This window comes from Rhizobacter sp. P2_D12 (assembly GCF_056404395.1).
On the sequence record NZ_JBFUEB010000007.1, the window covers coordinates 54,569 to 98,278 of the forward strand.

Annotated in this window: 42 protein-coding genes (1 of these 42 running past the window's edge); 25 read left to right on the top strand and 17 right to left on the bottom strand. The window is 69.4% G+C overall.

Annotation, left to right across the window (positions count from 1 at the left end):
- A protein-coding gene (locus tag AC1DYN_RS03775; RefSeq protein ID WP_477957771.1) for a GH1 family beta-glucosidase crosses the window boundary here: on the bottom strand, positions 1-1,074 show its 5' portion. It extends 324 nt beyond the left edge of the window; 1,074 of the gene's 1,398 nt are visible here — the first part of the coding sequence; its start codon is at positions 1,072-1,074; its stop codon lies off the left edge, out of view.
- 108 nt (positions 1,075-1,182) lie between these two features.
- On the opposite strand from AC1DYN_RS03775, the gene AC1DYN_RS03780 reads away from it, so the two are divergent.
- The 9 genes from AC1DYN_RS03780 (at position 1,183) to AC1DYN_RS03820 (ending at position 10,690) form a co-directional block, all read left to right on the top strand.
- The gene (locus tag AC1DYN_RS03780; RefSeq protein ID WP_477957772.1) at positions 1,183-2,205 is read left to right on the top strand and encodes a LacI family DNA-binding transcriptional regulator; all 1,023 of its coding nucleotides are present in this window, start codon (positions 1,183-1,185) and stop codon (positions 2,203-2,205) included.
- A gap of 177 nt (positions 2,206-2,382) precedes the next feature.
- Positions 2,383-3,627 (top strand): ABC transporter substrate-binding protein, encoded by a 1,245-nt coding sequence (locus tag AC1DYN_RS03785; RefSeq protein ID WP_477957773.1) that lies wholly within the window; start codon positions 2,383-2,385, stop codon positions 3,625-3,627.
- Between the two features lie 24 nt (positions 3,628-3,651).
- On the top strand, positions 3,652-4,683 hold the full coding sequence (locus tag AC1DYN_RS03790; protein ID WP_477957774.1) for a carbohydrate ABC transporter permease: 1,032 nt from the start codon (positions 3,652-3,654) through the stop codon (positions 4,681-4,683).
- A 6-nt stretch (positions 4,684-4,689) separates the two neighbouring features.
- Positions 4,690-5,595, top strand: a complete 906-nt coding sequence (locus tag AC1DYN_RS03795; RefSeq protein ID WP_477957775.1) for a carbohydrate ABC transporter permease — start codon at positions 4,690-4,692, stop codon at positions 5,593-5,595.
- Positions 5,596-5,622: 27 nt separating this feature from the next.
- Positions 5,623-6,711 carry an ABC transporter ATP-binding protein gene (locus tag AC1DYN_RS03800; protein WP_477957776.1) on the top strand — a complete coding sequence of 363 codons (1,089 nt, stop codon included), beginning with the start codon at positions 5,623-5,625 and terminating at the stop codon, positions 6,709-6,711.
- Between the two features lie 30 nt (positions 6,712-6,741).
- Positions 6,742-7,704: an AraC family transcriptional regulator gene (locus tag AC1DYN_RS03805; RefSeq protein ID WP_477957777.1), complete on the top strand. Its 963-nt coding sequence runs from the start codon at positions 6,742-6,744 to the stop codon at positions 7,702-7,704.
- A complete protein-coding gene (locus AC1DYN_RS03810) occupies positions 7,701-9,143 on the top strand; it encodes a glycoside hydrolase family 16 protein (protein WP_477957778.1) in 1,443 nt (480 codons plus the stop codon). The genes AC1DYN_RS03805 and AC1DYN_RS03810 overlap by 4 nt, the downstream gene beginning before the upstream one ends.
- Before the next feature lie 98 nt (positions 9,144-9,241).
- The gene (locus AC1DYN_RS03815) at positions 9,242-9,946 is read left to right on the top strand and encodes a hypothetical protein (protein ID WP_477957779.1); all 705 of its coding nucleotides are present in this window, start codon (positions 9,242-9,244) and stop codon (positions 9,944-9,946) included.
- Between the two features lie 33 nt (positions 9,947-9,979).
- Positions 9,980-10,690: a family 16 glycosylhydrolase gene (locus tag AC1DYN_RS03820; RefSeq protein ID WP_477957780.1), complete on the top strand. Its 711-nt coding sequence runs from the start codon at positions 9,980-9,982 to the stop codon at positions 10,688-10,690.
- Positions 10,691-10,758: 68 nt separating this feature from the next.
- Here AC1DYN_RS03820 and AC1DYN_RS03825 read toward each other — a convergent pair whose 3' ends face one another.
- Positions 10,759-11,622, bottom strand: coding sequence for a class I SAM-dependent methyltransferase (locus tag AC1DYN_RS03825; RefSeq protein WP_477957781.1), 864 nt, complete (start codon positions 11,620-11,622; stop codon positions 10,759-10,761).
- Between AC1DYN_RS03825 and AC1DYN_RS03830 the strand changes: the two genes are divergently transcribed.
- The gene (locus AC1DYN_RS03830) at positions 11,621-12,598 is read left to right on the top strand and encodes a LysR family transcriptional regulator (protein WP_477957782.1); all 978 of its coding nucleotides are present in this window, start codon (positions 11,621-11,623) and stop codon (positions 12,596-12,598) included. The genes AC1DYN_RS03825 and AC1DYN_RS03830 overlap by 2 nt on opposite strands.
- 34 nt (positions 12,599-12,632) lie before the next feature.
- Here AC1DYN_RS03830 and AC1DYN_RS03835 read toward each other — a convergent pair whose 3' ends face one another.
- Positions 12,633-13,550 carry a DMT family transporter gene (locus AC1DYN_RS03835; RefSeq protein WP_477957783.1) on the bottom strand — a complete coding sequence of 306 codons (918 nt, stop codon included), beginning with the start codon at positions 13,548-13,550 and terminating at the stop codon, positions 12,633-12,635.
- 105 nt (positions 13,551-13,655) lie between these two features.
- On the opposite strand from AC1DYN_RS03835, the gene AC1DYN_RS03840 reads away from it, so the two are divergent.
- On the top strand, positions 13,656-14,579 hold the full coding sequence (locus AC1DYN_RS03840; RefSeq protein ID WP_477957812.1) for a LysR substrate-binding domain-containing protein: 924 nt from the start codon (positions 13,656-13,658) through the stop codon (positions 14,577-14,579).
- A 49-nt stretch (positions 14,580-14,628) separates the two neighbouring features.
- Here the strand turns inward: AC1DYN_RS03840 and AC1DYN_RS03845 are convergent, their stop codons facing one another.
- Positions 14,629-15,717 (bottom strand): DMT family transporter, encoded by a 1,089-nt coding sequence (locus tag AC1DYN_RS03845; protein ID WP_477957784.1) that lies wholly within the window; start codon positions 15,715-15,717, stop codon positions 14,629-14,631.
- Between the two features lie 84 nt (positions 15,718-15,801).
- Here AC1DYN_RS03845 and AC1DYN_RS03850 point away from each other — a divergent pair, with 84 nt between their 5' ends.
- Together AC1DYN_RS03850 and chrA are read left to right on the top strand one after the other, a co-directional pair.
- On the top strand, positions 15,802-16,746 hold the full coding sequence (locus AC1DYN_RS03850) for a chromate resistance protein ChrB domain-containing protein (RefSeq protein ID WP_477957785.1): 945 nt from the start codon (positions 15,802-15,804) through the stop codon (positions 16,744-16,746).
- Positions 16,743-18,095: a chromate efflux transporter gene (gene chrA, locus AC1DYN_RS03855; RefSeq protein WP_477957786.1), complete on the top strand. Its 1,353-nt coding sequence runs from the start codon at positions 16,743-16,745 to the stop codon at positions 18,093-18,095. Before AC1DYN_RS03850 ends, chrA begins: the two co-directional genes overlap by 4 nt.
- Here the strand turns inward: chrA and AC1DYN_RS03860 are convergent.
- From AC1DYN_RS03860 to AC1DYN_RS03870, 3 genes are all read right to left on the bottom strand, one after another.
- Complete coding sequence (locus AC1DYN_RS03860; protein WP_477957787.1) at positions 18,037-19,461, bottom strand: sensor histidine kinase; 1,425 nt, start codon at positions 19,459-19,461, stop codon at positions 18,037-18,039. The genes chrA and AC1DYN_RS03860 overlap by 59 nt on opposite strands.
- A gap of 111 nt (positions 19,462-19,572) precedes the next feature.
- The gene (locus AC1DYN_RS03865; protein ID WP_477957788.1) at positions 19,573-21,249 is read right to left on the bottom strand and encodes a BamA/TamA family outer membrane protein; all 1,677 of its coding nucleotides are present in this window, start codon (positions 21,247-21,249) and stop codon (positions 19,573-19,575) included.
- Between the two features lie 24 nt (positions 21,250-21,273).
- Complete coding sequence (locus AC1DYN_RS03870) at positions 21,274-22,848, bottom strand: ArnT family glycosyltransferase (protein WP_477957789.1); 1,575 nt, start codon at positions 22,846-22,848, stop codon at positions 21,274-21,276.
- A gap of 167 nt (positions 22,849-23,015) precedes the next feature.
- Between AC1DYN_RS03870 and AC1DYN_RS03875 the strand changes: the two genes are divergently transcribed.
- From AC1DYN_RS03875 to AC1DYN_RS03890, 4 genes are read left to right on the top strand one after another with little or no spacing between them, the layout of a single operon-like run.
- On the top strand, positions 23,016-23,909 hold the full coding sequence (locus AC1DYN_RS03875; RefSeq protein ID WP_477957790.1) for a DUF6662 family protein: 894 nt from the start codon (positions 23,016-23,018) through the stop codon (positions 23,907-23,909).
- 12 nt (positions 23,910-23,921) lie between these two features.
- Complete coding sequence (locus AC1DYN_RS03880; RefSeq protein ID WP_477957791.1) at positions 23,922-24,467, top strand: FMN-binding protein; 546 nt, start codon at positions 23,922-23,924, stop codon at positions 24,465-24,467.
- Between the two features lie 10 nt (positions 24,468-24,477).
- A complete protein-coding gene (locus AC1DYN_RS03885) occupies positions 24,478-25,284 on the top strand; it encodes an FAD:protein FMN transferase (RefSeq protein ID WP_477957792.1) in 807 nt (268 codons plus the stop codon).
- On the top strand, positions 25,281-25,715 hold the full coding sequence (locus AC1DYN_RS03890; RefSeq protein WP_477957793.1) for a hypothetical protein: 435 nt from the start codon (positions 25,281-25,283) through the stop codon (positions 25,713-25,715). The genes AC1DYN_RS03885 and AC1DYN_RS03890 overlap by 4 nt, the downstream gene beginning before the upstream one ends.
- A 28-nt stretch (positions 25,716-25,743) precedes the next feature.
- Here the strand turns inward: AC1DYN_RS03890 and AC1DYN_RS03895 are convergent, their stop codons facing one another.
- From AC1DYN_RS03895 to AC1DYN_RS03910, 4 genes are all read right to left on the bottom strand, one after another.
- Complete coding sequence (locus AC1DYN_RS03895) at positions 25,744-26,475, bottom strand: SH3 domain-containing protein (protein ID WP_477957794.1); 732 nt, start codon at positions 26,473-26,475, stop codon at positions 25,744-25,746.
- Positions 26,465-27,421 carry a hypothetical protein gene (locus tag AC1DYN_RS03900; protein WP_477957795.1) on the bottom strand — a complete coding sequence of 319 codons (957 nt, stop codon included), beginning with the start codon at positions 27,419-27,421 and terminating at the stop codon, positions 26,465-26,467. The genes AC1DYN_RS03895 and AC1DYN_RS03900 overlap by 11 nt, the downstream gene beginning before the upstream one ends.
- A gap of 142 nt (positions 27,422-27,563) precedes the next feature.
- Positions 27,564-28,223: a phosphoribosyltransferase gene (locus tag AC1DYN_RS03905; RefSeq protein WP_477957796.1), complete on the bottom strand. Its 660-nt coding sequence runs from the start codon at positions 28,221-28,223 to the stop codon at positions 27,564-27,566.
- 3 nt (positions 28,224-28,226) lie between these two features.
- On the bottom strand, positions 28,227-29,195 hold the full coding sequence (locus tag AC1DYN_RS03910) for a glycoside hydrolase family 16 protein (RefSeq protein ID WP_477957797.1): 969 nt from the start codon (positions 29,193-29,195) through the stop codon (positions 28,227-28,229).
- Between the two features lie 207 nt (positions 29,196-29,402).
- Here AC1DYN_RS03910 and AC1DYN_RS03915 point away from each other — a divergent pair, with 207 nt between their 5' ends.
- The 4 genes from AC1DYN_RS03915 (at position 29,403) to pssA (ending at position 34,492) form a co-directional block, all read left to right on the top strand.
- The gene (locus AC1DYN_RS03915; RefSeq protein ID WP_477957813.1) at positions 29,403-30,452 is read left to right on the top strand and encodes a LacI family DNA-binding transcriptional regulator; all 1,050 of its coding nucleotides are present in this window, start codon (positions 29,403-29,405) and stop codon (positions 30,450-30,452) included.
- Positions 30,453-30,623: 171 nt separating this feature from the next.
- The gene (locus AC1DYN_RS03920) at positions 30,624-33,410 is read left to right on the top strand and encodes an AbfB domain-containing protein (protein WP_477957798.1); all 2,787 of its coding nucleotides are present in this window, start codon (positions 30,624-30,626) and stop codon (positions 33,408-33,410) included.
- Positions 33,411-33,578: 168 nt separating this feature from the next.
- On the top strand, positions 33,579-33,728 hold the full coding sequence (locus AC1DYN_RS03925; protein WP_477957799.1) for a hypothetical protein: 150 nt from the start codon (positions 33,579-33,581) through the stop codon (positions 33,726-33,728).
- Between the two features lie 149 nt (positions 33,729-33,877).
- Positions 33,878-34,492 (top strand): CDP-diacylglycerol--serine O-phosphatidyltransferase, encoded by a 615-nt coding sequence (pssA, locus tag AC1DYN_RS03930; protein ID WP_477957800.1) that lies wholly within the window; start codon positions 33,878-33,880, stop codon positions 34,490-34,492.
- Here the strand turns inward: pssA and AC1DYN_RS03935 are convergent.
- Positions 34,489-35,451 (bottom strand): LysR family transcriptional regulator, encoded by a 963-nt coding sequence (locus tag AC1DYN_RS03935; protein WP_477957801.1) that lies wholly within the window; start codon positions 35,449-35,451, stop codon positions 34,489-34,491. The genes pssA and AC1DYN_RS03935 overlap by 4 nt on opposite strands.
- Before the next feature lie 111 nt (positions 35,452-35,562).
- Here AC1DYN_RS03935 and AC1DYN_RS03940 point away from each other — a divergent pair, with 111 nt between their 5' ends.
- Positions 35,563-36,420, top strand: coding sequence for an oxidoreductase (locus AC1DYN_RS03940; RefSeq protein WP_477957802.1), 858 nt, complete (start codon positions 35,563-35,565; stop codon positions 36,418-36,420).
- Positions 36,421-36,505: 85 nt separating this feature from the next.
- A complete protein-coding gene (locus tag AC1DYN_RS03945; RefSeq protein ID WP_477957803.1) occupies positions 36,506-37,429 on the top strand; it encodes a ketopantoate reductase family protein in 924 nt (307 codons plus the stop codon).
- Here the strand turns inward: AC1DYN_RS03945 and AC1DYN_RS03950 are convergent.
- From AC1DYN_RS03950 to AC1DYN_RS03960, 3 genes are read right to left on the bottom strand one after another with little or no spacing between them, the layout of a single operon-like run.
- A complete protein-coding gene (locus AC1DYN_RS03950) occupies positions 37,404-37,841 on the bottom strand; it encodes a nucleotide triphosphate diphosphatase NUDT15 (protein ID WP_477957804.1) in 438 nt (145 codons plus the stop codon). The genes AC1DYN_RS03945 and AC1DYN_RS03950 overlap by 26 nt on opposite strands.
- On the bottom strand, positions 37,820-38,608 hold the full coding sequence (gene xth, locus AC1DYN_RS03955; RefSeq protein WP_477957805.1) for an exodeoxyribonuclease III: 789 nt from the start codon (positions 38,606-38,608) through the stop codon (positions 37,820-37,822). The genes AC1DYN_RS03950 and xth overlap by 22 nt, the downstream gene beginning before the upstream one ends.
- Before the next feature lie 4 nt (positions 38,609-38,612).
- The gene (locus tag AC1DYN_RS03960; protein WP_477957806.1) at positions 38,613-40,034 is read right to left on the bottom strand and encodes a CoA transferase; all 1,422 of its coding nucleotides are present in this window, start codon (positions 40,032-40,034) and stop codon (positions 38,613-38,615) included.
- Positions 40,035-40,109: 75 nt separating this feature from the next.
- Here AC1DYN_RS03960 and AC1DYN_RS03965 point away from each other — a divergent pair, with 75 nt between their 5' ends.
- Positions 40,110-41,705: a DUF4139 domain-containing protein gene (locus tag AC1DYN_RS03965; protein WP_477957807.1), complete on the top strand. Its 1,596-nt coding sequence runs from the start codon at positions 40,110-40,112 to the stop codon at positions 41,703-41,705.
- A 111-nt stretch (positions 41,706-41,816) separates the two neighbouring features.
- The gene (locus AC1DYN_RS03970; RefSeq protein WP_477957808.1) at positions 41,817-42,185 is read left to right on the top strand and encodes a hypothetical protein; all 369 of its coding nucleotides are present in this window, start codon (positions 41,817-41,819) and stop codon (positions 42,183-42,185) included.
- A gap of 16 nt (positions 42,186-42,201) precedes the next feature.
- On the opposite strand, the gene AC1DYN_RS03975 is transcribed toward AC1DYN_RS03970, so the two are convergent.
- Both AC1DYN_RS03975 and AC1DYN_RS03980 read right to left on the bottom strand, forming a co-directional pair.
- Positions 42,202-42,612, bottom strand: coding sequence for a hypothetical protein (locus tag AC1DYN_RS03975; RefSeq protein WP_477957809.1), 411 nt, complete (start codon positions 42,610-42,612; stop codon positions 42,202-42,204).
- Positions 42,613-42,674: 62 nt separating this feature from the next.
- Positions 42,675-43,496 carry a class I SAM-dependent methyltransferase gene (locus AC1DYN_RS03980; protein ID WP_477957810.1) on the bottom strand — a complete coding sequence of 274 codons (822 nt, stop codon included), beginning with the start codon at positions 43,494-43,496 and terminating at the stop codon, positions 42,675-42,677.
- Positions 43,497-43,710 lie beyond the last annotated feature (214 nt).

Genomic DNA, 43,710 nt, shown 5'->3' on the forward strand with positions numbered 1-43,710 from the left:
GCGCAGCCACAGCAGCACCTTGTAGAAGCCTTCGGGGTAGATGTCCCAGCCGATGTCTGTCTTCGCGAAGCCGCCCACGTTGACGCCATCCAGGTTGCGCAAGGCGTCCATCTGCGTGCGTGCGTCGTCCTGCGCGCGCAGCGGCAGCGGGTCGGGCCGGTCCAGGCCGTAGCTGCCGGTGTAGTAGTTGACGCCCAGCATGTCGGGCGCCTGCGAGATGGTCGCCATGTCGCCGGCCTGTACCGGCGGCGCGAGGCCGAGCTCGGCATAGCGCGCGAGCATGTCGGCCGGATAGCGGCCATGGTAGATCGGGTCGATGAACCAGCGGTTGAACCAGTCCAGGCCGCGCTCGCAGGCCGCGACGTCCTGGGGGGCCTGCGAATAGGGTTCGCGCCAGTCGACGTTGGGCGCCATGCCGATCTGCCCGCCGAGCTTGCGTCGGCGGAACTCGGTCATCGCGAGGCCGTGGCCGAGCAGCAGGTGGTGGGCCACGGTCAGGGCGCGGCCGAGGTCGCGCTCGCCCGGGGCATGTTCCCCCATGGCATGCGACAGCAGGGATGCGCACCACGGCTCGTTGACCGTGAACCAGAAGGGCACGCTTTCGCCCAATGCGTCGAACATCACGCCCGCGAAGTGCGCGAAGTCTTCCGCGCTGCGGCGGTTGAGCCATCCGCCCTCGTCCTGCAGCGCCTGCGGCAGGTCCCAGTGGTAGAGCGTCACCATCGGCGCGATGCCGGCGTCGCGCAGCAGGGCGACCAGCCGCTGGTAGTAGGCGATGCCCAGCGGATTGACCGGGCCGCGCCCGTCGGGGATGACGCGCGGCCAGGCGATGGAGAAGCGGTAGGCGCGGGCGCCAAGCTGCTTGAGCAGGGCCACGTCCTCCTCCACCCGGCGGTAGGAATCGCAGGCGAGGTCGCCGTTGTCGCCGTTGACGACGCGACCGGGAACCCGGGCAAAGCTGTCCCAGATGCTCGGCTTGCGGCCGTCGACGTCGTGCGAGCCCTCGATCTGGTAGGCGGACGTGGCGGCACCCCACAGGAACCGCGGCGGGAACTGGATGGCTTGAGGCTTCATGCCCGGACGATAGCCCTTCATGCAAGCGCTTGCAACGAGGCGGCGTGCCAATTGCCTGACCGTTCTTGCGAATCTCTCGCGGAGGATCGCAAGCGCTATCATCAAGCGATGCCGATCGAAAACACGAGCGTCACTCTCGAAGAGGTGGCACGCCTGGCCGGGGTTTCCACGAGCACGGTTTCGCGCTACCTGAGCGGCACCCATGTCGTCGCCGAAGAGAAGGCCGCGGCCATCGAAAGCAGCATCAAGCGCCTGAACTACCGGCCCAACCTGGTCGCGCGCGGGCTGGCCAAGGGCCGCACCATGACCGTCGGTGTCCTCACGCAGGAGATTTCCAGCTCGTTCTTCAACGAGGCCATGCGCGGGGTCGAGGACGCGCTGGCCAGCCATCACTACGAAGCCGTCTTCGCGAGCGGCCACTGGAACAAGGTCGAGGAAGAGCAGCGGCTGATGTCGCTGATGGGCCGCCGGGTGGACGGCGTCATCCTGCTGGTGGGCGACCTGGACGACGAACTGCTGGACCGCCATGCGCAAGGCGTGCCCATGGTCCTGCTCGGGCGGCGGTCGGCATCGATGCGGGTGCACTCGCTCTGCTTCGACCACTACGCCGGCGCCTGCGAGGCGGTGCGCCACCTCCTCGAACTCGGCCATCGCCGGATCGCCTTCATCGCGGGCCCCGCGGGGCGCCAGGATGCCGAAGAGCGCTGGCGCGGGTACCACGACACCCTGGTCGCGGCCGGACTGCCCTTCGACGAACGGCTCGTGGCGCCGGGCGGGTACGTGGAGACGGGGGGCGTGGCGGCGATGAACATGCTGCTCGATCGAGGCCTGCCGTTCAGCGCCGTTTTCGCCGCCAACGACGACTCCGCCTATGGCGCGATGCTCTCGCTGTACAGGCGGGGGATGCGGGTGCCGGACGACATGTCCATCGTGGGCTATGACGACCTGTCGCATTCCTCCTTCTCGCTGCCGCCCTTGACGACGGTGCGGCAGCCGCTGCGCGACCTCGGGCGGGAGGCCGCGGGGGCCGTCGTGGCGCTCATTGACGGCCGCAGGCCGCCGCGCGCGACGATGGCGAAGCTGGAGTTGATCGTGCGCGAATCGACCAAGGCCGTCCCCGTCACCCGCTGACACACCGCACACCGTTCTGGTGCGCACCAAACCACGAAATCGCAAGATCGGCTAGGTCCCTTCAGGGTTCCCCCTGGGCCGGCGGCGATCCACTGTTCCTACACTGCCGTGCAAGCGCTTGCACGATGATCATCACGGACGGGACGGGCGCGTCGTTGGAACCTATCAGGAGATGAAGTGAAATTCGCAACCACGCTCGGGCTCGCCATGCTGCTGGCATCGGCCACGGGCCACGCCAGCGCCCAGACGGTGCTGACCGTCGCATCGTTCAAGGACCTCGACCGCTCGGTGCAGGCGGCGATCCCGCTGTACAGGAAGATCCACCCCGAAGTCGAGATCAAGCTGGTGGCTCTCGGCTACGGCGACCACCACAACGCGATGACCACGGCGCTGGCCACGGGGGCGAACCTGCCCGACGTGATGGGCATCGAGATCGGCTTCGTCGCCAAGTTCGCCGAAGGCGGCGGAGTGGAGGACCTGTCCAAGCCGCCCTACAACGCGCTGCAGTACAAGGACAAGTTCTTCCGCTTCGCGGTGGCGCAGGCCACCAGCCGCGGCGGCATCTTCGCCGCCATGCCGGCCGACATCGGCCCGGGTGCGCTGTTCTATCGCAAGGACCTGATGGACAAGGCCGGCGTCACCGAGGCCCAGCTCACCAGGTCGTGGGCCTCGTTCATCGATGCCGGCAAGGCGCTCAAGGCGAAGACCGGCGCCTACCTGATCCCGCATGCCGCGGCGATCAAGGACATCATCATCCGCTCGGGCCTGAAGGACGGCGAAGGCATCTACTTCGACGCCAAGGGCAAGGTCCTCGTCGAGTCGCCGCGTTTCGTGGAGGCCTTCGAGACCGCCAAGCTGGCGCGTGCGGCCGGCATCGATGCGAACGTCGGAGCCTGGAGCAACGAGTGGAGCGAAGGCTTCAAGCGCGGCACCATCGCCTCGGAGATGATGGGCTCCTGGCTCGCCGGCCACCTGAAGAACTGGATCGCCCCGGACACCAAGGGCCACTGGCGCTCGGCCGGCATCCCCGGAGGCGTGAGCGCCTCGTATGGCGGCAGCTTCTACGCGATCCCCAAGGGGGCGAAGAACAAGGAGCTCGCCTGGGACTTCGTGAAGTTCATGACGACCAGCAAGGAGGTGCAGATCGCCGCCTTCCGCGAGCTCGATGCCTTCCCGGCGCTGGTCGAAGCCACCACCGATCCGTTCGTCGACCAGCCCATGGACTTCCTCGGCGGTCAGAAGGCGCGCCAGGACTGGAAGGCCATCGCGGCGAAGATCCCCGCCACCGAAGTGGACAAGCTCGACCCCGTGGCCGCCGAAGTCGTGAGCGCCGAGTTCGACAAGGTGCTGGAGCAGGACAAGGACGTGAAAACGGCGCTGGCCGACGCGAAGAAGGCGATCGAACGCCGCGTCCGCCGCTGATCCACCCAGACTGGTACGTTCCCCATGTCCGCAGCTCCCGCCCCGATCGGAACACCGGCGAAGCAGACGAAGCGGCGCAGGCTCAAGCCATGGCGCTTCATGCCCTACGTGTTCGTCGCGCCGTTCTTCATCCTCTTCCTGGGTTTCGGCCTGTTCCCGCTGCTGTTCTCCGCGTATGCATCGTTCTTTCGCTGGGAGCTGACGGCGGGCCTGGCGGGCATGAAATGGGAGGGCCTGGGCAATTACGCCTTCGTGCTGCAGCTCGATGACCTGCCTTGGTCGCACTTCTTCTCGGGCGAATTCTGGTCGCAGCTGTACGCGCGCGACTTCTGGCGCGCGCTGTACAACACCTTCTGGCTGGGCATCGTCTCGGGCCTGCCCCAGCACCTGATCGCGGTTCCGCTCGCGTTCTTCATCCACACGAAGTTCCGCCGCGCGCGCAACCCGGTGATCGCGATGTACTTCCTGCCGTACATCACCAACACCGTGGCGATCACGCTGGTGTTCTCCTCGCTGTTCTCGCGCGACTTCGGCGTCATCAACCAGGTGCTCACCGGCCTGGGCCGCCTGGAAACGTTCGGCGTGCACCCGCTTGCCTGGCTGTTCCCCGTGCAGAACGTCGACTGGGGGCGGCCGGAGTACACGCGGCCCATCGTCTCCTTCATCGTGTGGTGGCGCTTCGTCGGCTGGAACACCGTGCTCTACCTGTCGGCGCTGCAGACCATCCCGAAGGACCTCTACGAAGCCGCGACCATCGACGGTGCCGGGCTGTGGCAGCAATTCCGCTACATCACGGTGCCCTTGCTGCGTCCCATGATGCTGCTGGCCGTCACGCTGACCATCATCGGCAACCTGCAGCTCTTCGAGGAGCCCTTCATCCTCACCGGGGGCAGCGGCGGAGTGGGGCAGGTCGCCGAGACGGTGGCGATGCAGATGTACAAGGTGGGCCTCAACGATGGCGACTTCGGCACCGCGTCGGCCGTCGCCTGGCTGATGTTCATGGTGATCGCCGCGCTCACGTGGCTCAACAACCGCACCCTCGGGCGCAAGGATTGACCTGCCGTGACCGCATCGCAACTCACCGCCCAGCCCGTCGCCAAGGCACCGGCCACGAGCCGCAGGCACGCGCGGCTCCTGTTGCGCAGCCTCAAGCCCTCGGGTTGGCTGCCTTATGCCATCGTGATGCTGGGCGCGCTCATCATGCTCGCGCCGTTCTACTTCATGTTCGTCTTCGCGACGCACACCAACAGCGACATCCTCTCGATGCCGCCGCCGCTGTGGTTCGGCTCGGCGCTGGCCGACAACATCCACCAACTCGTCGCGCTGCGCCCGCACTTCTGGCACAGCCTGGGTCTGTCGCTGTGGGTGGCCGTTGCGGCCACCGGGCTCAACCTGTTCCTGTGCTCGCTGGGCGGCTATGCCTTCGCGATGTACGAGTTCCCGGGGCGCGACACGCTGTTCGCCGGCCTGATGGCAACCATGCTGCTGCCCGCCTTCGTCGGGATGATCCCCTTCGTCCTGCTGATGAACGAGATCGGCTGGCTCAACAGCACGCGCGCCCTCATCGTGCCCGGCGCCTGCTCGGCCTTCGGCGTGTTCATGATGCGCCAGTACATCGGCTCGGCGGTGCCGCGCGAGCTGGTCGAGGCGGCGCGCATGGACGGCTGCGGCGAGTTCGGCATCTACTGGCGCATCGTCGTGCCGCTCATCGGGCCGGCCATGGGCACGCTGGGCCTCGTCACCTTCATCGGTTCGTACAACAACTTCGTCGGTGCGCTGCTCGTGATGAGCCAGCAGGAGATGTTCACCGCCCCGCTCGTGCTGCGCTCGCTGCAGGGCACCGGGCAGACCCCCTGGGGCGCGATCAGCGCAGGGTCGGCCATCACCGTGCTGCCGCTGCTGATCCTCTTCGCCGTCTCTTCACGCCGTCTCATCGAGGGCCTGTCGGCGGGCGCCGTCAAGGGATGAGGTGCAACCCCCCGAAGCCACACTGACATGACTCACCTGACTCTCAAGGGCATCGAGAAGCAATACGGCCAGGGCCCCCGCGTGCTGCATGGCATCGACCTGCATGTCCGATCCGGCGAGTTCATGGTCTTCGTGGGCCCGTCGGGCTGCGGCAAGACCACGCTGCTGCGGTCCATCGCCGGTCTCGAAGACATCAGCGCCGGGCAGATCTTCATCGGCGACGAAGAGTCGCAGGACCTGCCGCCGGTGGATCGCGGCGTTGCGATGGTGTTCCAGAACTACGCGCTGTATCCCCACATGACGGTGGCCGAGAACATCGGCTTCGCGCTCAAGTTCACCCGGCTCGGCAAGGCCGAAGTGCACAAGGCGGTGATGCGCGCCGCCGAGATGCTGCAGATCGTGCCGCTGCTGGATCGCAAGCCCAAGGCGCTGTCCGGCGGGCAGCGCCAGCGCGTGGCCATCGGCCGCGCCATCGTGCGGCATCCGAAGGTCTTCCTCTTCGACGAACCGTTGTCCAACCTCGATGCCGCGCTGCGCGTCCAGATGCGCATGGAGCTGGCCCGGCTGCATCGCGAACTCGGCACGACGATGGTCTACGTGACGCACGACCAGGTGGAAGCGATGACGCTGGGCACGCGCATTGCCGTCTTCAATGCCGGCCGCATCGAGCAGGTCGGCAGCCCGATGGAGCTGTACCACAACCCGGGCACGCGCTTCGTCGCCGGGTTCCTCGGTTCGCCGAAGATGTGCTTCCTGCCCGGCATCGCCAGCCAGGAGGGCGCCGGCCTGCGCCTCTCGATGGGCGACGCGGGCAGCGTGTTCCTGCCGGACCAGGGGGTGCGCGGCACCGCGCGCGAGCTCACGCTGGGCGTGCGCCCCGAGCACCTCGGTTTCGCGGCCCCGGGCGGCGGCTTGAAGGCCACGGTCGACCAGGTCGAGCACCTGGGCGATTGCGACATCGCCTACGCGCGCCTTGCCGGCCAGGCCGAGCCTGCGGCCGTCAAGCTCGCGAGCGGAAGCCGCCCGCTGAATGCCGGCGACGTGGTCTGGCTCCAGCCCGAATCGAAGCATTGCCACCTGTTCGATGCAGAAGGGCGCGTGGTCAACGCCCGCTGAGTGTCCTGGCCTCAACCGACGAGTTGTCCGATGAACACGAACCTCCTGGTCGCCGGCGCCACCGCGCAGCCCCGTTTTGCGCACGCTCTTCTGCCCGCCGGCGCCGGGCCGTCGAAGGCGCCGGTGCGCCCGCGTGAGCAACCCTCGCTGCGCAGCCACCACCTGCGGCGCATGGAGCAGGTGCTGGACCACATCGAGACGCATTTGTCGAAAGACCTGAGCCTGGAGCGGCTGAGCGACTGCGCGGCGTTCTCGCCGTTCCACTTCCACCGGCTCTTCCTGGCCTGGAGCGGCGAGACGGCGAAGGAGTTCGTGCGGCGGCGCCGGCTCGAGACCGCTGCCGGCAGGCTGCGCCACTGTCCGAACGAGAAGGTCACGGCCGTCTCGCTCAACTGCGGTTTCGCCTCGCCGGAAGCATTCGCCCGCGCCTTCCGCGAGCACTTCGGCATGACGCCTTCCCGTTGGCGTTCGGGCGGGTGGAACGACTGGCGAACGCCGGCCGGCGACGGCCGGACCGCCGCGAGCTGCCGTGTCGAACTCAGGCACTTCGAGGCGAAGGAGTACCTCTACATGCGCGAGCGCGGCGACTACGGCCACAGCTCGGAGATCCTGCACACGCGTTTCGTGCCCTGGGTCGACAGCATGGGCTTGTCGGACCGGCCGATCCTGTCCATCGGCCTCGACGACCCGGCCATCACGCTCGCCGCGCATTGCCGCATGGACGCCTGCGTCGAGCTGCCCGCAGGCTGGCAGGACCCCGGCCTGAGAGCCATGCGAAAGAGCCTGCCTGCGCACTGGGCCGCCTGCCTGCGGTACGAAGGCCCGTCGAGCGAGATCGGGCGCGGCTGGAACACGTTGCTCACCGAATGGCTGCCGACATCCCCCTTCGAGCTCGCGGAAGGACATTTCATCCAGCGCTGCGAACCCGGCTCGCCGCCGCCCGGTTCGCCGTTCGTGCGCTGCGAGCTGTGCATGCCCGTCAGCGCGACATGAAGCGCGCACCGTGGCATCTGGCGGCGCTTGCCGCGGCATGGCTGTCCGCCCCTGCCTGGGGCGCCGATCCGCCGTCGGTGGTGTGGGCGGATTTCAGGACCACCCCGGCCGGCCGTGCGCGAGCGCCCCTGAGTCTTCTCGAGATCTCCGAGAAGCCGGGCGACGTGGTGGCCGACCCGCTCGGCGTCTACGACGGCGGGGTGCGGGTGTCCGGCCGCTTGAGCCGTGCGCATGGCAGCACCTGGAGCACGCTGGGTGTGGACGTCGGCGCGGGACGCGGGGGCGCGGCGATCGACCTTTCTGTCTTCCGCAGCCTGCGCATCCGGCTCGTGTCACCGACCGAACAGGTGCTTCGCATCCGGCTCAAGGGCCCCGACACGAAGCTGCAGAACAGCGGCTGCTACCCGGTGCTGCTGCAGCGCGTGCGGGGCTCGATGGACATCGACATCCCGCTGGCCGTTTTCGAGCCCGAGCCCTATTGCGCCGGCAACGGCGCGAGCATTGCGCAGACCCTCCCGGCCGTCGTGAGCGTGGAGGTCACGGCCAACGAACCGTCGCAGGAGCCGGTGCGCTTCGAGGTGGGGCGCATCGAGTTCTTGAACGCCGCGAGCGAGCCGGCGGCCGTTCCCCGCGAGACGCGGGATGCCGCGTGGCGGCTCGCCTGGGCCGACGAGTTCGATGCGGCGGCGAACGGTCGGATCGACGACAAACGCTGGCGCGTGCAGAAGGCGCCCGGCGGCGCGAGCCCGCAATTCGACGGCAATGGCCGCTTGCTGCTGCCGCCCGCGAGCAGCCTTCGCGTGCGGCCGACGGGCGCGATGATCTATGGCCGCATCGAGCTGCGCGTGAAGCTGCCGGCCGGTGCCGCCCGCGTCTCGTTGCAAGGGGCACCGCTGACATCGCTCGACTGGCTGGAAGCCGGCGAGATCACCTTGATCGAGAAGGAAGGGGCCGATCTCCATCTCGGCCTGTATGCACCGGGCATCGGCGACGAGCCGGCGTTCCATGCACCGGTGGAGATGCCGCCTTCGAGCGACGGTTTCCACCGCGTCTCGCTCGAATGGGACCCGCAGAAGATCCGCTGGACCATCGACGACGTGGCGGTGAAGGCGGTGCTCCGCGCCGACTTGCCCGCCGGTGCGCGCGATGTCTTCGAGCAATGGCCTTTCCTGCTGAACCTGGAAGTCGGTGCGGGACCCGAGCCGATGCTCGTCGACCATGTGCGCATCTACCAGAAGGACGAGCTGGCCGCCTTGTCGCGCGAGCGGCTTGCGGCCTGGAAGACGGCGATGAGCGGCAGCGACACGGTGAACGTCGCGGCACCGGCCTCCCGTTCCGTGGCGAGGCCGGCGCCGGCGCGCAAGGCAGGCGAACCGGCCGTGCGTGCGCGCGTCGTCATCTGCGAGCGCAACAAGTTCGGCTTGATGATGTGCTATTGAGCATTGATCGCAAGAACGGCACGATCAAACGCAACGGCGCGACTGCGGCTACGCCAGCGTGAGAACACCATCCACGGGTCACTTCACAGGAGACATCAGTGGATCAGATTCATCGGCGTTCATGCACCGTCCTGGCGGCGCTCTTCAGCGCGGTGGCGCTCGCGGCTTGCGGCGGCGGAGGGTCGGGCAGCCCTTCACCGGCGGCCTCTGCGCCACCGCCGGCCCCGGTGCCGGCACCGCCCTCCGGTCCTTCGTCGGCCGACGTCGCATTCGCAACCCCTGCGAGCGCAACGGACACCAGCGAGGCCGGCAAGATCGAGACCTACTCGTTTGCCGAGAAGGGCAATCAACTGGTTCCCGGTACGGTGACCTATGCCTCGAGCGAGGTCAGCTTCAGCGCGTCGCTGTCGGGCGACCAGGCCTATGCCGGCACGGCGATCCGGGTCTACGCGCCCGGCAATACCGGCGCCGCACCGGTCAGCGCCTTCAACGCATCGGGTTTCACCAAGCTGAAGATCCAGCTGAAATCGTCGAGCGATGGCGTGCTGTCGATCAAGCTCCAGCCGAGCCCCGTGGCGGCCGACGGCTGCACGGCGACGGCCCAGGCGATCGTCAACGCGACCCAGTCCGAACTCGTCATCGATCTGAACGACACGATGTTTCCGCTGCCGGACTACTGCAATGGCGCCGGCTCGAAAGTCGGCAGCGTCAAGGCCGGCCTCTTCGCGATCGACGTGATCAACAGCGCCACCAGCACGGGCTCGCACGACCTGGCCGTGGGCACCGTGAAGCTCGCCCCCTGATCACGCACGACAACCAACAACGAGGAGACAAGCATGATCAATTCCATCGTCAAGGGCGCCTTCGCCGCGGTGCTGGCCATGGGCCTGCACCTGAGCGCGCAGGCCACCAACTTCTTCGACGGCTTCGACGGCTCCGGCGGGCCCAACGGATCGGCCTGGGAGACCGCCAACTGGGCCAATGGCGACATCTTCGGCTGCACCTTCGCCTTCAGCGAAGCGTGGCTGACGGGGTGGGGCGGGCTGGACCTGAACGTCAACGGCAGCAACCGCAGCGCCGTGAAGTGCGCTGAAGTGCGCACCTGGCAAAGTTTCCAGTACGGCAAGTTCGTGACCCGCATGCAACCGGGCACCATCCCCGGCGGCAACAGCTCGTTCTTTCTCTACACCGGCAACGCGGGCACGTCCAACCACTTCGAGATCGACATCGAGTTCATCAAGGCGGGTACCGTCCTGCACACCAACGTGTGGACGGCCGGCCGGCAGAACTACCAGCAGTTCGCCATCGCCACGGGCTGGAGGACCATCGGCTTCGAGTGGCGGCCGACCTTCGTGCGCTGGTTCCACGTCAACGATGCCGGCGTGGAGATGGAGTTCCGGCGGGTCAACACCTCGATCGCGGCACCGATGCGCCTGATGCTGAACCACTGGGTCGGCAACAACTCGTCCGGCGCCGTCGGCTTCGTGGGGACCTACAACGGGGGCGGCGGTCCGGCCTTCTATGACTGGGTGAAGGTCTCGGATTGAGCCCGTGCACTGATGCGTGAGAGCAGGCCCTGGCGAGGCCCGGCTCCCTCTCGCCGGCCAGGGGGTCCTCAGGGTCGGCGCGCCGCCGTGATCAGCAGTTCGTTGGGACCTTCCCAGCCCGTCGGCGTGTCGAAGGCCCGCAGTTGCTCTCGGATGTCGTCCCATGCAGCCTGGGCACGGGCCGGGCTCAACCCCGCGAGGATCTGGAGGATCGGGCTCGCCGAGCTCCGCACGAACGCCAGGTAGTCGTCGACCGAGGGCATGCGGAACACCGCATCCACCGCCGTGGTCGCGACATCGCGAAACCCGGCTTCCCCGAACAGCGTGTCGATGCGGCCGGGAGACCCCAGGCTGAACAGGCTGCCGGGTGCGCAGGGGTCGCGGGCGGGCAACCCGGCATGCCTGAGCGCCGTGGTCATGAGGATCGCGAGGCAGGGATTTCGCTCGGGTGCCGAAAACACCACGGTGCTCGCGCCGCCCCCGGGCCGCAGCGCGCGATGCATTTCGCGCAGGCCCTGGAGCGGGTCGAGAAACAACATCAACCCGAGCCGGCAGGCCGCCGCGTCGAACGAGGCAGCCTCCACCTGCAGATCCTCGCCGTCGGCCACCCGACAGTGCACCTGCGCGAAGCCGGCGCGCCGCACCCGCTGCTGGGCGAGTGCCACGAGCGCCGGCGACAGATCGGTGGCCACCACGGCGCCTGCGCGCCCGACGCGCTCGGCGATGTCGAGCGTCTGGTCGGCGGCCCCGGCCGCCACGTCGAGCACGCGTGCACCCGGCTTCACGCCGGCCATGGCGATCATCGCGTCGGTCGCATTGCGCAACCAGGTGCGAATCTGGGGCGAATGCGCATCCCAGCCCCGCGCGGCGGCGTCCCAATGCGCTCGCGCCAAGGCCTTGTGTTTCTGGGTGTCTGCTTCGGATGGGTTCATGTCACTCAGCGTACGAGACGGGAAGCGTCTGCGTCAGCCGCAAAGCTGCAAAATGGGGGCCGCAATGGCGCATACCCCTCCAGAGTTCGACTGGGACGACCTGAAGCATTTGCTGGCCGTGGCGCAGCACGGCAGCACGCTCGCGGCGGGCCGCGCGCTCGGCCTGGACCAGTCGACGGTGCAGCGGCGACTGGCCGAACTGGAACGCCGCTTCGGCCAACCCTTGGTGCAGCGGCAGCCCAGCGGCTACCGGCTGACCGAGTTCGGGCAATCCTTGCTGCCGCATGCCCAGCGTGTGGAGGACGCGGTGGCGGCGCTCAAGCAGCACCTGGTGGTCGCCGCCGCCGAAGTCACGGGTGTCATTCGTGTGACCTGCCCGGAGCCCATCGTCTACCGGATCACCCAGTCGACCCTGCTGCAGCGGTTCAGCCAGCGCCATCCCGCACTGCAGGTGCACTTCGTCATGAGCGACAAATACATCGACTTGGCCAAGGGCGAAGCGGATGTGGCGCTTCGCTCGGGCGACACCGACGATGGCGGGCTTGTCGGGCGAAAGATCGGCGATTCGGTCTGGGCGGTCTACGCCAGCACGAGCTACATCGAACGCCACGGACGCCCGCAGCGTGTCGAAGACTTGGCCAGGCATGCCCTCGTCGGGTTCGACGACTCGATGGCAAAGCACCGCATCTCGGCCTGGTTGCGCAAGGTCGCGCCAGACGCGGTGCTTGTCGCACGAAGCAACAGCGTGCTGGGCCTGGTCCATTCCGCCAAGGCGGGGGTCGGCGTGGCCCCGTTGCCGATCGCCCTGGGCGATGCGGAACCCGATCTCGTCCGGGTGATCGAGCCGGTCGCCGAACTCACGCGGATATGGCGCGTGCTGACGACCCCGGAGTTGCGCCGCACCCCGCGCGTTGCTGCGTTCTTTGATTTCATCGTGAGCGAGATCGACACGCTTCGCCCGATCATCACCGGGTAGGTTCGCTGAACTCGATTGAACGATGCCGGCGCCCTCAGGTGCGCCGCGACGAAGCGAGCGCCACCCCGGCAAGCACGAGCACCGTTCCGGCGAACAACGCCGGCGTGAATGGCTCGCCGAGAAACCAGATCCCCATGCCGATGGTCGACACCGGGCCGACCATGCCGATCTGCGCGGCCAGCGAGGAGCCGATGCGCTCGATCGCCATCATCATCATCAACACGGGCGCGACGGTGCAGGCCAGCGCGTTGACGGCGGACAGCCAGAGCACCGGCTCGGGCACCACCAGCGCGCCGAGCGGGCGCACCGCGAAGAAGTGCAAAAGGCAAAACACGCACGCGGCACTTGTCGCGAGCCCCGTGAGCCGCAGGGCGCCGACGCGCCGAACGACCTCGCCGCTTGCCAGCGTGTAGACCGAGTAGCTGACGGCACTGCCGAACACCAACGCCGCGCCAAGTGCAATGTGATCTCCTTCGGCTCGCAGTTCCCAGCCGAAGACCACGGCGGTGCCGGCATAGCTGATCGCCGCGGCCACCCATTGCCGGCGTGTCACCGGGCGCTTGGCCCAGCACACCGACAGCGCCATCACGATGGTGGGGCCGAGGTACAGGATCAGGCGCTCGAGGCTTGCGCTGATGAACATCAGCCCGTAGAAGTCGAGCATGCTGGAGGCGTAGTAGCCGCAGAAGCCCAGGCCCGTCACGGCCACCAGGTCACGACGATGCAGCGGTGCCTTGCCACGCCCGGCCCACGTCGCAAGCAGCACGAACATCGGCAGCGCGATGAGCATGCGCCACGCGACGACCGTCACGGCATCCACGCCATGCTGGTACATCAGCTTGGCCAGAATGGCCTTGCCCGAGAAGCAGATCGACCCGGCCAGGGCGAGTGCGATGCCCAGCCCGGCGGGGCGGGGAACGGCGAGGGCGGGGTGTGCGGCAGGTGCGTTCATCGTCTGCGCACTGTCGCGTCGCCGGTCAATTCTGTAAATTCGTTCTTCAGGAACATTTCCATACGCCAAACCTATGGTCAAACCGACGCTCCAAGCGAGGATCAGATGATCAACTTCCGACTCGTTCGACACCTCTGGCTGTTTCTCGCCGTGGCGGAGGAGCAGAACTTCGGGCGCGCGGCACGACGCCTGGGCATGTCGCAACCGCCGCTGACCGAGCAGATCCAGGTGCTCGAACAGGCACTCAAGGTCAAGCTCTTCGAGCGATCTCGCCGGGGCGCCCAGCTCACGCACGTGGGCCGGGCGATCCTGCCTGCCGTGCGCAAGTTCGCCGACCAGCTGGAGCACCTGGAGATCGCCGTGCGCGAAGCGGTCAGCGGGCAATCGGGGACGCTGACCATCGGTGCCATTTCGTCGGCGCTGCTGGAAGTCGTGCCGCCGCTGCTGGAGCGCCTGCGCAAGCAGCGCCCCGACTTGAGCGTTTCAGTCCGCGAGATCGACAGCGTGGAGGCGCTGCCCGCACTGCGCGCCGGCGACATCGACCTCGCATTCGCCCGCCTGCGAGCCGACAAGGAGCATGCGATCGAGACGATCCCGATGGCCTGCGACCGGCTGGCGGTGGCCTTGCCCGCCTCTCACCCGATGGCCGGCAAGCGGCGCATCAAGCTGGCCAGCCTGTCGGACGAGGTGTTCGTCATGTTCGAGCGTCGCCTGAGCCCGGTGTATTTCGACAGCATCACCGCCGCCTGCCAGGCGCAAGGCTTCTCGCCGCGCATCCTGAGGGAGGTGCGCAGCGTGACGACGCAGGTGGCATTCGTCGGCTGCAACCAGGGCATTGCGCTGGTCCCGTCGGACATGCGCGGGCTGGCGCCCGACAACGTGACCGTTCGCCCGCTCGTGGAGCAGATCGACACGGTGGCGACGGCGGCGGCCTGGAACACGGAGCGATTGACGCCCGCACTGCAGGCCGCCGTGGATGTCATTCGCGGGCATTCGACACCAAGGCGCACGACCGCTGCAGTTGGGTGAGGGGGCCCGATCCAGGTCAGGACCGACTTCTCCTGAGGCTGCCATCGCATCAGGGCGCCGAAGCATGTGCACCCTGGTGTGGATGTGCATGCCGGTGATGGATGTCCGGATAGTGTGGATGCCTGTGCGTGAGGACCTCGTGGTGATGCAGATGCGCATGCGGCTCGTCGCCGCTCCAGGCGAAGGCGTGCTCATGCTGGTGATGTTCGTCGTGCCGGTGTCGATGGGAGTGCTCGAGTGGCTCGTGTGTGTGCTCATGGAGGTGCCGTTCCCGCACGTGCAGCCACACACCCAGTGCCATCAGGGCCGCGGCGCTCCAGAACAATGGGCTTGGCGCGTTGGGCCAGATGACCAGCGAAATGACCACGCCGACCAGTGGCGCCACCGAGAAGTAGGCGCCTGTACGGGCCGTGCCCAACACCCGAAGGCCGACCACGAACAGCGCGAGGCTCAAGCCGTAGCCGAAGAACCCGACAAGCAGGCTGGCGCCGACGGTCGACGGCGCCGGCCAACCCGTCCCACCAGCCAGCGCCAGGGCCGTGTTGCAAGCACCCGCAACGAGACCCTTGATGCCGGCGACGAGCATCGCGTCGTTCGCCGACACCTTGCGCGTCAGGTTGTTGTCGATGGCCCAGCACAGACAGGCGCCCAGGATGAACAGCGCACCCGTCGAGAGGGTGGCGCCTGCGGGCTCCCACGAAAGCAGGACGCCGCCGGCAACGATGGCCACCATGCCGAGGGCGATCTGACGGTCGGCGTTCTCCTTGAACACCAGCCAGGCGATGAGCGCCGTCAGGACGCCTTCGACGTTCAGCAGCAGCGCCGCCGCAGCGCCGGTGGCCTGTGCCAGGCCGAGCATCAGCAGCGCAGGGCCGAGCATGCCCCCGAACACGATGGCGCCCAGCAGCCACGCAATCTCCTTGCGGGGGATTCCGAGCTTCGTTGCCACCTGCCCCGATGCGCGTTCTCGCCCCCAGCGCAAAGCCAGCAGGATGCCCAGGCCCAGGCCGCTGCCCAGGTAGAGCAATCCGGCCAGCATCAGCGCAGGGACGTCGCCGACGAGCAGCTTGGCCAGCGGCGTGCTGGCGCCGAACAAAAGCGCGGCGGCGAGGGCGGGAAATGCGGTGCGAACAGACATCGCGCGAGTTGAGCACAGACCCGATCCGGATCCGACGGCATCCACATTCTTGTAGCAGTCATCATGTTGCGTGATACTTGCTACATGAACGGGTGGCTGATCCTGACCGCAACGCTTCCGACCCACCCCAGCGCGCTGCGGGTCCGCGTCTGGCGGGCCTTGAAGGCGACCGGTGCGGGAACTCTGCGCGAAGGCGTCTATGTTCTCCCCACCGGCGCCCCGACGGCACAAGCCCTTTGGGGCATCGAGCGAAGCATCGCCGAGGCAGGTGCCGACGCGCACATGCTGGTGGTCCAGGCCCGTGACGAGGCACAGGAGAAGTCGTTTCGGGCCCTGTTCGAGCGTTCCGACCTCTATGCCGAGTTGCTGCAATCCGTCAAGGAAGCCCGAGGCGCCATCAGGACGGCCACCGAGGTCGAACTGCACAAGAGCCTTCGAGCACTCGAACAGCAGCTTAAGGCCATCCAGGCCAGTGATTTCTTCCCCGGCAAGGCCGGCGAGAAGGCCGCCGGTGCCCTTGCCGCGCTCCGGCGTGAAGTGGAGTTGCACCTGTCGCCCGGCGAGCCTGCCTCGGCCGAAGCAGATGTCCGGCGCCTGCCGGTCGAGGACTTCCAGGGGCGAACCTGGGCGACGCGCAAGCGGCCCTGGGTCGACCGCCTCGCCACTGCCTGGCTGGTGCGGCGTTTCGTGGACAAGTCTCCAAGGTTCGTCTGGCTTGCCGACCCCAGGAAGTGCCCGAAGTCTGCGCTCGGCTTCGACTTCGACGGCGCCCGGTTCACTCACGTGGGCGACAAGGTCACTTTCGAGGTCGTCGCGCACACCTTCGGCCTCGATGAGGACGCTGCACTCCAACGCATGGGCCAGCTGGTGCACTGCATCGACGTTGGAGGCATCTCCGTCGACGAGGCTGCCGGTGTCGAGATGATGGTTCGAGGCCTGCAGGCACAACACGGCAACGACGACGCGCTGCTCGCGGCCTCGTGCACCTTCTTCGACACCCTGTACGCCGCACTGCGGCTCGCCAGATGACCGACATCCCCACCACCAGCCCGGACGCAGCGCCCGAACCGGTCTCCTTCGGCCAGGCATTTGCCTATTGGCTCAAGCTCGGGTTCATCAGCTTTGGCGGGCCGGCCGGTCAGATTGCCATCATGCACGAGGAGCTGGTCGAGCGACGTCGCTGGATTTCGGAGAACCGCTTCCTGCACGCGCTGAACTACTGCATGGTGCTGCCCGGTCCCGAGGCACAGCAGCTGGCCACCTACATCGGCTGGCTCATGCACCGGACCTGGGGCGGCATCGTCGCCGGCGGCCTGTTCGTGCTGCCGTCGCTGTTCATCCTCATCGCCTTGTCCTGGGTCTACATGGCCTTCGGCACGGTCCCTGCGGTGGCAGGTCTCTTCTACGGCATCAAGCCTGCGGTCACGGCCATCGTCGTGTCGGCCGCGACTCGCATCGGCTCGCGTGCATTGAAGAACAGCTGGCTCTGGGGCATCGCGGTGGCAGCCTTCATCGCCATCTTCGCGCTGAACCTGCCGTTCCCGCTCATCGTCCTGGGGGCGGGCCTCGCAGGATATTTCGGTGGCCGCCATGCACCCGGGAAATTCGCGGCCGGCGCAGGCCATGGCAAGGCGGCCCAGGGCTTCGGCGCAGCCATCATCGACGACCACACGCCCACGCCGGCGCATGCGCTCTTCACATGGAAGCGCTTCTGGCGCGTCCTCGCCGCGTGCCTCGGGTCGTGGGCGGTTGCGCTCGCAGGGCTGATCCTCTTCCATGGCTGGGACGGCGTTCTCACGCAAATGGCGTGGTTCTTCACCAAGGCTGCACTGTTGACGTTCGGTGGCGCCTACGCAGTGCTGCCCTATGTCTATCAAGGCGCCGTGGACCACTACCACTGGCTCACCGGGCTGCAGATGATCGACGGGCTGGCACTCGGGGAGACGACGCCGGGCCCGCTCATCATGGTCGTCTCGTTCGTCGGCTTCGTCGGCGGCTGGACGAAGGCCATCCTCGGAACGGACTCGCTGTTCCTGTCCGGCGCGATTGCGGCGGTGGTCGTCACCTTCTTCACCTTCCTGCCGTCGTTCCTCTTCATCCTGCTCGGCGGCCCCTTCATCGAGTCAACGCACGGCAACCTGAAGTTCACGGCACCGCTGACCGGCATCACCGCTGCAGTCGTGGGCGTCATCGGCAACCTCGCCGTGTTCTTCGCTTACCACGTGCTGTGGCCGGCGGGCCTGTCGGGACGCTTCGAGTGGCCGGCGGCCGTCATCGGCATTGCCGCGGCAATCGCATTGATCCGCTTCAAGGTCGGCGTCATCCCGGTGGTTCTCGTATCGGGCCTGTGCGGCCTGGCGCTGAGCCTCGCACCCTGATGGCTCCTTGCGCCGTTGGAACGATCTGCGGGAACACGACCCGGACCTCCAGCCCGCCATGTCCCGTCGGGGTGTGCAGGCTGACGCTCGCGTGGTGGCGTTCGGCGATCGCGCGCACGATGGCCAGGCCCAGTCCGCTGCCGCCGCCTTCGGGGGCGAGGGAATGCGCGTCCGCGCCCCGGTAGAAGCGGTCGAACACCCGTTCGCGCTCGGCCACCGGGATGCCCGGGCCGTTGTCGACGATGCGAAGACGGGGTCGCCCGTCCTGCAGGTCTGCATCGACGTCGACCACGCCGCCCGGCGGCGTGTACCGCAGCGCGTTCTCGACCAGGTTGTCGAGCAGCACGCGCAGCTGATGGGCGTCGGCCTGCACGGCGATGTTGGAACCCACGCGCGCCCCGAGGTCGATGCGGCACAGCTCGGCCTTCAGCGAGAAGTCCGAGACAGCGCAGCGCACCAGGTCGTCCAGGCTGACCTGCTCGACGCGCATGACCTGGCCATCGGGCTCCGAGCGCGCCACGGCCAACAACTGCTGCACCATCCGCTCCGAGCGGATCACCCCCTGCTCCAGTTCGTCCAGCGCATCCTGGCGCGCGGCCGGGCTGTCCGAACGGCGCAGCAGGTGCACCTGCAGGCGCAGCGCCGTCACCGGCGTGCGCAGCTCGTGCGCGGCATCGGCGAGGAAGCGCCGCTGCGCCGAGAACGCTTCCGACAGGCGGCCGAGCAGCTCGTTGATCGACTGCACCAGCGGCTTGATCTCGCGCGGCACGCCGTCGGTGGCGATCGGCAGCATCGAACGCGCGCTGCGCGCCGCCACGTCGCGTGCCGCATCCCCCAGCGGCTGCAGGCCGCGGCGCAGCCCGAACAACAGCAGGCCGCCGAGCACGACGACCAGCGCCAGCATCGGCGGGAACACCTTGGCCGCCGATTCGGCGGCCATCTGGTGCCGCTGCGACACGCGCTGCGCCGCTTGCGCGACGCCGTCGGCGGCCACGCTCGAATGGACGATCCAGGCCTCGCCGTCGACGTCCAGGCGGGCCAGGCCCTCGGTCCGCGAGAACGGCAGCTTCACGCGCGGGTCCGACGCATAGACGCGCACGCCGTCGGCGGTCCAGGTGAGCGTGACGATCTCGACGTCCTCGGGCGTGTCGCTGCGCTCGGGCAACACCAGCGCATCGTGGCGGCTCGCATCATAGGCCGCCCGGTGATAGCGTGCGATCGACTGCGCGACGTTCTTCAGGTCGGCGTCGAACACCTCGTTCATCTCGTCCAGCGTGACCACGTAGGTGACGATCGCGACCAGCAGGCCCCCCAGCAGCAGGGCGCCCATCAGCCAGGCCAGCAGGGTGCGTTCGATCGAGCGCATCAGCGTTGCGTCGCCGGGACTCTCATGGCGAAGAGGTGGAAGTTGTCCATCGGGGGGCGGCCATGTTGCGCCGTCCGGCCTTAGCCGCGACTTAGAGCCCCGGCCTGCGGCTCAGAAGCTGCGCTTGGCCTCGACGATGAACTGCACCCGCTTGATCGACTTGTCGCCGTCCATCGGGAAGGCCGCGTCCACGTGGACGACGGTGCCCAGGCCCGAGCGGCTGTTGCCCAGGCGCAGCCCGACGCCGGCGTCGCGCAGCAGGCCCTGGGCCGAGTCGCCCGGCAGCACCCCGTCCCAGGTGCGGCCCATGTCGTAGAACACCGCGCCGCCGACGTGGAACAGCCGGAACGGGAACCAGTCGGAGAAGGCGCGCTGCTCGATCGTGGCCAGCCAGCGCCCGCTGCCGCTCTGGTAGCGCAACGGGTAGCCGCGCAGCCCGGTGTCGCCGCCGAGCGTGATCTGCTGGTCGGGGTCGAGGCGCACGCCGCGGTCGATGCCGATGCTGGCGAACAGCGTGCGTTGCGGCGATTGCCGCAGGTACCAGCGCGCCGACAGCTTGAACAGCCCGCCGCTCACGCCTTCGCGTTCGACGCGACCTTCGGCGGTGCCCGCCAGCAGCCAGGTCTGCGACGGGCTCGTCATCCAGCCCTTCGAGAAGCCGGTGTCGAACACGCCGGCGCTGCGGTCGGAGCCGAGCCGGCTCGAGGCCGCGCCGAGCCGGCCGCGCACGTTCCAGCCCAGCGCGATGTCCTCGGTCTTGCCGATCTGGTCCTGGTTGTGCGTCGCGATGAACTGGTCCTCGACCCAGCCGAAGCCGACCCACGGGTACAGCAGCCGCCGCCCGGCCGGCGCGACGCTGGCGATGCCCGGGTCGGACAGCGTCGCGTAGCGGCGCTCGTCGAAGCTCAGGCCGGCCGTCCAGCGCAGCGCGGCGCCGTCGTGCAGGCCGTCGGACCGGCCGAACCAGGCGGTGGCCCGCCGGTCGCGCACGTCGTACTGGTTGACGACCTGGCCTTGCGAATAGACCGAGTCCACGCGGCGCTCGTCGCGCAGCGAGAGGCCGCCGGCGCGCCGCGTGTCCAGCGCATAGAAGGGCTGTTCCAGTGCCAGCTTCTGCGCGCGCCCGTCGCTGTTGTCGTCGTATTCGCCGAACAGCGTCCAGCGGCTGCCGAACAGCTGGTTGTCCTGGTAGGACAGGGCCTTGGACCGGCGGTCGACGCCCGAGCTGATGTCCAGCCCGACCTGCTTGCCCAGCCCCAGCAGGTTGGTCTCCTGGATGCCGATGCTGCTGCTGTTGCGCCCGCCCTTGCGGCCGAACGAGATGCCCGGCTTCAGCGTCCACACGTCCTGCGTCGACACCACGAGGTCGACCGTGCCGTCGTGCACCGCGGCCACGCGGATGCCGGCGTCGCGCAGGTAGCCGTCGGCGCGCAGCGCGCGCTCCGATTCGCGCAGCAGCCGGGCGTCGTAGCGGTCGCCGGGCTTGAACAGCAGCTGCTGCTCGATGGTCTCGCGGCGCGTCTGGATGTGCAGCCAGTTGGCGAAGCGGAACAGGGCGTTGTCCTCTTCGTCGAGACGGGTGTCGAAGATGTCGAGGTTGTCGATGCGGATCTCGCCGATGACCGCGCCGGATCGTTCCAGGCTCTCGTCGGTCGGCAGGTCGGCGACCGCGGCGGCAGGGGCCTCGTCGCCGGCCTGCGAGGCCGACGGGTACGACGCTGCCCAGGCGACCAGCGCGGCGAGCAGGCCGGCAGGAAGGGCAGGGAGGCGGTGGATCGGGCTCGGCATGGACGCACTGTGCGGAGCCAAGGATTAGTCGCTCCTTAAGCGGCGCGACTCAGTGCCCCGGATCGTGGGGGATTGCACGCAAAGCGGCCCGGTGAGGTGCAGCAGCGTGAAGCCGCCGACCACGGTGCGTTCCGTGACGCAACCAAGCTGCGCCAGGGCGCCTGTGTCCTCCTGGCGCAGGACGATGAATCCGCCGCTTGCAGCGACGCGCTCCAGCGCCTCGGCGGCGCTGCCCGCAAACTGGGCCTGGCCGCCGCTGTAGAACGATGCGGAGTCCATCCGTTCCGTCACGAACACCAACGGCTCGTTGCCTCGAGGGCGATGGGCTGCCCACGCGCCGACCACCTCCTTGGCGGAGCGGGCGTTGAACAAGCCGGTGTGTTCGGCTTGCACGGCGGTCGCCAGCGCGCCGCCTGTCGACACCACGAGGCCTGCGACGACCCACGCCTGCATGCGTGCTGCCCCGACGCGTCCGCGCAGCCATTGGCTGGTCCACAAGGCCATCGCCGGCAGGGCGGGCAAGGCGTACGGCAGGATGATGTTGCGCGCGGCCGTGAAGAACACCAGCGGGGCGAGCGACCAGCAGGCGAGGTAGAGGCGCCACGAGCGCGGGTCGGCATCCAGGCCGTGCAGGTCGGGCGTGGAGGTCCTGCGCTCGAGGGCGACCGCGAACAGCACCAGCGGCCACGGCAGCGTCGACGCCAGCGCGAAGATCCAGATCGTGCCGGGCGGGAAGGCATGGGCGAATCCGTAGCGGTCTCCCGACCACCCGGGGGTGACGAAGCGGTGCCAATGTTCCCCGACGATGAAATAGTCGAGGAAGCCCGGCGTCTTCAGCTCCGCCGCGATGTACCAGCAGCCCGCGACCGCCGCCGACAGGGCCAGCCCGATGAGCCACGGCACGTCGTCCCACACGCGGCGCAGCTGCCGCGTTCCCGCGGCCCATGCCAGCGTGGGCAGGCCGACCAGCAGCAGGACGAGCGGGCCCTTGGCCAGCAGACCCACCGCCAGGCCGACGAACAGGAATGCGCATCCGGTGCGGCGGCGCGGCCCGTGCAAGGCCTGCCAGAGGCCGCTCATCGCCAGCGTCGTGCCGACCACGAGCGCCTCGTCGGTCATCACGGCACCGGCCGCGAGCAGCGACAGGGCCGCACCGGCGAGCAGGGCGACGCAAGCCAGCGGCGGCGTGTCGCGGCGAGAGCTTGCGAGTCGCCCGCAGAGCACGGCGACGACGACCATGCACAGGAAGTGAGGCAGCCGCGCTGCGAACTCGTTGACGCCGAAGCACTTCATGCTCAGGGCGGTCAGCCAGAACGACAACGGCGGCTTGGCCCAGAACGGAACACCGCGGTCGTGCCACGGCGTGATCCAGTCGTTGAGCTCGAGCATCTTGCGGCTGACCTCTGCATAGCGCGCCTCGGTCGTGTCCATCAGCGGCAGCCACGCCATGCCGAGAAGGCGCAACAGCACCAGGGCACAGACCAGCAGCAGCAAGGCACGGGTCGTGCGCTCGACGGCACCGCGGTCGAACGCAGGGGCGCGTGCAACCGAGGCGTCTGCCGCCGCGATCGGCAGCTCGGGACTCAGCGGGAAGCTCATCGAACCGATGTTGGTCCGGTGCGCTTAGCCAAGCCTTAACGGCGCCTTAGGCGAGGCTTAAGAGGCACGTCGACGCGGCGCGCGGGGCCGTGGCGTGCCGCGGAGGCTCCTCGCTAGAATATGAGTGAAAGTAATTCGCATTTGCCTTCACTCAGCCTGGAACCTTCATGTCCCTGCTTCGCCTGTCCCTGCTCGGTGCCGTTGCGCTCGCCTTGTCCGTGTCCGCGCACGCCGATGAAAACCTGTTCGGCTACGTGCGCGGTGCCGAGACCTTGCCCAAGGGAGAGGCCGAGTTCTACCAGTGGGTCACGCAGCGCTCGAACAAGGGCGCGGGTACCTACCGCGCGATCGACACCAAGTCGGAGATCGAGTACGGCGTCACCGACCGCTTCCAGGTGTCGGCGGAGCTCAACGGCCTGGGCATCAACACCTCGGGCCTCGTGATCAACGGCTACCTGCCGCGCGACGAGAAATACGGCCTGCGCCTGCAGGGCATCGAACTGGGCGTCAAGTACAACTTCCTGAGCCCGGCGAAGGACGACTTCGGCCTGTCGATGACGAGCAGCCTGGAGTACGGCTTCCTCGACGTGCACTCCGGCCAGAAGAAGCGCGAGATCGAGTTCGAGACCCAGCTGCAGGCGCAGAAGTACTTCATGGAAGGCCAGCTCGTCTGGGTCGGCAACGTGGGCCTGCGCGCCGCCTACGAGAAACGCAAGGCGATCGCCGACCTGCCGGACGGCTACGACTGGCCGACCGATCCGGAGATGGAGATCAACTTCAAGTACGGCACCGGCCTGTCGTACCGCTTCGCGCCGGGCTGGTTCATCGGCGCCGAGGCGGTGCACGAGACCGAGTACGAGACCGAGGTCGGCCTCGAACGCTGGTCGCTGTTTGCCGGGCCTTCGCTGCATTGGGCCGGACAGCAATGGTGGGCGACCCTGACCGCCTTCAAGCAGGTGCGCGGCGGCGGCGAGCGCTACGACGGCCAGTCCGATGCGCATCTGCACTTGATCGAGAAGACCAAGAACGAAGTGCGCATCAAGGTCGGCTACAACTTCTGAGGTGCATGCAGCATGAAGGCACGCGACTGGTCGGTGTTCCTGTTGCCGGGCGTTGCGCTGGTGACGCCGGCCTTTGCAGTCGACTACCTCAGCGCCGCGCAGGCGCAGACCCTGTTGTTCCCCGCGGCGAAGGATTTCGTCGAGCAGCCGCTGAAGTTCAACGACGAGCAGCGGGACCGCATCAAGTCGGCCTCCGGCCTGCGCCAGCGGTGGGATGAGCAGAAGGTCTGGCGCGTCGAGCGCGATGGCGCGCTGCAGGGCTGGATGCTCGTCGACGAGGTCATCGGCAAGCACGAGTTCATCACCTATGCCACCGCGATCTCGCCGGACGGGCACGTGCTGGGCGTGGAGATCATGAGCTACCGCGAGACGCATGGCGGCCAGGTGCGCGATGCCGCCTGGCGCAAGTCGCTGGTGGGCAAGACCCTGGCGGATCCCTTCAAGCTCGACCAGGACGTGCCCAACATCAGCGGCGCGACGCTGTCGTGCCGCAACGTGATGGACGGCGTGAAGAGGCTGCTGGCCATCCACAAGTTGTTCCTGGCCCCCCATGCCTGAAGCACGCCGCATGCGTCCACTGCTCGGCACCTATGTCGAGGTGGCGGCGCGTGCCGATTCGCAGGCCGACGCGGAGCGCGGCCTGCGGCTTGCCTTCGAGGCGATCGACGAGGTGCAGGGGCACATGAGTTTCCACGCCCCGGCCAGCGACCTGACACGCCTGAACCGTGCGCCGGGGCGCGACGTGGTGCTGCATCCGCTGACGCTGCGCGTGCTGCGCCTGGCGCGCGCCGCGATGCGTGCGAGTGGCGGCGCCTTCGACTGCACCGTCGGCGGCCTGCTGGTGCGCCAGGGCGCGCTGCCGGACCACGGTGGGCCGGCCCCGCTGCCGCGCGGGACCGATGCCGACATCGTCATCGGTCGCGGCCGGGCACGACTGCGGCGGCCGGTGCGGCTGACGCTGGACGGCATTGCCAAGGGCTTCGCGGTCGACCATGCGATCCGCCGCATGCAGGGATGCGGCGTGGCCAGCGGCTGGGTCAATGCCGGCGGCGACCTGCGCGTGTTCGGCGACCTCGCGTTGCCGGTGCACCGGCGCGAACTCGACGGCACGCTGCAGCCGCTGGGCACATTGCGCGATGCGGCCGTCGCCAGCACGCGCGTCAGTGAACCGGGGGCGGCGGATGAGTCCTTCCCCGCCTGCATCGTCGCGCCGCCGGCCCGGCAGGCGCAGCCCGGCGTGTGGACGGTGCTCGCGCGCACGGCCTGGCGTGCCGATGCCCTGACGAAGGTGGCTGCCACCGCGGTCGCCAGCGAGCGCCGCGGGCGGATAGAGCAACTGGGCGGCAGCCTGATCGAGCCGGGGGGCTGCGCATGAAAGGCTATCCGCGCTGGTTCGTGCCGGCCCTCGTCGGGGCCATGCTGCTGATGCTGCTCAGCGGCGCGCTGCTGGCGCCGACCACGCTGGTCCTGCGTGCCGAGCTGACCCTGCCCTGGCGGCTGGCGTCGGGTGCGCGCATCGGCTGGGCGGCCGCGCATGCGGCCGGTGGTTTTGCGCTGCTGATGCTGGTGGGAGCGCTGTGGAGCGTCCACATGCGATCGGGCTGGCGCCGTCGCCGCCAGCGCGCCAGCGGCTTGGTGCTGGGCGTGCTGCTGCTGGCGCTGGCGGCGAGCGCGGTGATCATCTACTACGCCGGCGACGAGGCCATCGGCACGGCCGCCGCCTTCCTGCACCTGGGCCTGGGCCTGCTGCTGGTGCTGCCGTTCGGCTGGCACTGGCTGAGAGGCCGAGGCAGCCGGGCCGCCTGACGGGCATCGCTCGGGATGCCGGGCGGCGTCACCGTCGCGTCTCGCCGCCCGAGCAGCTGGTTTCCTGCAGCGCGCAAAGCCGGTCGACCCAGGCGCGCAAGCGCCCGGCGGGCAACCCCGCGCGGGCCGCCGGCGTCACGACCAGCGCGCGGCGCACGTCGTCGGGCAGGCGATCGGGCGCGAACTCGACCTGCGCCCATGCCCCTTTGCAGTCCACCAGCTGTCCCGCCGAGACCATCGCGTCGTTGTCGAAGCTCTCGCCATCGCCCAGCTTCAACCAGGTGGGCGAGCCTGCATCCGGGCGGGCATGGCCGCGCACCGCCTGCGACTTCACCGTGAGCTTGCGTCCGCTGACCCAGCCTTCGCCGCCGAACATCGGCCGTGCGGGCTGGCCGGTGAGCGCCTCGTTGTCGCGCGCCCGGGCGATGCGGAACCAGCCGTCGCTCACGCCGAGCACCTCGACCTCGACGCGCACGCGCAAGCCGCCGTTCGCCTCGTCGACGAGCGTCGGCGGCAGCGTGCCCAGCACGGGTGCCTGCGTGCCGGCGGCGGCCCGCACGTTCAGTCCCGCGGGGTCGGTCTCTTCGACGAAGGCGCCGAAGCTGCATGCCGTGCGGGCCGGTGCGGCGGTCGCGGCCGGGGCCGAGGCCGTGCCGGGGCCGGCGATGACCGGCGCGTTCGACATGCAGCCGATCAGCAGCGCGCACGCGGCGAGTCCGCCGGAGACCGTGCCCCGGCGGGATGCGGCTTCAGCGCGCATTGATGAGGACATAGCAGAACGAGGTGGGTTGCCCGAGCGTGGCGAGGAACTGCGCGTAGATGTCCTTCGGCAAGGTCTGGCAACCGGCCGACCAGGTGTTCACGTCGCGCGTCGCGATGTCGCCGCCGCGGTGGATGTACATCGAGCGGCCGGCGCCCTTGGCGTCGATGCGCTTCGGGTCGTCGCGCAGGAAGAAGCCGTCGCCGTTGGTGTCGCGCTCGGCCACCTGGTCGGTCGACGACTGGAAGGCGCGGCCGCCCAGGAAGCCACCCAGCTTCTCACGGAACACGTAGGTGCCTTCGACCAGCCGTCCGGCATCGGCGATGCCGTCCTTGTCGATGTCGACGCCATCGGCCTTCTTGAACTTCACGTCGGCGTAGCGCGCATCGACGCGCGTGCCGTTGGCTGCCGGCGCGGCACGCTGGGCGTACTGCGCACCAGGCTCGGTGCAGCCGGGGAAGAACCGGGCCGACCGCAGGCCGCCGCGGCCGTTCAGCACGACGATGTGGTCGTCGTAGAGACCTCTTCCGTTGTTGGCGAGCGTGGAGGTGTCCCGGCGCAAGGCCACCACCAGCGGGCGCCCTTCGCGCAGCGCCCGGCGGGCCGCCGCAGCACCTCGTTGGCGGACCAGGCTCGCGCAGTAGGCATAGCCCAGGCGGGGCGAGAAGAACGGCAGGCGCGGCATCGGCGGCTTCTGCGAGCGCTGCGTCGACCAGGTGAACAGCAAGGCCGTGCCCCGCGGCCGGCTGCGCAGCGCATCCCGCGTGGCGGGGCGCAGGCCCTCGAGGATCAGGGCGCCCCAGGCGGCGCCCAGCTCGTCGCCCAGGCGCCGCGAGCGGGCATCCCACAGCGCCAGCGCCGCGTCGACGTCGGTGACGGCGAGGGATGTGAACTCTTCGGTGAGCTGGTCGAGGTCGGGTTCGAAGTCGTGGGTTGGCGTGGGCATCGTCATTCGTCCGCAAGCGCATCGCAGCCGCGATGCCGTCGGTCGATTATGAAAGTGCCCAGCGGGACGGCAGGCGCCATTCGGCGGCGACTCGTGACGAAGTGAAACGGATGCACCCCCGCTTTGCGGGGGCTGGCGCAGGTCAGCGGCGGTGGGAGCTGCGTGCCGCCTGCAGCAACGCCCGCACCTCGTCGTCACCGGTCTGCGAGAAATCCTCGTACCAGCAGCCGACCGCGCGGAACGGCTCGGGCTGGGTGGCACAGACCACCTCGTCGGCATCGCGGCGCAAGGCTTCGCAGGTCTCGCGCGCGCCCGTCGGCACCGCGACCACCGTGCGCGCCGGTTGCAGCGCGCGCAAGGCCAGCAAGGCCGCGCGCATCGTCGAGCCGGTGGCCAGGCCGTCGTCGACCAGCAGCACCGTGCGCCCGTCGACCGCGAGCGGGGGCCAGCCCTCGCGGTACAGCTGCTCGCGGCGTGCCAGTTCGAGTTGCTCGGCTTGCACCACCGCGTCGATCTCGTCCGGCCCGATGCCCAGCATCCGCACCACGCCGTCGTTCATCACGCGCAGGCCGCCGCTCGCGATCGCGCCCATCGCGAACTCGCCCTGGCCGGGCACGCCCAGCTTGCGCACGACGAAGACGTCCAGCGGAACCTGCAGCGCGAGTGCGACCTCGTAGCCGACCGGCACGCCGCCGCGCGGCAGTGCGAGCACCAGCACGTCGGATCGCCGCGCATGGGCCGACAGCTTGCGGGACAGCACGCGCCCCGCGTCGCGGCGGTCGCTGAACAACGGATCGCGCATGGCTCAGCGCTTCTGCCAGACCTTCACGTAGTCGACCTCCATGCTGACCGGAAAGATGGTGTCGTCCACCGCACCGCCCATGTCGCCGCCGATGGCCAGGTTCAGCAGCAGGTACTGCGGCTTGTCGAAGGGCCAGCTGGCCGTGCCCTGATGCTTGTTGGTGTAGGTGTGGAAGGGCTTGTTGTCAACGCCGATCACCAGGCTCTCGGGCGTCCAGGTCAGCTGGTAGTTGTGGAAGGCCGTGCAGGCGTCGCTGACCTGCGTCTGGCTGCCGTCGCCGAAGGTGCCGGCGGTCGACGTGGTGTGGATCGTGCCTTCGATCGCGGTCGGGTTCTTGCCGACCTGTTCCATGATGTCGATCTCGCCGCCGGCCGGCCACGCGCCGGTCGTGCCCAGCATCCAGATCGCCGGCCAGGTGCCGCGGCCGCAGGGCAGCTTGGCGCGGATCTCGAAGAAGCCGTAGGTCCAGCTGGCCTTGCCGTTGGTGATCAGCCGGGCCGAGCTGTAGTCCTGGCCGCCGTAGTCCTTCGCGCTCGTGAGCCGTTCCTTGCGCGCGGTGATCACCAGCTTGCCGTCGGCGATGCGCGAGTTCTCGGGGCGTGCCACGGCGTAGTACTGCAGCTCGTTGTTGTACCAGCCCGTCGCGTTGGCCTCGGTGTCGTAGACCCACTTGCCGGCGTCCGGCAGCGTGCCGGTGTCGAAGTCGTCGGACCAGACGAGCGAGTAGCCTGCCGGCGCGTTGTCCGGCGCGGGCGAAGGAGCGGGAGCAGGCGCAGGCGCAGGCGCAGGAGCAGGAGCGGGAGCAGGAGCAGGAGCAGGAGCAGGAGCAGGAGCAGGAGCAGGCGGTGTCGCGCCGACAGGTGCCGGTGCGGGCGTGTCGTCGCTGCCGCCGCAGGCGGCCAGGGCCAGCACGCCGGCGCACAGTGCCGCGGCACGTGCCAGTGAATGACGCAGGGTGGGGTGGGTGTGCATGGGTTTTCCTCCGGCGCGCAGCATGGCGCATGCGCTGCCCGAAAGCCGCAAGCAAGGCGTGAAGAGCGCTACACCATGTAGCCGCTCCCGTACCATAGCGGTGCCTCGCCGCCCGATTATTAGCAAACAGCCGCAGCAGCCATGCCCGCCAAGTCTTCGACCCGGAGTGCCGGGAAGGCACCCGCCGAGCCCGGCCGTCGCGTCACGATGACCGACGTCGCGACGCAGGCCGCAGTCTCCCAGTCGACCGTGTCGCTGGTGCTGAACGGCATGACCGGCACCAAGCTGTCCGACGAGACGCGCGCCCGGGTGCTGCGGGTGGCCGCCGAACTCGGCTACCGGCTGCCCGACCGGCGCGCCGCCGCGCCGGTGCGCCGCGGTGCGGCCCGCAGCGCCGCCGCCAGCCCGCTGGTGCTCTACCTGGTCGACGAGATCTCCACCAGCCCGCACCCGGTGCTGTCGATCGACGGCGCGAAGGACGAGGCCTGGGCCCAGGGCGCTCTGGTGGCGGTGTTCGCGACCCGCTCCAATGCCGGCATCGAATCGGCCGTGCTCTCGGCCATGCTGGCCAACCCGGCGCTGGCCGGCGTCATCTACTCCACCATCTTCACGCGCGAGATCACCGTGCCGCCGCCGCTGCTGCGCGTGCCGACCGTTCTGTTGAACTGCCACGAGCCGGAAAAGACCCGCAGCGGCGGCGAGCCGCGGTTCTCGTCGGTCGAGCCGTCCGAGGTGCTGGGCGGCTTCGTCGCCACCGAAAGCCTGCTCGAGGCGGGCCACCGCCGCATCGCCTTCATCAACGGCGAACCCTGGATGGACGCCGCGCGCGACCGCCTGAAAGGCTATCGCCGCGCGCTCGCCACCGCCGACATCGCCTACGACGCCTCGCTGGTGCGCGAAGGCGACTGGCAGGTCGCCTCCGGCCACGAGCACACGCTGTCGCTGATGAAGCAGCCGCGCCCGCCGGGCGCGATCTTCTGCGCCAACGACCTGATGGCCGTCGGCTGCCTCGAAGCCCTGCGCCAGCTCGGCAGGCGCGTGCCGCAGGATGTCTCGGTGATCGGCTACGACGACCAGGAGATCGCGCGCCATACCAGCCCGCCGCTGTCGACGCTGGTGCTGCCCAACTACGAGATGGGCCGGCTGGCCGCCGAGATGCTGCTGGCGCAGATCGCCGCGCCCGACGGCCGGCGCCGCCGCGTCAAGGTCGACGGCCGCCTGGTGCCGCGCGGCACCGTCGCCGCGCCGGCGCGCTGAATCCCCCGCTGACCCTGTCGCTGTCACGGGTGCTTGCAAACCCCGGTAGCCAAGGTGCTGCCGTTTCACTAATATTTGTGGATTATTAGTGATGGCCGTGCGCCCGCACGAGCCGTCCGTCATCGAGCTGGCGCCGCAAACACCCGTTCCGAGGCAACAGAAGGAGACACGATGAAAACGACCTACCGGCGATGGCTGGCGAGCCTGCTCGTCCCATGGATCACCGCGGGCTGCGGTGGCGGATCCGACACGAGCCCTGCGGCCGAGGCGGCCGCGCACGAGACCGCGAAGGCAGCCGTCGCGCGGCTGACCACGCCGTGGACGGCGGCGGCCCTGCAGGCCCCGGTGCCGCTGCCCGAATACCCCCGCCCGCAGCTGACGCGCGGCGAGTGGCTGAACCTGAACGGCCTGTGGAGCTACAACGGCGGCAGTGCCGCGCCGAATGCCGACAACCCGCCCGCCACCGCGCCCGGCTTTCCGGCCAACCCGGAGCAGATTCGCGTGCCGTACCCGGTGGAGTCCTACCTGTCCGGCATCCAGCGGATGAACGAGCGCAACCTCTGGTACCGGCGCACCTTCACCGTGCCGGCCGGCTGGAACGGCCGGCGCGTGAAGCTGAACTTCGGCGCGGTCGACCGCAAGGCCACCGTCTACGTGAACGGCCGGCAGGTCGGCCAGCACAGCGGCGGCTACGACGCCTTCAGCTTCGACGTCACGCCCTTCCTGCGCAGCGGGAGCAACGAGCTGGTGGTGGGGGCCTTCGATCCGACCACGGGCGACGACATGCTGGGCAAGCAGACGCTGAGCCCCGGCGGCATCTTCTACACCCCCAGCTCGGGCATCTGGCAGACGGTGTGGCTGGAGCCGGTGGCGGCGCCGCACATCACGCGGCTGGACATGACGCCGGACGTGGCCGGCAACCGGCTGCGCATCACCGTGCGCGGCAGCAACCTGGCGGGGCAGGCGATCGAAGCGGTCGCGTCGAGCGGCGGCGTGCAGGTGGCCAGTGCGAGCGGCAGTGCCGACGCCGAGTTCAGCCTGCCGGTGCCGAACGCGCGCCTGTGGTCGCCCACCGATCCGTTCCTGTACGACCTGAAGGTCCGCGTGCGCAGCAACGGTGCGGTGGTCGACGAGGTCGGCAGCTACTTCGGCATGCGCTCGATCTCGATCGGCACCGTCGACGGCGTGCCGCGCCCACTGCTGAACGGCAAGTTCGTGTTCCAGTACGGCCCGCTCGACCAGGGCTTCTGGCCCGACGGCCTGTACACCGCGCCGACCGACGATGCGCTGAAGTCCGACCTGCAGGCCATCAAGGACCTGGGGTTGAACATGGTGCGCAAGCACATCAAGGTGGAGCCGCAGCGCTGGTTCTACTGGGCCGACCGGCTGGGGCTGCTGGTGTGGCAGGACATGCCGCATGCCTGGGACGCCGAGTCGAACGCCGCGGTGCGTGCGAAGGTCGAGGCCGAAGACCGCGAGATCGTCGACGAGCACCGTTCGTCGCCGGCCGTGGTGACGTGGGTGATCTTCAACGAGAGCTGGGGCGATTTCGACATGGTGCGCATGGCCAACCAGTTCAAGGCCTGGGACCCGAGCCGGTTGGTCAACACGCATTCGGGCATCAACTTCGCGCCGGGCGACCAGGGCGTGGGCGACCTGATCGACAACCACGACTACCCGGGCCCGAGCGCGCCGCCGTGGCAGCCGAACCGCGTGTCGGTGCTGGGCGAGTTCGGCGGCAACGGCCTGCGCGTCGACGGCCACATGTGGAACCCGGCGTCGACCTGCTGCTACAACCTGTACCCCGACTCGGCGACGCTGACCGGCGTCTACCTGTCGCAGGTCGACGGGCTGCGCGAGCTGGCCGCGACGAAGGGCTTGAGCGCGGCGGTGTACACCGAGATCTCCGACGTCGAGGACGAGTTGAACGGCTTCCTGACCTACGACCGCCAGGTGAAGAAGATGGACTTCGCGCAGCTGAAGACGGCGCACCAGGCGCTGATCGACGGCGTGCCTTACCTGCGGCGCGGCACCTCGTACGCGCTGCGCACCGTGACGCCGGGCGTGACCGACCGCTACCTGCGGCATGCGGACAGCCTGGGCGTGACCGAGGTGGTCGACGCGAGCAGCGCCGAGCTGCTGAAGAAGGACGCGTCGTGGAAGGTGGTCGACGGGCTGGCCGACGGCGCCTGCCTGTCCTTCGAATCGGTGAACCAGCCGGGGCAGTTCCTGCGCCACCAGGCCTGGCGGCTGCGCATCGATCCGAACGATGGCAGCGCGCTGTTCAAGGCCGATGCGACCTTCTGCCCGCGCAAGGCACTGGACGGCGGCACCGGCATCTCGCTGGAGTCGAAGAACTACCCGGGCCACTACGTGCGGCACGCCAACGCGCAGGTGTGGCTGAACGCGTTCCAGGACACGAGCGGCTTCCGGGCCGACGCGTCGTGGGCGCAGGCGAGCGGCTGGTGGCGCAGCAGCGTGCTGCTGCCGCTGGCGCAGATGCGTTCGCTGCGCGTGCTGACGCCGGGCTTCGACAACCGCTACCTGCGCCACCAGGACGACCTGGCGTTCACCGAGGTCGTCGACGCGGCGAGCGCCGACCTGCTGAAGCAGGACGCCAGCTGGCGCATCGTGGCGGGCTTGGCGGACGCGAGCTGCTACTCGTTCGAGTCGCGCAACTTCCCGGGCGAGTACCTGCGGCACAGTGCATCGCGCGTGCGCCGCGATGCATTGCAGGCCAGCGACCTGTACCGCGCCGACGCCACCTTCTGTGCGCAGGGCACGGCCAACGGCAGCGCCGGCACGCGCTTCGCGGCGTACAACTACCCGAACCGCTACCTGCGCCACTATGCGGCCGAGGTGTGGATCGCGGACGGGCAGGGCGGCAGCAGCTGGAACACGTCGGGCAGCTTCGGGGCCGACACGAAGTGGTCGGTGGAGGGCGCGTGGGCGCCTTGACGTTGAGCCGTCGTTGACCACGAAGGGCCTGCTCGAAACGCAGGCCCTTTTCGCTGGGGCAGTCGCGCTTGTCAGCGAGAGAGATCTGGTTGCTTCTGATCCATGCATAGTCCGTGCGGGACAACATCCCCGGTCACATCCTCAAAGCGATCCGAAAGGAAATCGAGAATGGCTAGCCGTATCTCAGGAAAACGCATCTCGTCCGGTGAGGAGTTGGGACTCAAGCTCCTCAAGTCCGTTCGCGAAATGACGGCAGGGCCCTTTGCCCGTGTGACCAAGGTCGAGCCGAACGAAGTGGTCCAGGAGTCGCTGGCGTGAACCTGAAGCGCAAGTTCAAGAGCGATGCATTCGAAGCCATCTATGCTTCGGCGGTTGCCTTGCACAGGGTGGGCGCCATGGACGCCGACGAGCTCAGGCAGTTCCGGCACTACACTGCCCGCCCCACCCCAACAATGGAGCGGACCCGCATGAAGCCGAAGCCGTTTTCGATGATCCGCGAGTTCCACCTCGCCGACTGGTTCACGCTGGGCAATGCCGTCTCGGGCACCGGGGCGCTGTTCTCGATGATGTCCTACCTGGCGACCGAGAACGTGCAGCACATCTTCTTCGCCTGCGCGCTGGTCGCGGCCGCACTGGTGTTCGACGTGCTGGACGGGCGCATCGCGCGCTGGCGCCAGAAGTCCTCGGCGATGGGCCGCGAGCTAGATTCGCTGGCCGACGTGATCTCGTTCGGTGTCGCGCCGGCCATCATCGCGTACGGCTGCGGCATGCGCGGCATGTACGACCGCATCCTGCTGGCCTACTTCGTGGCCTGCGGCGTGTCGCGGCTGGCGCGCTACAACGTGACCGCCGAGGCGATGTCGGGAGAAAGCGGCAAGGTCACCCATTTCGAAGGCACGCCGATCCCGACCTCGTTCGTGCTGGTGCTGCTGATGGGCATGGCCGCGGCCTACGGCGGTGTCGGCCCGACGCTGTGGGGCGGCGAGTGGCGCCTGGGCGGCCACGTGCTGCACCCGTTCGCGCTGCTGTTCGGGCTGTCGGGCTCGCTGATGATCAGCCGCATCCGCATCCCGAAGTTCTAGGCCTTCCTGCCGCGCCGCCGCGGTGCGGCGGCCAGTTCGTGCGGCTCCAGGAAGTACGCCGTGTTGCCCGCCACCCGTTCCACGACCAGGTCGATGAAGGCCCGCACCCGCGCCGGCTGCGCGATGCGGCTGCCGTAGTACAGGAACAGGTTCAGGTGCTCGGCGACGTGCTCGGTGAGCACCGGCACCAGCTGCCCGCTGCGCACCAGCGGCGCGGCCGTCGTCCCCACCAGCTGCCCGATCGCATGGCCCGCCACCACGGCATTGGCTTCGAGCTCGACGTCGTTGGTGCACAGCACCGGCGCGAAGTGGCGCGACACGATCTCGGCGCCGACGCGGAACTCCCACGGCATCACCTTGCCGTTGGACGGGTGCCGGAAACCGCTGCAGCGGTGCTGCGACAGCTCGTCGATGCTGCGCGGGGTGCCATGGCGCGCCAGGTAGCCGGGCGTGGCGCACACCACCAGCTGCAGCGGGAACAGCCGGCGCGAGACCACGCCGTCGTCGGGCGGCGTGCCGGCGCGGAAGCCGACGTCCACGCGGTCTTCCACCCAGTTGCCCAGCCGGTCGTCGAGCTGCACGTCGGGCTCGATGTCGGGATTGCGGCTGCAGAACTCGTCGAGCACCGGCCACAGCACCGGCAGCATCAGCGAGCGCGTCGCGACGATGCGCAGCGGGCCGGCGATCTCTTCGCGCCCGCGCCGCGCGCCGTGCAGCGCGCGCTGCAGCGTCGACAGCCCGGGTTGCGCCGCCTCGAGGAAATGGCTGCCTTCTTCGGTCAGGCTCAGGCGCCGTGTGGTGCGGTGGAACAGGCGCACACCCAGGTGCGATTCGAGCTGCGCGAGCGCCTGGCTGGCGGCCTGCGGCGTGATGGCCTGGGCGACGGCGGCCTGGCGCAGGCTGCCCAGCTCGGCCGCCTTGACGAAGGTCGAGATCGCGCGCAGTTCGTTGAAGGCCATGGACTGATTATCACGATTTGCTTGTGAATGTGTCCAGCGATCATGGGCTAGTCCGACGTCAATGGCCTGCCTACAGTCCGTTCACCCAACCACCTGCTGAAGGACTCGATCATGGCAAGCACTTCCGATTTCAAGCGCGTCTGGTTCATCACCGGTGCCGCACGCGGCATCGGCGCACGCATCGTCGAAGCGGCGCTCGCGCAGGGCGACGCGGTCGTCGCGACCTCGCGCGATGCCAGCACGATGGAACAGCGCTTCGGCGCGCAGCCCGGCCTGCTGCCGGTGGCACTGGACGTCACGTCCGAGGCGCAATCGGCCGCCGCGGTCGACGCCGCGCTGGCCCGCTTCGGCCGCATCGACGTGCTGGTCAACAACGCCGGCTTCGGCCTGCTGGGCGCGGTCGAGGAGGCCACGTCCGACGAGGTGCGCCGGCTGTACGAGACCAACGTCTTCGGGCTGCTGAACGTGACCCGCGCGGTGCTGCCGTCGATGCGTGCGCGCGGCCGCGGCCACGTGATCAACATCTCGTCGCTGGGCGGCTACCGCTCGGCGGCGGGCTTCGGCGTCTACTGCTCGACCAAGTTCGCGGTCGAGGGGCTGACCGAGGCGCTGCATGCCGAACTGGCGCCGCTGGGCATCCATGCCACGGTGGTGGAGCCGGGCTACTTCCGCACCGATTTCCTGGAGCAGTCGTCGCTGCTGGTGTCGCCGCGCATCCTGGGCGACTACGCGGCCAGTGCCGGCCAGGTGCGCGAGGCCGCCAGGCGCATCAGCCTGAACCAGCCGGGCGATCCGCAGCGGCTGGCGCAGGCGATGCTCGCGCTGGTGGGATCGGCGACGCCGCCGCTGCGCCTGCCGCTGGGCAGCGACACGCTGCAGACGATCAGCGACAAGCATGCGTTCGTCGAGCGCGAGACGGCGCTGTGGAAGAAGGTGGCGGCGTCGACGGATTTCCCGGCGGTGGCCTGACCCAGCGGCAGAAGTCCCCGGCGTCGCGCGGGCTGCCACGGCTGCCGCACACTGCGGTTCCCGCCACGACGACGAGCCCCGCAGCATGAGCACGACCGCCTCCGCCCCTTCCGGTCGCCAGACCATCGCCGTGATGGGCGCCGGCGCCGTCGGCTGCTACTACGGCGGCATGCTGGCCCGTGCCGGCCACGATGTGGTGCTGATCGCCCGGCCGCAGCATGTGCAGGCCATCGAGCGCGATGGCCTGCGCCTCGAGACGCGAACCTTCGACGAACGGGTCCGCCTGCGCGCCAGCGCCGAGGTCGACGTGGTGCGCGGCGCGCAGCTGGTGCTGTTCTGCGTCAAGGCCACCGACACCGAATCGGCTGCCGCCGCGATGCGGCCCCACCTGTCGCCCGGCACGCTGGTGCTGACGCTGCAGAACGGCGTCGACAACGACGAGCGCGTGCGCAGCGTGCTGGCCAACGAGGTGGCCGCGACCGTCGTCTACGTCGCGACCGAGATGGCCGGCCCCGGCCACGTCAAGCACCATGGCCGCGGCGAGCTGGTCATCGCGCCGACGAGCCGCGGCGCGTCGTTGACCGACATGCTGTCGGCCGCCGGCGTGCCGGCCACGACCTCCGACAACGTGCGCGGCGCGCTGTGGGCCAAGCTGATCCTGAACTGCGCCTACAACGCGATGTCGGCCATCGCCCGCGTGCCGTATGGCCGCCTGGTCGAAGGCCCGGGCGTGCCCGAGGTGATGCATGACGTCGTGGCCGAGTGCCTGGCGGTGGCGCAGGCCGAAGGCGTCACCGTGCCAGGCGACGTCGAGGCCGTGGTGCGCGGCCTCGCGGCGACCATGCCGGCGCAGTTTTCATCGACCGCACAGGACGTGATGCGCGGCAAGCCGAGCGAGATCGACCACCTGAACGGGCTGGTCGTGCGGCGTGGCGCGGCGCGCGGCGTGCCGACGCCGGTCAACCGGGTGCTGCACACGCTGGTCAAGCTGATCGAGCAAGCCCGCTGAAGGGCGGAACGAAGCCGGTGTCGCGCAGCGATTGAAGCGGCGCGAACAAGGGCTCGGGCAGCGCCGACCAGTCGAACCAGGCCCAGCCTTCGCACTTGTCGGGCTCCAGCGTCGCCGGCTCGCCGCTGGTGTGCGGGGCCAGCACGAACGCGGTGAGGTAGTGCTGCCGAACCTCGTCGAACACGTCGCTGGTGTACGGCCCGCGCTCGCTCGGTCCGAGCTCGAGCCCGGTCTCCTCGAGCAGCTCGCGGTGCGCGCAGGCTTCGATCGTCTCGCCGTACTCGAGCCTGCCACCCGGCGCCGACCAGGTGCCTGCGCCGTGCGAGCCGCGCCGGCGGCCCAGCAGCACCTTGCCGTCGCGCAGCACGAGGATGCCCACGCCGACGCCGATCATGGTTTCAACGTCACCCATGTCGGCGCATGGTCGCTCGCCTTCGGCAGGCCGCGCACGTCCTTGTCGACGCCGGCGTCCTGCAGGCGCTTCGTGGCCGCCGCGTTCAGCAGCAGGTGGTCGATGCGCAGGCCTGCATCGCGCTCCCAGTGCTTGCGAAAGTAATCCCAGAAGGTGTAGACCGCCTCGCCCGGGTGCTTTGCCGCGATCGCGTCGGTCCAGCCCTGGGCCAGCAGCTTCTGCCACGCCGCGCGGCTTTCGGGCTGCAGCAGCGCATCCTTCAGCCACGAGCGCGGGTTGTAGATGTCGCCGACCTCGTTGGTCGGCACGACGTTGTAGTCGCCGGCGATCACCACCGGTTCCTTCAGGCCGAACAGCGTGGCGGCATGGGCGACCAGGCGCGCGAACCACGCGAGCTTGTAGTCGAACTTCGGCCCCGGTTGCGGGTTGCCGTTCGGCAGGTACAGGCAGGCGACCAGCACGCCGTCGACCGCGGCCTCGATGTAGCGGCTTTGCAGGTCCTTCGGGTCGCCGGGCAGGCCGCGCCGCACCTCGATCGGCGTGTCGCCCTTGGCGAGGATGGCCACGCCGTTCCACGACTTCTCGCCGCTCCAGACCGCGCCGTAGCCGGCGTCTTCCAGCGCCGCCAGCGGGAACGCGTCGTGGGCGGTCTTCAGCTCCTGCAGGCAGACGGCGTCCGGCGTGCGATCGCGCAGCCAGGCCAGCAGGGCCGGCAGGCGGGCGTTCAGTCCGTTGATGTTGTAGGTGGCAATCCGCATCGCTGGCACTCCTTCAGCCGCTCGACCAGGTGGCAGGATGCGTGCCCGGCGGCATCGACGGCCAGCGGTGCAAGGCGGGCGTGACGGAGAACGCAGCGGCATGGCCGACCGTGACCAGGCGCCCGAAGCCGGACGGCTCGCTGATCAGCCAAGGGTCGAAGGAGGGCGCCTGCACCGCCAACCCGCCGGCCACGCGCCCGAGGCCGCGCAGCCACTGCCCGACCCCAGCCAGCGACACCTGCACGTGCCAGCTGCCGCCTTCGCGCGCTTGCCGCCACAGTGCAGCCTGTGCGCCGAAGGCCAGCAGGTAGCCGGCCGCGTAGTCCAGCGCCTGCAGCGGCAGCGCGCGCGGCTTGCGCTCGCCGCAGGCTTCGGCCTCGGCCTGGTTGAAGCCGGTGGCCGATTGCACCAGCGAATCGAAGCCGCGACGCTGCGCCCACGGACCGGTGGCGCCATAGGCCGACAAGGAGATGGCGACGATGCCCGGGCGCCATGCCGCGAGCTCCTGGGGACCGAAGCCGAGCGCGGCCAGGCCGCCGGGGCGGTAGCCCTGGACGAACACGTGCGCATCGCGCAGCAGGTCGCGCAGGGTTTGCCGTCCCGTGGGCTGGCCCAGGTCGACGAAGGCCGAGCGCTTGCCGCGGCTGGTGTCGGCGATCGCATCGATGTTGGGCAGTGCCGGCGAATTGACCAGCAGCACCTCGGCGCCGTAGGCCGCCAGGGTCCGGCCGGCCACCGGCCCGGCCAGGATGCGGGTCAGGTCCAGCACGCGCAGGCCGTGCAGCGGGCGGTCGGCAGGCGCCGCCGCTGGGGCTGGCAAGGGCGGCGCGTCGGCGATGCGCTCGATGCGCACCAGCGGCGTCGAGCGGATCGCCAGCGCGTGCGGATGGCGGTCCCAGTCGTCGAAGCTGCGCACGGCGGCCACCACCAGGCCCGCCGCGGCCGCGGCGGTCTCGAAGTCTTCGGCGCGCCAGCGTCGCAGCGCCTGCTCGACCGCGCGGCGTTCGGTGGCGGCGCCGGTCGGACAGCCCAGCAGCTTCAGCGCACCGTCGCGGTGGTGCGCGAAATTGGCATGGATGCGCACCCAGCCGGGCTGGCCCGCGTCTTCGCCGCAGGGGTACAGGCCGGACAGCTTGTCCCACAGGTCCGGCGCGACGCCATCGAGCGTGAAGTGCGCGCAGCTTTCCAGCACCGCATGCTCGCGCGGCACGCGCACCTGCTGGCGGCGGCCGTGCCGCAGGTGCCACAGCTCGGCGGCAGCGCCGGCGGCAGCCGCCATGCTGGCCTGGATGGCATCGGCCACGGCGAAGCTGGAAGGCAGCACCGGGCCGGCGCCCGTCAGCTCGATCGCGCCGAGGCCCGCCGGCGGCAAGCCGGCGCTGTCCCACAGGCTGCGCAACGCGTGGGATGCGGTGGAGTCGGGGTCGATGTTCATCACGGGTCCGGCATTTTCACCCCGTCGGCATGGGCCGTCCGTACAAGCAGGGATCGACCACTTTCGAGGCCTGCCATGCCCACACCTGCTTCTCCGTTTCGCGCCGTCCTGGGTGCCCTGATCTGTCTCTCGCTGTGGGATGCCGCCCAGGCACAGGCCATCGCCCGGGTGACCGTCTATCCCGGCAGCGCCACGGTCGAACGCGTGGCGCATGTCGCTGCCGGCGCCCGTACGCTCAGCTTCGACTGCCTGCCGGCCGGCCTCGACGTGCAAAGCCTGCAGGTGTCGGCGGGCGCCGCGGTGCGCCTCGGCGAGACCTCGGTGCTGACGCAGCCGCGCTCATCGTCGCCGCGCTGTTCGGCGCACCCGCTGGATGGCCGCATCCGCGAGCTCGAAGAACAGAAGGACGCGTTGCAGGCGCAGGCCGATGCCCTGGGCCTCGTGACCAGCTACCTGAAGGACGTGTCCGCGGGCGGTGGCGAACCGGCGGTGAAGCGCGCCGCCGTCGATCCGAAGACCCTGACCGGCGTTGCCGATGCGCTGCGCCGTATCGGTGAAGACGCGCTGTTGAAGCAGCGCCAGGTCGCGCGCCGGCAGGCCGACCTCGACCGCGAGCTGTCCCCGCTGCTGGCCGAGCGTGCGCGCGGGCAGGGCACGGGCGGCAACGTGGTTGCGGTGACGCTGACGCTGTCGGCCGCCAGCGATGCCGATGTCACGCTGAGCTACCAGGTCAACGGCCCCGGCTGGACGCCCAGCTACCGTGCCTTGCTCGACAGCACGACGCGCAAGGTCCGCATCGAGCGCCAGGCGCTGGTGGCGCAATCCACCGGCGAGGACTGGCGCGGCGTGAAGCTGCTGCTGTCGACCGGGCAGCCGCGCCGCGAGACGGCCGGGCGCCTGCCGTCGCCGTGGCGCATCGGCGTCGAGCCGCCGGTCGAGCGGGCCGATGCGCTGCGCTCGCGCTTCGCGCCGATGCTGGCCGGGGCACCCGCCGCCGCGCCGCAGGCGAAGGTCCTGCAGGAGGAGGCGCAGTTCGACGTCGCCGTCTTCAACGGCAGCTTCGCGACGCAGTTCAGCGTGCCGCAGCCGATCGACGTGCCCTCCAACGGGCAGCGCGTCACGATGACGCTCGGCCAGCACGAGGACAGCGCGACGCTGTTCGTGCGCGCCAGCCCGCATCTCGATGCCAGCGCCTTCCTGATGGCCGACCTGCCGGTGCCGGCCGGCGTGTGGCCGGCCGGGCCGATGCAGCTGTACCGCGACGGCGCCTTCGTCGGCAACGGCCGCTGGGATGCGTCGGCCGACAGCCGCCTGGCCCTGCCGTTCGGCCGCGACGAACGGGTGCGCGTGTCGGTGGAGCCCGAGCGCGACAGCCAGGGCAGCGGCGGCTTCGTCGGCAACCGGGCCGAGCGCCGGCTGGCGCGCGCCTACACGGTCGAGAACCGGCATGCGGCGCCGATCAGCGTGCAGCTGCTGGAGGCCGCGCCGGTGTCGGTCGACGAGCAGGTGCGCGTGGCGGTGCAGTTCGCGCCACAACCCGCCGAACTGGCCTGGAACAAGCAGCCGGGCGTCGCGATGTGGAGCCTGGACGTGGCCGCGGGTGCCACGGCGCGCGTCGCGGCGGACTACGTCATCAGCCATCCGAAGGACGTGCGGATCACGGAGCGCTGAAGGTCGGGGCGGCGGTCTTTCGGCAAACCATGCATGCCATCGCGCGAGCAGCCATCGCGGCCGCGCCGCGCGCGCAGCATGTGGGCACAGGCCACTTCAGGAAGACCCGCCATGAGCATCACCGTCAGCGCCACCTCCTCGACGCCCCTCGCCTACCGGTCGATGGGGCCGATGCCCCTGCATCCCAGCCAGTCCGCCTTCCAGGCGCTCTCGGTCAACGCGCTGCGGCGCCCGGTGTCCGAGCCGGCGGTCGAAGCGCCGTCCCCCGCGAGCGCCGAACCCGCCGTCGACCACACCACGCGCGGCCCGGAACTGGCGGAGATGCTCGACTTCATGATGCAGCAGTTCGTGCAGCAGCAGTGCCAGAAGTCGCCGCTCGCCGAAACCAAGGTCGACGGCGTCGCCACCGAGAGCGCGTCCGACAAGCCGACCGAGCAGCGCAACTACGCCAGCCACCCGCACCTGATGCTGGCGGTGTGATGCCGCCGGCCGCGGCTCAGTCGCGCACCAGCCTGGTCTCGTAGAACGCCAGCGTCTCGTTGAAGCGGGTGCACGACTTGCCGGTGACGGTGGGTGCCATCTCCTGGTCGTAGCGGTCCTTGAGGCGCACGAACAGGCCGAGCGCCACATCCCGCGCCTGGCCGGGCGACACCTTGCCCGAGGCGGCGGCGAACGCCTCGATCTGCTGCATCGAGCGCAGCAGCAGCGGGCCCTGCGCCGTCTCCCAGCGCTTGAGCGCCGCCATCGACGGGTAGCCGAGCTTGTCGCATTGCTCCGCACCCTTCATCGCGAACGCGAAGTGCATCAGGTTGCTGGCCGCCTCTTTCTCGGTCATCGCCGCGGCGCTGCCGCTGCACAGGTGAAGCGCGGCGGCGACCGCGGCGCTGCGAAGAAGGGCTTGCTGCATGGGGGACCTCCCTGTCCGTGGCGGGTTGACGCGCGATGGTAGCGGCGCGCCGACCTGCGCGCTCAGCGCGCTTGCGTGACCACGTGGGCCTGGATCCGGCCGTCGACCGGCCCGTCGCCGAAGCGCGCGGCCAGGGCCTCGGCGCACGCCGACGTGGCCGCCGCCAGCGTCACGCCGGCGCGCGCCTCGATCTCGTTGCGCAGCGGCGTGCCCTGGCAATACGCGATGGCCGGCACGCGCGCCGAGGCGGCCTGGCTGCGCGCTTCCATCGTCTCGATGACCGGCGGCGTGCCGAATCCGCCGGCCGACAGATCGGCCGCGATGCGCGAGCGCTCGAAGTAGCCGTGCGGCGTGCGCGCCATGAAGCGCGGCGGGTCGGCGGGGAACAGGCCGGCGAGGGTCGCGGTGACCTCGTTCGCGAAGTCGTTGGCCTCGATCCGGTCCCACGCATTGAACAGCCAGGTGCCGCCCGGGCGCAGCACGCGGCGCACCTCGGCGAACGCGGCCGGCTTGTCCGGAAAGAACATCACGCCGAACTGGCAGACGACCAGGTCGAAGCTCGCATCGCCGAACGGCAGCCGCATCGCATCGGCCTGCTGCCAGTGCACCGGCCGCTCGGTGCCGACCCGTGCGGCGCGCTCGAGCATCGCCGGGTTCAGGTCGGTCGCGACCAGCTCGGTGCCGGCGGGCAGCAGCCGCGCCAACGCGCGCGTCACCACGCCGGTGCCGGCCGCCGTCTCCAGCACGCGCGACGGCGCCAGCGCGACCGCGCGGCGTGCCAGGTCGGCCGCGTAGGGCTCGAAGATCAACGGCACCATGAGGTTGTCGTAGACCTCGGGCACCGAGCCGGCGAAGACGGTGTCGGACGAAGCGGGTTGGCTCATCGACCGATCTTAGGCAACGGCGGTCCATTCATCCACATCGCTCCACTAGAATGCGAACGATTCGTATTTGATGGGAATCGGTGCTGCCACGGGCCGGTTCGACGAAGTACCCACCGAACCTCCCCGCGAGAACACTGCCATGACCCGTTGGACCCCGATCGCCTGCGCCGCCGCGCTGGCCTGCCTGCTGCCGGCCGCCCACGCGCAAACCGCC

Coding starts and splice junctions, on each gene's coding strand:
- AC1DYN_RS03780 (WP_477957772.1), top strand. CDS start 1,183: ATGCCGATCGAAAACACGAGCGTCACTCTCGAAGAGGTGGCACGCCTG.
- AC1DYN_RS03790 (WP_477957774.1), top strand. CDS start 3,652: ATGTCCGCAGCTCCCGCCCCGATCGGAACACCGGCGAAGCAGACGAAG.
- AC1DYN_RS03800 (WP_477957776.1), top strand. CDS start 5,623: ATGACTCACCTGACTCTCAAGGGCATCGAGAAGCAATACGGCCAGGGC.
- AC1DYN_RS03805 (WP_477957777.1), top strand. CDS start 6,742: ATGAACACGAACCTCCTGGTCGCCGGCGCCACCGCGCAGCCCCGTTTT.
- AC1DYN_RS03810 (WP_477957778.1), top strand. CDS start 7,701: ATGAAGCGCGCACCGTGGCATCTGGCGGCGCTTGCCGCGGCATGGCTG.
- AC1DYN_RS03820 (WP_477957780.1), top strand. CDS start 9,980: ATGATCAATTCCATCGTCAAGGGCGCCTTCGCCGCGGTGCTGGCCATG.
- AC1DYN_RS03830 (WP_477957782.1), top strand. CDS start 11,621: ATGTCACTCAGCGTACGAGACGGGAAGCGTCTGCGTCAGCCGCAAAGC.
- AC1DYN_RS03825 (WP_477957781.1), bottom strand. CDS start 11,622: ATGAACCCATCCGAAGCAGACACCCAGAAACACAAGGCCTTGGCGCGA.
- AC1DYN_RS03835 (WP_477957783.1), bottom strand. CDS start 13,550: ATGAACGCACCTGCCGCACACCCCGCCCTCGCCGTTCCCCGCCCCGCC.
- AC1DYN_RS03840 (WP_477957812.1), top strand. CDS start 13,656: ATGATCAACTTCCGACTCGTTCGACACCTCTGGCTGTTTCTCGCCGTG.
- AC1DYN_RS03845 (WP_477957784.1), bottom strand. CDS start 15,717: ATGTCTGTTCGCACCGCATTTCCCGCCCTCGCCGCCGCGCTTTTGTTC.
- AC1DYN_RS03850 (WP_477957785.1), top strand. CDS start 15,802: ATGAACGGGTGGCTGATCCTGACCGCAACGCTTCCGACCCACCCCAGC.
- chrA (WP_477957786.1), top strand. CDS start 16,743: ATGACCGACATCCCCACCACCAGCCCGGACGCAGCGCCCGAACCGGTC.
- AC1DYN_RS03860 (WP_477957787.1), bottom strand. CDS start 19,461: ATGCGCTCGATCGAACGCACCCTGCTGGCCTGGCTGATGGGCGCCCTG.
- AC1DYN_RS03865 (WP_477957788.1), bottom strand. CDS start 21,249: ATGCCGAGCCCGATCCACCGCCTCCCTGCCCTTCCTGCCGGCCTGCTC.
- AC1DYN_RS03870 (WP_477957789.1), bottom strand. CDS start 22,848: ATGAGCTTCCCGCTGAGTCCCGAGCTGCCGATCGCGGCGGCAGACGCC.
- AC1DYN_RS03875 (WP_477957790.1), top strand. CDS start 23,016: ATGTCCCTGCTTCGCCTGTCCCTGCTCGGTGCCGTTGCGCTCGCCTTG.
- AC1DYN_RS03880 (WP_477957791.1), top strand. CDS start 23,922: ATGAAGGCACGCGACTGGTCGGTGTTCCTGTTGCCGGGCGTTGCGCTG.
- AC1DYN_RS03885 (WP_477957792.1), top strand. CDS start 24,478: ATGCGTCCACTGCTCGGCACCTATGTCGAGGTGGCGGCGCGTGCCGAT.
- AC1DYN_RS03890 (WP_477957793.1), top strand. CDS start 25,281: ATGAAAGGCTATCCGCGCTGGTTCGTGCCGGCCCTCGTCGGGGCCATG.
- AC1DYN_RS03895 (WP_477957794.1), bottom strand. CDS start 26,475: ATGCGCGCTGAAGCCGCATCCCGCCGGGGCACGGTCTCCGGCGGACTC.
- AC1DYN_RS03900 (WP_477957795.1), bottom strand. CDS start 27,421: ATGCCCACGCCAACCCACGACTTCGAACCCGACCTCGACCAGCTCACC.
- AC1DYN_RS03905 (WP_477957796.1), bottom strand. CDS start 28,223: ATGCGCGATCCGTTGTTCAGCGACCGCCGCGACGCGGGGCGCGTGCTG.
- AC1DYN_RS03910 (WP_477957797.1), bottom strand. CDS start 29,195: ATGCACACCCACCCCACCCTGCGTCATTCACTGGCACGTGCCGCGGCA.
- AC1DYN_RS03915 (WP_477957813.1), top strand. CDS start 29,403: ATGACCGACGTCGCGACGCAGGCCGCAGTCTCCCAGTCGACCGTGTCG.
- AC1DYN_RS03920 (WP_477957798.1), top strand. CDS start 30,624: ATGAAAACGACCTACCGGCGATGGCTGGCGAGCCTGCTCGTCCCATGG.
- AC1DYN_RS03925 (WP_477957799.1), top strand. CDS start 33,579: ATGGCTAGCCGTATCTCAGGAAAACGCATCTCGTCCGGTGAGGAGTTG.
- pssA (WP_477957800.1), top strand. CDS start 33,878: ATGAAGCCGAAGCCGTTTTCGATGATCCGCGAGTTCCACCTCGCCGAC.
- AC1DYN_RS03935 (WP_477957801.1), bottom strand. CDS start 35,451: ATGGCCTTCAACGAACTGCGCGCGATCTCGACCTTCGTCAAGGCGGCC.
- AC1DYN_RS03940 (WP_477957802.1), top strand. CDS start 35,563: ATGGCAAGCACTTCCGATTTCAAGCGCGTCTGGTTCATCACCGGTGCC.
- AC1DYN_RS03945 (WP_477957803.1), top strand. CDS start 36,506: ATGAGCACGACCGCCTCCGCCCCTTCCGGTCGCCAGACCATCGCCGTG.
- AC1DYN_RS03950 (WP_477957804.1), bottom strand. CDS start 37,841: ATGGGTGACGTTGAAACCATGATCGGCGTCGGCGTGGGCATCCTCGTG.
- AC1DYN_RS03960 (WP_477957806.1), bottom strand. CDS start 40,034: ATGAACATCGACCCCGACTCCACCGCATCCCACGCGTTGCGCAGCCTG.
- AC1DYN_RS03965 (WP_477957807.1), top strand. CDS start 40,110: ATGCCCACACCTGCTTCTCCGTTTCGCGCCGTCCTGGGTGCCCTGATC.
- AC1DYN_RS03970 (WP_477957808.1), top strand. CDS start 41,817: ATGAGCATCACCGTCAGCGCCACCTCCTCGACGCCCCTCGCCTACCGG.
- AC1DYN_RS03975 (WP_477957809.1), bottom strand. CDS start 42,612: ATGCAGCAAGCCCTTCTTCGCAGCGCCGCGGTCGCCGCCGCGCTTCAC.
- AC1DYN_RS03980 (WP_477957810.1), bottom strand. CDS start 43,496: ATGAGCCAACCCGCTTCGTCCGACACCGTCTTCGCCGGCTCGGTGCCC.